At 69.1% G+C, this 55,937-nt stretch carries 49 protein-coding genes and 11 pseudogenes (1 of these 60 running past the window's edge); 28 read left to right on the forward strand and 32 right to left on the reverse strand.

What is annotated here, in order from left to right:
• Positions 1-324 precede the first annotated feature (324 nt).
• Positions 325-1,761, forward strand: coding sequence for an NADP-dependent phosphogluconate dehydrogenase (gene gndA / locus P3T39_RS27715; RefSeq protein ID WP_280701738.1), 1,437 nt, complete (start codon positions 325-327; stop codon positions 1,759-1,761).
• A 91-nt stretch (positions 1,762-1,852) separates the two neighbouring features.
• Here the strand turns inward: gndA and P3T39_RS27720 are convergent, their stop codons facing one another.
• Positions 1,853-2,473 carry a TetR/AcrR family transcriptional regulator gene (locus tag P3T39_RS27720; protein WP_280701739.1) on the reverse strand — a complete coding sequence of 207 codons (621 nt, stop codon included), beginning with the start codon at positions 2,471-2,473 and terminating at the stop codon, positions 1,853-1,855.
• 98 nt (positions 2,474-2,571) lie between these two features.
• Between P3T39_RS27720 and P3T39_RS27725 the strand changes: the two genes are divergently transcribed.
• The gene (locus tag P3T39_RS27725; protein WP_280701741.1) at positions 2,572-4,005 is read left to right on the forward strand and encodes an amidase; all 1,434 of its coding nucleotides are present in this window, start codon (positions 2,572-2,574) and stop codon (positions 4,003-4,005) included.
• Between the two features lie 28 nt (positions 4,006-4,033).
• On the opposite strand, the gene P3T39_RS27730 is transcribed toward P3T39_RS27725, so the two are convergent.
• The 4 genes from P3T39_RS27730 to P3T39_RS27745 form a co-directional block, all read right to left on the reverse strand.
• On the reverse strand, positions 4,034-4,249 hold the full coding sequence (locus P3T39_RS27730) for a hypothetical protein (RefSeq protein ID WP_280701743.1): 216 nt from the start codon (positions 4,247-4,249) through the stop codon (positions 4,034-4,036).
• Between the two features lie 154 nt (positions 4,250-4,403).
• On the reverse strand, positions 4,404-4,673 hold the full coding sequence (locus P3T39_RS27735; protein ID WP_280701744.1) for a hypothetical protein: 270 nt from the start codon (positions 4,671-4,673) through the stop codon (positions 4,404-4,406).
• 231 nt (positions 4,674-4,904) lie between these two features.
• On the reverse strand, positions 4,905-6,176 hold the full coding sequence (locus P3T39_RS27740) for a flotillin family protein (protein WP_280701746.1): 1,272 nt from the start codon (positions 6,174-6,176) through the stop codon (positions 4,905-4,907).
• Positions 6,177-6,199: 23 nt separating this feature from the next.
• Complete coding sequence (locus tag P3T39_RS27745; RefSeq protein ID WP_280701748.1) at positions 6,200-6,424, reverse strand: hypothetical protein; 225 nt, start codon at positions 6,422-6,424, stop codon at positions 6,200-6,202.
• A 322-nt stretch (positions 6,425-6,746) separates the two neighbouring features.
• Here P3T39_RS27745 and P3T39_RS27750 point away from each other — a divergent pair, with 322 nt between their 5' ends.
• Positions 6,747-7,226 (forward strand): hypothetical protein, encoded by a 480-nt coding sequence (locus tag P3T39_RS27750; protein ID WP_280701749.1) that lies wholly within the window; start codon positions 6,747-6,749, stop codon positions 7,224-7,226.
• A gap of 39 nt (positions 7,227-7,265) precedes the next feature.
• Here the strand turns inward: P3T39_RS27750 and P3T39_RS27755 are convergent, their stop codons facing one another.
• A complete protein-coding gene (locus tag P3T39_RS27755; RefSeq protein WP_280701751.1) occupies positions 7,266-9,911 on the reverse strand; it encodes a SpoIIE family protein phosphatase in 2,646 nt (881 codons plus the stop codon).
• Between the two features lie 165 nt (positions 9,912-10,076).
• Between P3T39_RS27755 and P3T39_RS37625 the strand changes: the two are divergent.
• Positions 10,077-10,301, forward strand: a pseudogene (locus tag P3T39_RS37625) (ATP-binding cassette domain-containing protein); the annotation flags it as partial.
• 51 nt (positions 10,302-10,352) lie between these two features.
• Here the strand turns inward: P3T39_RS37625 and P3T39_RS27765 are convergent.
• The 4 genes from P3T39_RS27765 to P3T39_RS27780 form a co-directional block, all read right to left on the reverse strand.
• Complete coding sequence (locus tag P3T39_RS27765) at positions 10,353-10,991, reverse strand: MarR family winged helix-turn-helix transcriptional regulator (RefSeq protein WP_348534391.1); 639 nt, start codon at positions 10,989-10,991, stop codon at positions 10,353-10,355.
• Between the two features lie 383 nt (positions 10,992-11,374).
• Positions 11,375-13,021 carry a phosphoglucomutase (alpha-D-glucose-1,6-bisphosphate-dependent) gene (gene pgm / locus P3T39_RS27770; protein WP_280701752.1) on the reverse strand — a complete coding sequence of 549 codons (1,647 nt, stop codon included), beginning with the start codon at positions 13,019-13,021 and terminating at the stop codon, positions 11,375-11,377.
• A gap of 203 nt (positions 13,022-13,224) precedes the next feature.
• A complete protein-coding gene (locus tag P3T39_RS27775; protein WP_280701755.1) occupies positions 13,225-13,542 on the reverse strand; it encodes a hypothetical protein in 318 nt (105 codons plus the stop codon).
• Between the two features lie 330 nt (positions 13,543-13,872).
• The gene (locus P3T39_RS27780; protein ID WP_280701757.1) at positions 13,873-14,379 is read right to left on the reverse strand and encodes a CAP domain-containing protein; all 507 of its coding nucleotides are present in this window, start codon (positions 14,377-14,379) and stop codon (positions 13,873-13,875) included.
• A gap of 194 nt (positions 14,380-14,573) precedes the next feature.
• On the opposite strand from P3T39_RS27780, the gene P3T39_RS27785 reads away from it, so the two are divergent.
• Both P3T39_RS27785 and P3T39_RS27790 read left to right on the forward strand, forming a co-directional pair.
• The gene (locus P3T39_RS27785) at positions 14,574-14,795 is read left to right on the forward strand and encodes a hypothetical protein (protein WP_280701759.1); all 222 of its coding nucleotides are present in this window, start codon (positions 14,574-14,576) and stop codon (positions 14,793-14,795) included.
• A 119-nt stretch (positions 14,796-14,914) separates the two neighbouring features.
• On the forward strand, positions 14,915-15,253 hold the full coding sequence (locus P3T39_RS27790) for a hypothetical protein (protein ID WP_280701761.1): 339 nt from the start codon (positions 14,915-14,917) through the stop codon (positions 15,251-15,253).
• Between the two features lie 440 nt (positions 15,254-15,693).
• Here the strand turns inward: P3T39_RS27790 and P3T39_RS27795 are convergent, their stop codons facing one another.
• Positions 15,694-16,050 (reverse strand): helix-turn-helix domain-containing protein, encoded by a 357-nt coding sequence (locus P3T39_RS27795; protein ID WP_280701763.1) that lies wholly within the window; start codon positions 16,048-16,050, stop codon positions 15,694-15,696.
• 98 nt (positions 16,051-16,148) lie between these two features.
• Between P3T39_RS27795 and P3T39_RS27800 the strand changes: the two genes are divergently transcribed.
• Both P3T39_RS27800 and P3T39_RS27805 read left to right on the forward strand, forming a co-directional pair.
• A complete protein-coding gene (locus P3T39_RS27800; RefSeq protein WP_280701764.1) occupies positions 16,149-16,796 on the forward strand; it encodes an NAD(P)H-dependent oxidoreductase in 648 nt (215 codons plus the stop codon).
• A 190-nt stretch (positions 16,797-16,986) separates the two neighbouring features.
• Positions 16,987-17,439, forward strand: coding sequence for a hypothetical protein (locus P3T39_RS27805; RefSeq protein ID WP_280701765.1), 453 nt, complete (start codon positions 16,987-16,989; stop codon positions 17,437-17,439).
• Positions 17,440-18,364: 925 nt separating this feature from the next.
• Here P3T39_RS27805 and P3T39_RS27810 read toward each other — a convergent pair.
• Positions 18,365-19,303: a GDSL-type esterase/lipase family protein gene (locus P3T39_RS27810; RefSeq protein ID WP_280701767.1), complete on the reverse strand. Its 939-nt coding sequence runs from the start codon at positions 19,301-19,303 to the stop codon at positions 18,365-18,367.
• 492 nt (positions 19,304-19,795) lie between these two features.
• Between P3T39_RS27810 and P3T39_RS37630 the strand changes: the two are divergent.
• Positions 19,796-20,313: pseudogene (locus tag P3T39_RS37630) on the forward strand (transposase); the annotation flags it as partial.
• Positions 20,305-20,673 (forward strand): annotated as a pseudogene (locus P3T39_RS27820) (methyltransferase domain-containing protein); the annotation flags it as partial. The pseudogenes P3T39_RS37630 and P3T39_RS27820, both read left to right, overlap by 9 nt.
• 199 nt (positions 20,674-20,872) lie before the next feature.
• Here P3T39_RS27820 and P3T39_RS27825 read toward each other — a convergent pair.
• Entirely contained in the window at positions 20,873-21,670 is a 798-nt protein-coding gene (locus P3T39_RS27825) for an inositol monophosphatase family protein (protein ID WP_280701837.1), read from the reverse strand.
• A gap of 707 nt (positions 21,671-22,377) precedes the next feature.
• Between P3T39_RS27825 and P3T39_RS27830 the strand changes: the two genes are divergently transcribed.
• The gene (locus P3T39_RS27830; RefSeq protein WP_280701771.1) at positions 22,378-23,205 is read left to right on the forward strand and encodes a hypothetical protein; all 828 of its coding nucleotides are present in this window, start codon (positions 22,378-22,380) and stop codon (positions 23,203-23,205) included.
• 247 nt (positions 23,206-23,452) lie between these two features.
• Here P3T39_RS27830 and P3T39_RS27835 read toward each other — a convergent pair.
• Positions 23,453-23,609, reverse strand: a pseudogene (locus P3T39_RS27835) (IS5/IS1182 family transposase); the annotation flags it as partial.
• Between the two features lie 152 nt (positions 23,610-23,761).
• Between P3T39_RS27835 and pip the strand changes: the two are divergent.
• On the forward strand, positions 23,762-24,721 hold the full coding sequence (pip, locus tag P3T39_RS27840) for a prolyl aminopeptidase (protein ID WP_280701773.1): 960 nt from the start codon (positions 23,762-23,764) through the stop codon (positions 24,719-24,721).
• A gap of 398 nt (positions 24,722-25,119) precedes the next feature.
• Here the strand turns inward: pip and P3T39_RS27845 are convergent.
• Positions 25,120-25,266 (reverse strand): annotated as a pseudogene (locus P3T39_RS27845) (XRE family transcriptional regulator); the annotation flags it as partial.
• 459 nt (positions 25,267-25,725) lie between these two features.
• On the opposite strand from P3T39_RS27845, the gene P3T39_RS27850 reads away from it, so the two are divergent.
• Positions 25,726-26,361 carry an alpha-ketoglutarate-dependent dioxygenase AlkB gene (locus tag P3T39_RS27850; RefSeq protein ID WP_280701775.1) on the forward strand — a complete coding sequence of 212 codons (636 nt, stop codon included), beginning with the start codon at positions 25,726-25,728 and terminating at the stop codon, positions 26,359-26,361.
• 688 nt (positions 26,362-27,049) lie between these two features.
• Here P3T39_RS27850 and P3T39_RS27855 read toward each other — a convergent pair.
• Together P3T39_RS27855 and P3T39_RS27860 are read right to left on the reverse strand one after the other, a co-directional pair.
• Positions 27,050-27,334 carry a hypothetical protein gene (locus P3T39_RS27855; RefSeq protein WP_280701776.1) on the reverse strand — a complete coding sequence of 95 codons (285 nt, stop codon included), beginning with the start codon at positions 27,332-27,334 and terminating at the stop codon, positions 27,050-27,052.
• Between the two features lie 443 nt (positions 27,335-27,777).
• The gene (locus P3T39_RS27860) at positions 27,778-28,407 is read right to left on the reverse strand and encodes a nucleoside-triphosphatase (protein ID WP_348534392.1); all 630 of its coding nucleotides are present in this window, start codon (positions 28,405-28,407) and stop codon (positions 27,778-27,780) included.
• Positions 28,408-29,148: 741 nt separating this feature from the next.
• Between P3T39_RS27860 and P3T39_RS27865 the strand changes: the two genes are divergently transcribed.
• Positions 29,149-29,682, forward strand: a complete 534-nt coding sequence (locus tag P3T39_RS27865) for a hypothetical protein (RefSeq protein WP_280701779.1) — start codon at positions 29,149-29,151, stop codon at positions 29,680-29,682.
• Positions 29,683-30,379: 697 nt separating this feature from the next.
• Here the strand turns inward: P3T39_RS27865 and P3T39_RS27870 are convergent.
• Positions 30,380-31,006: an isochorismatase family protein gene (locus P3T39_RS27870; RefSeq protein ID WP_280701782.1), complete on the reverse strand. Its 627-nt coding sequence runs from the start codon at positions 31,004-31,006 to the stop codon at positions 30,380-30,382.
• A gap of 222 nt (positions 31,007-31,228) precedes the next feature.
• Between P3T39_RS27870 and P3T39_RS27875 the strand changes: the two genes are divergently transcribed.
• The 6 genes from P3T39_RS27875 (at position 31,229) to P3T39_RS27900 (ending at position 39,626) form a co-directional block, all read left to right on the forward strand.
• Complete coding sequence (locus tag P3T39_RS27875; RefSeq protein ID WP_280701785.1) at positions 31,229-31,684, forward strand: MarR family transcriptional regulator; 456 nt, start codon at positions 31,229-31,231, stop codon at positions 31,682-31,684.
• A gap of 1,120 nt (positions 31,685-32,804) precedes the next feature.
• Positions 32,805-34,391, forward strand: coding sequence for a Na+/H+ antiporter (locus P3T39_RS27880; RefSeq protein WP_280701786.1), 1,587 nt, complete (start codon positions 32,805-32,807; stop codon positions 34,389-34,391).
• Between the two features lie 286 nt (positions 34,392-34,677).
• Positions 34,678-36,546 (forward strand): APC family permease, encoded by a 1,869-nt coding sequence (locus P3T39_RS27885; RefSeq protein WP_348534393.1) that lies wholly within the window; start codon positions 34,678-34,680, stop codon positions 36,544-36,546.
• Between the two features lie 212 nt (positions 36,547-36,758).
• Positions 36,759-37,916, forward strand: coding sequence for a nitric oxide synthase oxygenase (locus P3T39_RS27890; RefSeq protein WP_280701788.1), 1,158 nt, complete (start codon positions 36,759-36,761; stop codon positions 37,914-37,916).
• A 384-nt stretch (positions 37,917-38,300) separates the two neighbouring features.
• Positions 38,301-38,564 (forward strand): hypothetical protein, encoded by a 264-nt coding sequence (locus P3T39_RS27895; RefSeq protein WP_280701789.1) that lies wholly within the window; start codon positions 38,301-38,303, stop codon positions 38,562-38,564.
• A gap of 408 nt (positions 38,565-38,972) precedes the next feature.
• Complete coding sequence (locus P3T39_RS27900) at positions 38,973-39,626, forward strand: nuclease-related domain-containing protein (RefSeq protein WP_280701791.1); 654 nt, start codon at positions 38,973-38,975, stop codon at positions 39,624-39,626.
• On the opposite strand, the gene P3T39_RS27905 is transcribed toward P3T39_RS27900, so the two are convergent.
• The 3 genes from P3T39_RS27905 to P3T39_RS27915 all read right to left on the reverse strand — a co-directional run bounded on the left by P3T39_RS27905 (position 39,617) and on the right by P3T39_RS27915 (position 41,887).
• On the reverse strand, positions 39,617-39,904 hold the full coding sequence (locus P3T39_RS27905) for a DUF6300 family protein (protein WP_280701793.1): 288 nt from the start codon (positions 39,902-39,904) through the stop codon (positions 39,617-39,619). The two genes, P3T39_RS27900 and P3T39_RS27905, sit on opposite strands and share 10 nt — an antisense overlap.
• Before the next feature lie 754 nt (positions 39,905-40,658).
• Positions 40,659-41,180 carry an AAA family ATPase gene (locus P3T39_RS27910; RefSeq protein ID WP_280701795.1) on the reverse strand — a complete coding sequence of 174 codons (522 nt, stop codon included), beginning with the start codon at positions 41,178-41,180 and terminating at the stop codon, positions 40,659-40,661.
• 386 nt (positions 41,181-41,566) lie between these two features.
• Entirely contained in the window at positions 41,567-41,887 is a 321-nt protein-coding gene (locus P3T39_RS27915) for a helix-turn-helix domain-containing protein (RefSeq protein ID WP_280701797.1), read from the reverse strand.
• Positions 41,888-42,029: 142 nt separating this feature from the next.
• Here P3T39_RS27915 and P3T39_RS27920 point away from each other — a divergent pair, with 142 nt between their 5' ends.
• A complete protein-coding gene (locus P3T39_RS27920; protein ID WP_280701799.1) occupies positions 42,030-42,869 on the forward strand; it encodes an NAD(P)H-binding protein in 840 nt (279 codons plus the stop codon).
• A gap of 226 nt (positions 42,870-43,095) precedes the next feature.
• Here P3T39_RS27920 and P3T39_RS27925 read toward each other — a convergent pair.
• Together P3T39_RS27925 and P3T39_RS27930 are read right to left on the reverse strand one after the other, a co-directional pair.
• A pseudogene (locus tag P3T39_RS27925) lies at positions 43,096-44,312 on the reverse strand (IS110 family transposase).
• A 181-nt stretch (positions 44,313-44,493) separates the two neighbouring features.
• Positions 44,494-44,691, reverse strand: coding sequence for a hypothetical protein (locus tag P3T39_RS27930; protein ID WP_280701801.1), 198 nt, complete (start codon positions 44,689-44,691; stop codon positions 44,494-44,496).
• Between P3T39_RS27930 and P3T39_RS27935 the strand changes: the two are divergent.
• Positions 44,657-45,025, forward strand: a pseudogene (locus tag P3T39_RS27935) (isochorismatase family protein); the annotation flags it as partial. The gene P3T39_RS27930 and the pseudogene P3T39_RS27935 sit on opposite strands and share 35 nt — an antisense overlap.
• A gap of 35 nt (positions 45,026-45,060) precedes the next feature.
• Positions 45,061-45,282, forward strand: a pseudogene (locus P3T39_RS27940) (DoxX family membrane protein); the annotation flags it as partial.
• Between the two features lie 704 nt (positions 45,283-45,986).
• Here the strand turns inward: P3T39_RS27940 and P3T39_RS27945 are convergent.
• The 3 genes from P3T39_RS27945 to P3T39_RS27955 form a co-directional block, all read right to left on the reverse strand.
• Positions 45,987-46,478, reverse strand: a complete 492-nt coding sequence (locus tag P3T39_RS27945) for a universal stress protein (RefSeq protein WP_280701803.1) — start codon at positions 46,476-46,478, stop codon at positions 45,987-45,989.
• A gap of 166 nt (positions 46,479-46,644) precedes the next feature.
• The gene (locus tag P3T39_RS27950; protein WP_280701805.1) at positions 46,645-46,869 is read right to left on the reverse strand and encodes a hypothetical protein; all 225 of its coding nucleotides are present in this window, start codon (positions 46,867-46,869) and stop codon (positions 46,645-46,647) included.
• 395 nt (positions 46,870-47,264) lie between these two features.
• The gene (locus P3T39_RS27955; RefSeq protein ID WP_280701807.1) at positions 47,265-47,567 is read right to left on the reverse strand and encodes a DUF4193 domain-containing protein; all 303 of its coding nucleotides are present in this window, start codon (positions 47,565-47,567) and stop codon (positions 47,265-47,267) included.
• 218 nt (positions 47,568-47,785) lie between these two features.
• Between P3T39_RS27955 and P3T39_RS27960 the strand changes: the two genes are divergently transcribed.
• On the forward strand, positions 47,786-47,962 hold the full coding sequence (locus tag P3T39_RS27960) for a hypothetical protein (protein ID WP_280701809.1): 177 nt from the start codon (positions 47,786-47,788) through the stop codon (positions 47,960-47,962).
• 58 nt (positions 47,963-48,020) lie between these two features.
• Here the strand turns inward: P3T39_RS27960 and P3T39_RS27965 are convergent, their stop codons facing one another.
• Together P3T39_RS27965 and P3T39_RS27970 are read right to left on the reverse strand one after the other, a co-directional pair.
• On the reverse strand, positions 48,021-48,188 hold the full coding sequence (locus P3T39_RS27965) for a hypothetical protein (RefSeq protein WP_280701811.1): 168 nt from the start codon (positions 48,186-48,188) through the stop codon (positions 48,021-48,023).
• A 25-nt stretch (positions 48,189-48,213) separates the two neighbouring features.
• Entirely contained in the window at positions 48,214-48,570 is a 357-nt protein-coding gene (locus P3T39_RS27970; RefSeq protein ID WP_280701813.1) for a PRC-barrel domain-containing protein, read from the reverse strand.
• A gap of 155 nt (positions 48,571-48,725) precedes the next feature.
• Here P3T39_RS27970 and P3T39_RS27975 point away from each other — a divergent pair, with 155 nt between their 5' ends.
• Entirely contained in the window at positions 48,726-48,977 is a 252-nt protein-coding gene (locus P3T39_RS27975; RefSeq protein ID WP_280701814.1) for a hypothetical protein, read from the forward strand.
• 299 nt (positions 48,978-49,276) lie between these two features.
• On the opposite strand, the gene P3T39_RS27980 is transcribed toward P3T39_RS27975, so the two are convergent.
• Positions 49,277-51,145, reverse strand: coding sequence for an APC family permease (locus P3T39_RS27980; protein WP_280701841.1), 1,869 nt, complete (start codon positions 51,143-51,145; stop codon positions 49,277-49,279).
• A gap of 983 nt (positions 51,146-52,128) precedes the next feature.
• On the opposite strand from P3T39_RS27980, the pseudogene P3T39_RS27985 reads away from it, so the two are divergent.
• Both P3T39_RS27985 and P3T39_RS27990 read left to right on the forward strand, forming a co-directional pair.
• A pseudogene (locus P3T39_RS27985) lies at positions 52,129-52,305 on the forward strand (DUF1918 domain-containing protein); the annotation flags it as partial.
• Positions 52,306-52,876: 571 nt separating this feature from the next.
• Positions 52,877-53,116, forward strand: a complete 240-nt coding sequence (locus P3T39_RS27990; protein ID WP_280701816.1) for a hypothetical protein — start codon at positions 52,877-52,879, stop codon at positions 53,114-53,116.
• Positions 53,117-53,175: 59 nt separating this feature from the next.
• On the opposite strand, the pseudogene P3T39_RS27995 reads toward P3T39_RS27990, so the two are convergent.
• Positions 53,176-53,271 (reverse strand): annotated as a pseudogene (locus tag P3T39_RS27995) (SpoIIE family protein phosphatase); the annotation flags it as partial.
• Positions 53,272-54,385: 1,114 nt separating this feature from the next.
• Here P3T39_RS27995 and P3T39_RS28000 point away from each other — a divergent pair.
• On the forward strand, positions 54,386-54,631 hold the full coding sequence (locus tag P3T39_RS28000; protein WP_280701843.1) for a hypothetical protein: 246 nt from the start codon (positions 54,386-54,388) through the stop codon (positions 54,629-54,631).
• A 327-nt stretch (positions 54,632-54,958) separates the two neighbouring features.
• Here the strand turns inward: P3T39_RS28000 and P3T39_RS28005 are convergent.
• Together P3T39_RS28005 and P3T39_RS28010 are read right to left on the reverse strand one after the other, a co-directional pair.
• Positions 54,959-55,324: pseudogene (locus P3T39_RS28005) on the reverse strand (dihydrodipicolinate synthase family protein); the annotation flags it as partial.
• Positions 55,325-55,400: 76 nt separating this feature from the next.
• Positions 55,401-55,937, reverse strand: the end of a protein-coding gene (locus tag P3T39_RS28010) for a histidine decarboxylase (protein WP_280701818.1). The gene runs 1,338 nt beyond the window's last position; 537 of the gene's 1,875 nt are visible here — the last part of the coding sequence; the start codon falls outside the window, past its right edge; it ends in the stop codon at positions 55,401-55,403.

Raw genomic sequence — 55,937 nt, forward strand, 5'->3', positions numbered from 1 at the left:
CGCTACGTCGCCCGCGAGATCTACCAACTCATCACCGCAGCCAGGAATCCGACCCCTGCACCAGCGTCAGCCGATTGACATCCATAGGGGCATCACACTCTCCGCCTGTTCCGGCCAGGCGGGTCCGGCCCGGGTGCTGCCGGGACCGCCCCGGTCTCGCCTTCCCCAAGACATGCCTGACGTTCCTTCAGGAGCGACACGCTTGGCCCGCCCGCCTTCCGCTTCCCCGCTTCGTGCATCTGTCGGGACATAGTGGACGGAGCCGTACGCGGGTGGGACGCCGACCGTCCCACGACCCTCGGCGGAGCCAGGAAGGAGTGTCAGGTGACCAGCACGGCACAGATCGGGGTGACCGGGCTCGCAGTGATGGGCCGCAATCTGGCCCGCAACTTCGCGCGGAACGGCTACACCGTCGCCGTTCACAACCGCACTGCGGCCCGAACCCACGACCTGATCGACAACTTCGGACACGAAGGAAGGTTCGTGCCGGGAGAGACGGCCGCGGACTTCGTCGCACTTCTGGAACGTCCCAGGATCCTTCTGGTCATGGTCAAAGCAGGTGAACCCACCGACGAGGTCATCAACGAATTCGCACCGCTGCTCCAAGAGGGCGACATCGTCATCGACGGGGGCAACGCCCACTTCGCCGACACACGCCGCCGCGAGGCGGCCCTGCGCCAGCGGGGCATCCACTTCGTCGGCACAGGCGTTTCGGGCGGTGAGGAAGGTGCTCTGCACGGGCCGTCCATCATGCCCGGCGGCTCGGCGCAGGCGTACCAGAGCGTCGGTCCCATGCTTGAGCGGATCAGCGCGCAGGTGGACGGCGAGCCCTGCTGCTCGCACATCGGCCCCGACGGCGCCGGGCACTTCGTGAAGATGGTGCACAACGGCATCGAGTACGCCGACATGCAGCTGATCGCCGAAGCGTACGACCTGCTGCGCGGTGTGGCCGGGCTTGATCCCGGACAGATCGCCGACACCTTCCGGCGTTGGAACGCGGGACGTCTGGACTCCTACCTCATCCAGATCACCGCCGAAATCCTCGCCCACAGCGACGCCGCGACCGGCAGGCCGTTCGTCGACATCGTGGCCGACCAGGCGGAGCAGAAGGGCACGGGGAGGTGGACCGTACAGACCGCGCTCGACCTCGGGGTACCGGTTCCGGGGATCGCCGAGGCGGTCTTCGCCCGGTCCCTGTCCGGGCACACGGACCTGCGCGCCGCCGCCCGTCCGCTGCCCGGCCCGAACGCGGCCACACTCGACGCGCAGGAGGCCGCCCGCTTCGCCGATCAGGTCGAACATGCCCTCTACGCCTCGAAGATCGTCTCCTACGCGCAGGGCTGGAACATGATCCAAGCCGGTGGTGCCACCTACGGCTGGGACATCGACCTGGGCACTGTCGCCACGATCTGGCGCGGTGGTTGCATCATCCGCGCGGCGTTCCTCGACCGGATCCGCGGCGCCTACGCCGCCGACTCCACGCTGCCCACCCTGCTCGCGGACACCCGGTTCGCCCAGGAGATCGGCGACGCCGAGGCTTCGTGGCGGACCGTGGTGTCGGCCGCAGCACAGCACGGCATCCCCGCACCCGGGTTCTCCGCCGGTCTGGCGTACTACGACGCCCTGCGCGCCGAGCGACTGCCTGCCGCCCTCATCCAGGCCCAGCGCGACTACTTCGGCGCCCACACCTACCGGCGCACCGACCGCGAGGGCACCTTCCACACCCTCTGGTCCGAAGGAGGCAAGGAGGTCGAGGCGTAGACCGGCTCGGTCCCCCGACGGTGGCAGCCGTGATGCCCCCCTGCCGATGGCGGACGGTGAGCCGGACCGCGCTCCGGCGGTCCGGGACGCTTCAGGTGGTGTGGCGAGGCCGGGCAGGCCGCTCCCAGAGGCTGCCCAGGTGCGCGTGGAGGACGTCCTGCGCCTCCTGCGGGGTGAGGTGGCCGATGAGGACGTGCGCGGTGAGGCCGTCCGCAAGCGCGAGGAGGGTGCGGGCCTCGCGTTGCGGGTCGAGGGGCACGGCGCACTCGGCGCTCTCGCAGGCCTCCGAGATGAGGCGGGTGAACGCCTTCTGCAGGGCCGTGTAGTTGGCCTTCAGCGTGTCGGCGAGCGGCTCGCTGACCGCTGCCTGCGCGACGAAGGCGAGCCAGACCCGTGCTTCGGCGCGATGCTCCTCACGGAGCAGTGCGATTTCGGTGGCCGCGTGGCCCAGGGCGGTGGCGGCCGACTGGGCCGGGCTCCGGACGAGGCGGGCCTGCACGCGCTCGGTGATCCGCTCGCCGATGTGCCCGAGAGCGAAGACGAGCATCTCTTCCTTGGTGCGGAAGCACCTCTGAACGGCGCCCATCGACACCTGTGCGCGGGCGGCGACGTCGCGCAGGGTCACGCCCTCCAATCCGCATTCGTCGGCGAGGAGGCAGACGGCCTCGGCGATGACGCGGCGCCTTCTCTCGTGATCCACCTGCCTGGGCATCTGCGGTCGCCTCCCGTTATTCGATGCGCTTGTATCGAATCTCAGGCTACAGTTCCGATGCAAGTGCATCGGAACGTGGATGGGGAGAGGTGCGAGCCGTGAAGGACGCCCTGTGGAAGATGCCGGCCACCGCGCAGGCGCAGGCGGTACGCGGCGGAGAGGTTTCGGCCGTCGAGCTGGTCGACAGTCACCTGGAGCGCATTGCCGAGGTCAACCCGCAGGTGAACGCGGTCACGCAGCTCCTGGCGGAGCGCGCCCGCGACGCCGCCGTGCGGACGGACCGGCGGCGGGCGGCGGGGGAGGAGCTGGGGCCGCTTGCGGGCGTGCCGTTCACGGTGAAGGAGAGCACCGCCATCGAGGGCGTGCCGACGACGTTCGGCACGGCGCGCTTCCGCGATCTGGTGGCCCCGGCCGACGCACCCCCGGTGGCACGGCTGCGCGCGGCCGGGGCGATACCGATCGGGCACAGCAACATGCCCACCCTGATCCTGGCCGGGATGCACACGCGCAGCGAGCTGTTCGGCGACACGGCCAACCCGTGGGACCGCGGCCGGACCCCTGGCGGTACCAGCGGGGGCGACGGGGTGGCCGTCGCCACGGGCATGGCGGCGCTCGGGCTCGGCAACGACTCCGGCGGATCGGTGCGCATCCCGGCCTCGTTCTGCGGCGTGGCAGGGCTGAAGCCGACCAGCGGGCGGTTCCCCGCCGACCACCGCATCCTCGGCCCGGAGGACCCGGGACCGGCGTCCCAGATGCTGGTCACCGACGGCCCGTTGGCCCGCAGCGTCCTCGACCTGCGGCTGGCGTACGAGGTGCTGGCCGGGGCCGATCCTCGGGACCCGCGGGCCGTGCCGGTGCCCGTCTACGGCGAGCCCCTGTCCTGGCCGGTGAAGGTCGCGGTCGTGGCGGATCCCGGTGGGCACGGCGTCCACCCCGTAGTGCGCGGGGCCGTCGCGAGCGCGGCCGACGCCCTGCGCGACGCCGGATACGACGTGCGGGAGGTGCCGGACGTGCCGCGACTGGACGAGGCCCTCGACGCGTACGGCCGGATCACCGTGACCGAGTTCGCCCCGACCTGGCCGGTGGTGCGGCGGCTCCTCGGCGAAGGCGGGGACCGATACATCGAGATGACGATGGAGCAGACCCCGCCCGCAAGCGCGGCGGAGTTCATGAAGCTCATGGGCACCTGGATGAACATCCGCCGCTCCTGGGCCGAATTCCTCGACGAATACCCGCTGTTGCTCGGCCCGGTGTTCACGGAGCCGCCCGTCGAGCCGGGGCTGGAGTCACGCGACAGGGCAGGGCGGGACCGGGTCGGGTCGGGAATGCGCCTGTGCACCGCGACCAGCTTCGTGGGCGTGCCCGGCGTGGCAGTACCGACCGGTGTGACCGACGGACTGCCGTCCGGAGTGCAGATCGTCGGGCGCGCGTTCCGGGAGGACCTGTGCCTGGCTGCGGCCCAGGCGATCGAGGACCGGCTCGGAGTGCTCACACCTGTCGATCCGCGCGGGGGAGCACGGGCGCGAGAGTGAAGGGTCGCGCCCGTGGCCCGGGCGGGAACTACTGGTAGTCGTCCTCGTCCAGCGCGACAACCCGGGCCTGCTCCACGGCGTCGGCTTCGTTGGCGCTGTCCGGGTCGATGTGGGTGAGCGGGTCGTCATGCTCCGGGCGGATGTCGGCGTGCTGCTCGGCGGCGTCGGCCTCGGGCGTCTCCGCAGCGGGTTCCGCCAGGTCGTCGTTCTCGAAGGTTTCCGGGTCGGTCGGGTCGACAGGCACGTGGTCTCCTCGTTGCTCTCGGTGGTGACGCGTGACGACCGTAGCGGTGCCGCCCGCTCGGGGAGGCTTCGGCGCGCAGTGGTACGAGGGTCCTGAATGCTCACGACCGACCGAAAGAGCCAGCGCTCACCGAGTTCGACGGCGCGAGGTTCCGTCAGTCCTCCAAGTCGGGCGTTTCGCGCTGGTCCAGGGCGTCAAGTGCCCTGCTGTGCCAGGCCCGGCGCGCGTGCGCGATCTGTTCAGGGGTGAAGATCCCGTGCTCGGCCTGGTGCGCCTCGATGATCTCGCGGGTCTTGACCAGGGCGAGCGCGTGCTCCGCCGCGTCGACGAGGAAGCGGTTGAAGTCGCTGCGTTCTTCGATCTCGTGGACCAGTCGGGCTGGCAGCCTTATCGTCTTCGTCACGATGTTTCGGTCGTCGGTCATGGTTCGACGGTAGCGGTCAGTGGTGGTGGTAGGACTGTAATCCCGGAAACCCGCACCTGCGCCGGGGCCCGGCCGGGGCGTCAACGCGCCGCTGAGCCGCCGCAGTTGTCCATCACGGCCCGATACCGATGTACCGGCCGCTCGCAGGAGAACACCGCAACTCGGTGATCTGGCCACGGGTTTCCACACGGGATCAGTGCTCTTTGCGGCCGTTGACGAGCCGCGGTGCGGTCAGCCGTTCTCGGAAGCGGTGTCGTCCGTCGTTCGCACGGGCCCGTGTTGGCCTCGGTCCCGGGTGTTGGGCGACTGCTTCAGCGTGTCGAGAATCGCCAGGCCCTGTCCGACGATTCCTGCCACGACCTGGCTGACACCCTCGGTTCCGTTGAGGATGGTCAGGTTCGCTCCGGCGATGCCGCGGGCGGCCGAGTCAGCCAGCGCGGGCAGGGATTCGATGACGCGGTTCGCGGCGATGAGCTCCTGGTTGCCGCCCTTGAGCGAGTCGGCGCGGGCGTTGTTGGCATCGGCCTGTGCCTGCGCGGTGGTCCGTTCGGCGTATGCGCTCGCGTCGGCCTGGACCTTGACCGCCTCCCCTTCCGCAGTGGCGAGCGTGGTCCGCCGGTAGGCCTCGCCCTCCGCCTGGAACTTGGCCTGGTCGCGCTGGGCTTCGGCCAGGGTGCGCTGCCGGTATGCCTCCGCGTCGGCCGGGCGCCGGACCTCGGCCTCCAGCCGCTGGGCGGCCAGGTCGGCCTGCCGTCCGGCCAGGGTGGTCTGCTCCTCGATGACCTCCTGGGACGCCCGGGCCTCGGCCAGCGGCCCGGCCTGGGCCGCCCGGGCGTTGGCCTGTTCGATCTCGGCCTGGAAACCGGCGCGCTTGATCGCCGTGTCCCGCTCGTACTCGGCCCTCAGCGCGGCCGCCTGCTGCTCGCGCTCGGTGGCTTCCTGGTCGGCCTTGGCCTGGGCGATGCGGGCTTGGCTGGCGACGGCGGCGGCGTGGGGAGCGGCGAGATTGGTGATGTAGCCGGAGGTGTCCTCGATCTCCTGGATCTGCAGCGCGTCCACGACGATACCCAGCTTCTCCATCTCGCTGTGGCTGCCCTCCTTGACCTCCTGGGCCACCCGGTCCCTCTCGCGGATGATCTGCTCCACCGTCAACCCGCCGATGATGGACCGCAGATGGCCCGCGAAGATCCGGCCGACGAGCTCCTCCATCCGGTTCTGCTCGGACAGGAACCGGCGGGCCGCATTGGCGATCGACGCGAAGTCGTCGCCGACCTTGAACACGGTGACGGCCCGGACGTTCAGCCGGATGCCCTGCTGGGTAACGCAGTCTTCCGTGATCTCCGCCTCCCGGAGCGCCAGCGAGAGGATGCGGGCCTTCTGCTTGACCGGCATGACGAAACTGCCGTGCCCGGTGACGATCCGGAACTGGGTGTCCTGCGCCTGCCGTTTGGAGCCGGAGATCAGCAGCGCCTCGTTCGGCGCGGGAACGTGCCAGAACAACATGGGAGGACTCCTGTCATGTCGGGTTATGGAGACGTGAAGGGGATGACGACAACCGACCGCGCGGACGTCCATTCCACGACGATGACGCGCGTGTGCCTGGCGATCGGTTCATCGGCCCAGGCCGCGTACGCCTCGCTTCCACCACGTACCGGCAGCAGAACCTCGCCCGGGCCGCCGCGAGGGATGGAAACGGTCACCCGGCCGATGGCGCCGATCGGATTCTGGTCCGTGTCGTCAGACGAGCCCATCCGGTGTTCCTGCCCTCTACTGCAGCGCCTCATTCTCAATATAGCGATCAAGACACCGTCCGGAGCTCATCATCGCGATGGGTCGGCTCGGTCAGTCCGCCGCGCATTGCCGTTCCGCAGGACACCGGCTCGCCGAAGTGGTGGTGGGTGTCGTACAGGTCGGTCGGCCCGTCGGCGGCGTGCACGGTCGCGTACGTGACGGACGATCAGGGGTCCGATCAGCAGGCTCGCGACGGCAACCGCGGTGATCGTGGCCGTCGGGAGTGGCAGGGCGGCAGAAAGGCACTGGTGCGGCCGCGTTGATTCGGACAAGCTGCACCGTATGGACTGGATGCCCCTGCTCTCCACGCTGACCGGTGCCGTCATCGGTATCACCGCAACCCTGATCGCCGATCGCAACCGGTGGCGGCGCGAGGAGAGCCGGCACGCGCTGGAAGTGCGGCGCCAGGTGTACACGGAGTACGTCACCGCGCTCAAAGCAGCTGGTGAGGAGATACGGGCCGTCGCACTGGGCGATCACATGTCCGAGTCGGCGCGTGACGCGGCCGTGCGGGAGGCCTTCCGCAGCACCGGCCTGTACACGGCGGGCGAACGCCTCTGGCTCGTGGGCCCGCCGCAGGTCGTGGCGGCCGGGAACGAGGCGTTTCACAGCCTGCGCCAAATACGCGACGCCTACGCCCGGGGCGTGGCTGTCGACTCCGCCGAGGCTGCGCCCCTGATCGAGCAGCGTCGCACGGCCATGGCCCGGATGCGCGGCCTCATGCGTGAGGACATGGGCAGCGGGCCCCTCGGCATCGAATGACCACCCGGGATCGAATGACCACCCGGGAACGGACGACCATCACCGCGTCGTGGCGTGTCCCTCGGGGGGAGGGAGCACATGGGCCATGATCACGGCGATGTCGTCCTCGGCTCCTTCCGTCTCCAGCGCGGCGAGCACGGCGTCGCAGGTCTCCTCGAGGTTCCGGCCGCGGTCGGCGAGAGTCCTGCACAGCAGGTTCATCCCCTGGTCGATGTCCTGGCCGCGCCGCTCGATCAGACCGTCGGTGTAGAGCACCAGGATGCCGTCCTCGGGGATGGTGACCTTCACGCTCTCGAACCCGGCTCCGCCGACCCCCAGCGGTACCGCGGGAGGCAGCTCGATCGGCTGGGTGGAGCCGTCGCGAGCCACCACCACCGGAGGCAGATGCCCGGCGCTCGCAGCGGTGCAGCTGCGATCGGCCGGGTCGTACACCGCGCAGACGCAGGTGGCGAACTGGCCCTCGCCGATGTCGGCAGCCGTCTCGTCGAGCCGTGTCAGGACCTGGTCGGGCGTCAGGTCCAGGGTGGCCAGCGTACGAGCCACCGTGCGGAGCTGGCCCATGGTCGCCGCGGCCCGCATACCGTGGCCCATCACATCGCCCACGATGAGTGCGAGCCGGTCACCGGAGAGCGGCACGACGTCGAACCAGTCCCCGCCGACCTCGCTCACCACACTGCTGGGCAGATAGCGATAGGCGATCTCCACGCCCGGCGTGGGGCGGATGTGCTGGGACAGCAGGCCGCGCTGCAGGATGAGCGCGGTCTCGTGCTCGCGCCGGTAGAGGCGTGCGTTGTCGATGGACACCGCGGCGCGGGCCACCAGCTCCTCGGCGAGAGCCACGTCAGCGGGGGTGAACGGCTCGGGATTGCGCGTCCGGAAGAACTCAGCCCCGCCGAGGACCGCGCCCCGGGCGAGGACGGGCACCATCAGAAAGGAGTGGATGCCCGCGGCGAGGGCGGGCGCCACCCGGTCCTGCGAGCTGACGATGCCGGCCAGGGAGGTCTCGTCCACCTCGGGCACCAGGATCGACTGCCCGGTACGGAGGCTCTTCGCATAGTCCCGGGCAGGGTCGAACTCGGAGGCTTCCCCCACCGCGTCGGCGGTAGCGGTCAGCCCCGAGGCGTACGCATCGCCCACGGCGACCGTGCGCAGCACCACGCTCTGGTCGTCACGCAGCTTGTACGGCTCGTCCCCGCGCAGCACGGGGTCCAGCAGATCGACGGTGACGAAGTCGGCGAAGCGCGGGAGGACGACCTCGACGAGCTCCTCGGCGGTGCGCTGGAGATCGAGCGTGGTGCCGATGCGGGTGCTTGCCTCGTTGAGCAGGGCAAGCTGCTCCCGGGCGGCGTTGGCCTGCCGCAGAGTCTCGTGCTCGTGCAGGTACAGGCGGGCGTTGTCGATGGAGACCGCCGCCCGGGAGACGAGCTCGTCGCCGAAGGCGAAGTCCTGGGCGTCGAAGGGCTCCCGGTCGTTGTGCCGGGCGTAGACGACCACGCCCAGGACCGTGCCGCGGGCGACGAGCGGTGACACCTGCAGGGGCTGGGTCTCGTGCCGGAGGTAGGAGCGCACTCCGCCGAACGGATTGTCGGCGAGCGGCGGCAGGTTCCGGCCGGACACGGTCAGTGTGCGGCCGGCCACCATCGCCTGTGTGTAGGGCGAGCCCGGAGGAAGGCGGTACACGCCTTCCGTCGGCAGGTCTTCGATGGGGAAGCGCGGGTGCGCGGCGGCCAGCGCGAGACGCCGTACCAGCATCGTGCCCGCGGCCTCGCCCACCTCCGGGTCGGTGTCCGCGAGCAGCCGCTCCCGGACCAGTACTCCGCACAGGTCGGCGAGCCGCGGCACGATCTCGCCGGCCAGCTCGCGGGCAGTCCGGCGCAGATCGAGCGTGGTGCCGATCCTGGCGGTGGCCTCCGCCAGATGGGTGAGTCGTTCCTGCGCCCGGGCCGCCTGGGCCTCGGCCCTGAACCGTTCGGTGACATCAATGATCGAGGAGGCGACGCCGAGGATCTGGCCGGATGGCGACTCCATCCGGAAGTACGAGGCCGACCAGGCCCGATCGTGCTCGGGATTGCCGGGGGTGCGGCCGTGCGACCTGGCGTCGAGGACCGGCTCACCCGTGGCCAGCACGTGCCGCATCGCCTCCTCGATCTCGGCGGCGTTGATACCCGGCAGCGCTTCGCTGAGGCGTCTGCCGAGGTGCTGCTGCGACGAGAGGCCGTTCATCTGCGCGAGCGCGGGATTGATGCGGACGAAGCGCAGGTCGGTGTCGTAGACGGCCAGGCCGATCGGGGACTGGGTGAAGTAGCCGTCCAGGATGACGAGGTCCGCCTCGACCTGGTTCAGCGCCCGCACGTCGGATGCGGTGGCGAGGACGAGGAGCCGCCCGTCGGGTCCGGCGATCGGGTAGGTCCGGAACTCGAGCTCCACCTGGTGGCCGTCCCGGTGCCGCACCGGGAACACTCCCGACCAGCCCCGGCCCGATGTGACGCGGTCGAACAGGCCGAGAGCCGCAGGACGCTGTTCGTCGGCCAGCAGCAACTGGGCTGCGAAGCTGCCGACGGCCTCCTCCGCGGAGTAGCCGAGCAGCGCCTCGGCGTCCTCACTCCAGTGCAGGAACCGCCCGTCGCCATCGAGCAGGGCGGTCGCGAGGGGGAGCAGTCGGTGACCGCCCAGCCGCGCTGCCACTACCCCCGTCGGCCCCTGGCGGGCTCCTTCAGCGGAGTCCGACTCGCTTCGGTGCATCGTCAAGAAACCATCCAGACGTCATCGCCTGCTCCAACGCACTGTCTCCGCAGACCGCACCTCCAGAGTGCAACGTCACCTGCCGTTCGGCGAGTACGCGGAACATACATGTCGTGTTCATGTCGGCGAAGTGGGGGCGCGGTCGGCACATCCGCCCGGCCGACCGTGACCGCGTGCTCACCCTTGAACCGCGGCTATGCCGCCGAACTCCTGGCCGCCGTCGACTTGCCGGCGGACTTCGCGAGCCGCTACCCGCACGAACTGTCCGGCGGGCAGCGTCAGCGCGTGTCCATCGCCCGGGCACTGGCCGCCGAGCCCGACATCCCGCTGTGCGACGAGGTCACCTCCGCCCTCGACGCCGACACCGCCGCCGGCATCATGGCCCTACTGACCGGCCTCCGGGCCGAGCGAGGGCTTGCACTCGCGCTCATCAGCCACGACCTCCCCCTGGTCACCGACCACGCGGACACCCTGATCACCCTCGACCAAGGCCGCACCACCGAAGGGGCGGGGCACGCGCCGCCCGTACCCCTTCCATCGGGCGACCGCCTGCGGTGGCGCTGACCGGGGCCTTTCGGCCCTGGCCGCCGAGGCGCACACGCGCAGCAGCAAGGCGTTCAGCTGCGCCCGCTCACCTCTCGTCAGAGGCATCAGAAGATCGTCCTGGACGGCCGCGCTCTCGGCGTACAACTCATCCAGCAGTACCTGCCCGGTGGGGGTCAGCATGACCAGCTGACGACGACGGTCCGCGGTGTCCCGCACGCACTCGACGTACCCGGCGGCGATGAGGTCGTCGAGAGTCTTGACCGTGTCGGTGCGGTCGATGTCCAGACGGGCCGCCAGCTCGGTCTTCGCGTGCGGCCCGAACTCGGCCAGGGCCGAGAGCATCGACAGATGCCACACCCGCACCCCACGCTCCGCGAGCTGCACCGCGAGCCTGCGCCGAGCCTCCTTGCCGACCTGCGACAGCAGATGGACCGTCTGCTGGAGCGGCCTGGAGGACCCTTTCCTACCGTCGTACATGCGTATTCCAACCACTACGGAGGCCACGATCCCGTGCTGCCCGTCTCCCTGAGGCGGGGCGCACATCGTGGCCAGAGGCCGCCCAGGGGACCGGCGACACACCCGGCCCCTCCCGCAGGGCCCCGGCACGTCGACAGGTTTCGATCACTGTGACCACAACACCCGGGCGAGGGACGGTTCTTCGGCCAGACCTGGAGCAGTTCCACGCGCCGGGGTGCCCCACCAGTATCGTCTACATCAATGTAGACGATACTGGTGGGGCTTGCCATTGCGGACAGGGGCGGACCCACCAGCCAGGCGTTCCCCGGGGCTGATCGGCCTCTGGACAGGCCGCATGCAGCAGCGTCGCTCAGGGGCGCAGGTCGCCGGCCGGCGGCGCTTGATCAGGTCGCGGCGCCGAGGGCGACGGACACGACGGCCTTGGCCTCCTCCTGGACGCCGGCGAGGTGGTCGGGGCCGAGGAACGACTCGGCGTAGATCTTGTACACGTCCTCAGTGCCGGAGGGGCGGGCCGCGAACCACGCGTTGCGGGTGGTCACCTTGATCCCGCCGATCGGGGCGCCGTTGCCGGGCGCCTCGGTGAGGACGGCGGTGACCGGCTCGCCCGCGAGGGTGTCCGCCGCCACCTGTTCCGGCGAGAGCCTGGCGAGGACTGCCTTCTCCTCCCGGGACGCGGGCGCGTCGATCCGGGCGTAGGCGGGAGCGCCGAAGCGGTCGGTGAGCGCGGCGTAGTGTTCGGACGGGGAGCTGCCGGTCACGGCGATGATCTCGGAGGCGAGCAGGGCGAGGATGATGCCGTCCTTGTCGGTCGTCCAGACCGAACCGTCGCGGCGCAGGAAGGAAGCCCCGGCCGACTCCTCTCCGCCGAAGCCGAGCGATCCGCTCACCAGGCCGTCGACGAACCATTTGAAGCCGACGGGCACCTCCACCAGCTTGCGGCCCAGCTCTGCGGCCACCCGGTCGATCATGCCGGAGGACACCAGGGTTTTGCCGATCCCCGCTGCGCCGGGCCACCTGTCGCGGTGCGAGTAAAGGTAGTTGACGGCGACGGCGAGGTACTGGTTGGGGTTCATCAGGCCGGCGTCCGGGGTGACGATTCCGTGCCTGTCGGCGTCGGCATCGTTGCCGGTGGCCACCTGGTAGGTGTTGCGCTGCGAAATCAGCGAGGCCATCGCGTAGGGGGAGGAGCAGTCCATGCGGATCTTGCCGTCCCAGTCCAGGGTCATGAAACGCCAGGTGGGATCGGTCAGCGGGTTGACCACCGTCAGGTCCAGGCGGTGCTCCTCGGCGATCCGGCTCCAGTAGGCAACCGACGCACCGCCCATCGGGTCCGCCCCGATCCGTACCCCTGCGGAGCGCACCGCGTCCAGGTCGACCACGGCGGGCAGGTCCTCGACGTAGCGGCCCAGGAAGTCGTACCGCCCGGTCGTCGGCACCGTCAGCGCACGGGCGTAGGGCAACCGCCGCACATCCTTGAGACCGCCGGTGATGAGTTCGTTGGCCCGGTCCTGGATCCATGCCGTCGCCGCCGAGTCGGCGGGGCCGCCGTTCGGCGGGTTGTACTTGAAGCCGCCGTCGGCGGGCGGGTTGTGCGACGGTGTGACCACCACACCGTCCGCGAGGCCGCCGGTCCGGCCGCGGTTGTGGGTGAGGACGGCGTGCGACACAGCCGGTGTGGGGGTGTAGCCGTCGGCGGAGTCGATGAGCACGGAGACGTCGTTGGCGGCGAAGACCTCGACGGCGGTCACCCGTGCGGGCTCGGACAGCGCGTGGGTGTCGGCGCCGAGGAAGAGCGGGCCGTCCGTGCCCCGCATCGCCCGGTAGTCGCAGATCGCCTGGCTGGTCGCCGCGATGTGGTCCTCGTTGAACGCCGTGGCCAGTGACGACCCCCGATGCCCGGAGGTGCCGAAGGCCACGCGCTGGGCGGGGTCGGCGGGGTCGGGGTGCAGTGCGTAGTACGCGGTCACCAGCCGGGCGACGTCGACCAAGTCCGTCGGCCGCGCCGGCTGCCCCGCTCGCTCGTGAGGCATCTGCGCTCCTCTCACATCCGGTCCGGTCACCACATCCTCACAGGCGCCGGCCGGTCCCGTCAGGCCCGACACGAGATACGGCCGGATATCGACGGCGAGGTTGCGTCCGAGTCGTACGACCCGGTGCGCGCAGGTGCCTGCGGTTCCTTCTGCGGGCCCGGAGCGAGCCGTTCGCTGCGCAGGGCAGGCCGTCAGGGGTGTTGTCAGTCGGCCTCGTCGGGGGACAGGTTCGGGATGTCGGCCCGGCACAGGGTGACCAGCAGGCCGTACGCCTCGCCCTGGGAGCTCTTGGCCGGGTGGAGTTCGGCGTTCTGTTCCCGGAGCCGTGCGGCAAGTGCGTGGGCCTCGTCCGGGGTGAGCCAGAGATGGCGCAGTACGGAGTGCTTCGCCTGGCCGGGGCGCGCGGGCAGCATCTCGCCCAGGGCCGCATTGGTGAGGAACTCGGAGCCGTCCTCTGCGTCCTCGTCGAGTTCGAAGCTCCGGCTGACCAGCGCGAAGTACTGCTCGGTGCCGCCGCGCACCTGCCGGATCTCGGAGCCAACTCTCCCCTGGAGAGAGGGTGTTGTGCGAGTGTTCGCCCGATCTGTCTCTGAGCCGGCGTGGGGCGGCGGCTACGTGCGGGTTCCCCCCCCGGGGGGGGTACGCGGGTCCTCGGGAGGGGCAGGGTGTATGGGACACGCTCGCCCCTGCCCCCAACTCAGGCGCACCGCAGCGGAACGTCAACGCCCATGCTGCAAAGGCGGCTTCACCGAACCGGCGCGAGCCGCCCGTGCACCCGCACAACGCCCTCTGAACAACCGCAGTAACCGACGTCAGTCAACTCTCAAACGGCATTGGGGATGCCGGGTGAGTCAGCTCCCGTACCGGCACACCGTGACCCACCCGGCGCCGGAGATGGGAACGCCGCTCTTCGCACCGCATCCCATTCTGTGGTAACTGCCGTTGATCATGTTGTAGTAGTGGCCCCAGCGGTAGTATCCGGCCTGGTTGGCGAAGGGGTCATGGTTGGGATCGGCGTCGTAGACGCTCTTCTCGCTGGCCCACTGCCCCGTGGCCTGGTTCGGCGGATAGCCCGACATGTTCTCAGCGGCGTTGCTTATCGCGGCGTGGTGCAGCTGGCCGCCCGAAGTGGATGCCGGGTCATCAGCCCAGGACTGGGCCTCGGCGGCAAGTGCGCTGTCCCAGGTCAAAGCCGACTGACCGGCCTGTTGGCGCACGCTGTTGGTCTCGGAGAGGATGGCCTGCTGCTCGGCGGCGCTGATCTCGGCGGGGAGCCCTGCCGAGTTGGAGACGGTCGCGGTAGCAGCCGGTGCCAGTATCGTCCCTCCGGTCATCAGCGCCACTGCGACGATGGCCATGGCGCGATGGTGTACCCGAGTAGGATTTTTCATTGCGACTCCCTGGTCGCACAGAAAACAGCAGCAAGTGCCGGCCTGAATCACGGCTGTCACGGAAGCGGGCCGCACGGCCGGCTCATGCGATGGCCAGGAAGCCATCGGCAGCAAACTGGTCTGGTCGGCGGCCGCATGGCCGCCCTCGGTAGGACCAGCGTATGTCTGGGGTTTCTGTGCGGCGAACGGAGACACCGGCCGTTTTCGAGCACGCCGAGAACGGCCTTCGCGCCAAGGAGTTCTGCCGGGCTCTCGACACCGGTCTGGAACCGAAGCAGGTCGAAGGCATACGAGCCAAGCTCAAGCGCCTCGTCGGCCGAGGCATCCTGACCGAGCCCGCACCCGGACTGTTCATCCTGCCCAGCCCGAAGACCGGCACGTAGCCACCACCCCGACACCGCCCCAGAACGAAATCGGACGAGAGCTCACAAAGCTCCTTCTGGGCACGGGAGTTGGACGACACATCCGGCAGGACTGCCCCCGGAACCGGTAAGGTCCGGGCGTGGCCAGGACATTGCGGTTGGCGGTTGCGCAGAGCACGGTGCCCGAGGATCCGACCGACCGTACGGCGGTGCGGGCGGCGGGGGAGGAGATCCGGTCCTTGATGCGCCGGGCTGCCGGGGCCGGAGCGAGGCTGGTGCAGTTCCCGGAAGGCGAGATCGTCTACCCGGGCAAGCACGTGATGGCGACGGGAACGACCGGCGAACCCGCTCCCGCGGACTGGAGCAGGTCTGCGTGGGACGTTCTGCGCGAGGAGGCCGAGGCGACCGCCCGCCTGGCGGGCGAACTCGGCCTGTGGGCGGTGTTCGGGTCGATCCACCCGTTCACGCCTCCGCTCTGACGCCATGACACGCCGCCGCAGGGCCGGTCACAACGGTCTGCCGGTGGCGCGTCTGCCGGTGGCGCGTCGGCCGGTCGGAGCCGGCGCCGACCACCTGGACCGACCTGTGCAGGGCGGCGGGCATCGACCGCACCGGTATCGGCGGGGACTTGGACGGCACCGCCCTCGTCCCGGTACGCCTGGAGCGTCACCAGCATGCGGAAGCACGATCGACTTCACCGAATCCGTGCCCGATCCCATTCGGCCGGTGGAAGACAGCAGCCCCGCCCCTGTGGTCACGCCGGTCTGCTCGCCGGACGCTGCTGCGCTCTACAGTTCGGTCCGGCCGCAGACTTCGCGGTCGGGGTCCGCGAGCAGGGCCCTGTGGCGGCGCCTGGACTGTACTTCTCCAGGTCTTCCGGATGGGCCACGCCGGCTCGGCGGCCTCGCGCGGACGCTGCTCATAACTCGCCCTGGCAGGGCCCGTTGTTACGCAGATGCTCCGCCGCCCAGCGCCCCAGCTCCATCAGTGCGGGCTCCAGCGCCTTGCCCGCCTCGGTCAACCGGTAGGCGACCCGAAGCGGGGGGCCGGCGTCCACCTCTCGCAGGAGCAGACCTGCAGTGCCGAGCTCGGTGAGCCGGTCCGACAGCATGCGCTCGCTGATCCCCGGGATGGCCCGCCGCAGGTCGGCGAAGTAGGCGGGCCCTGGAATCAGGGTGGCGACGATCAGGCCGGTCCAGCGCTTGCCGAAGAGCTGGAAGACGCGCGTCACGCCTTCGTCGACGGTCCTGCACGTCTGCTCGCTGTGGTTCGCCATGTCCCCAGGGTAGCCTTCCCGTATGTAGCTGCAAAAAAGTAAGCTCCTGTGTTATTAATAGCTACGTAAGAAATTTCCCCACTCGCCCGGAGCTTGCCATGGCCACCCTGCTGCACCTCGACTCCTCCGCCCTCCCTCAGGGCTCCGCCTCACGCGACGTCACGGCCACCTTCCGCAAGGCATGGGAGGAGCAGCACCCCGAGGGCAAGGTCGTCTACCGCGATCTCGCCGCCGAGCCGCTGCCGCACCTTACCGCTGCGGGTGTCAGCGCCCCGTTCACCGACCCGGCCGACCGTACGGAGGAGCAGAACGCCGCCCTGGCCCTGCGCACCGAGCTGGCCGAGGAGCTGGAGAACGCGGACGCGGTGCTCATCGGTGCCCCGATGTACAACCTGACGATCCCCTCCAGCCTCAAGGCGTGGCTCGACCAGGTGATCATCATGGGCCGCACCGGAGGCGAGAACTCCTCCGTCGCGGGCAAGCCCGTCACCGTCGTCGCCAGCCGCGGTGGCTCCTATGCGCCGGGCACCCCGCGTGAGGGCTTCGAGTTCGCGACCAACTACCTGGAGAAGGTCCTTGGCGGGCTGCTCGGCCTCAAGGTCGACCTCATCGTGCCCGAGCTGACCAGGGCCCGCTCCGTCCCGGCGATGGCCGACCTGATCGGCAAGTCGGACGCCTCCCGCGAAAAGGCCCACGAGGAGGCCGCCGCGAAGGCCAAGGCGCTGGCTGCCCAGCTTTCCGCCTGATCAGCGCCCGGGGCGGGGTCGAGGGCAGCAGCTGCCGCCGACCCCGCCCCTTCGGCAACGCGGGCTTGCCCGGCGGGCGTTGCCGCGTGCCGCACACCGTCCCGGCCGGTGACGCCCTTGCGACAGGGCGTCGCGGGGCTCGTCGAATCGCCAGGTGATCTTCGAGTCGGCGTGCGTGCGACGATGGCGCATGACTTGGTACGGGATGCTCGTCCTGCTGATGCCCCTGGCCGCGTGGGGGGTGATGGTGCTCGCCGTGCGGGTACGCGTCCGGTTGGGGGAGTGTGGGAGACGAGCGGTGCCCGGCGCGGTGAAGCCCCTGGCCCTCTTGAGCGCATGGTCCCTCGCGGGCGCCGCGGCGGTCTTCGCCTATGCCTGGCTCGTCTACTCGCCGGGGCTGTACCCGGACAAGTCCTGCATGGCGTTCACGGGGTACCGGCAGTTCCCCGACTCCTACGGATCGCTGCCGGTGAGCCTGGTGTGCCATGGCGTCGAACTCGTCCCCGCCTGGATCAATCCCGTCCTGGCCGCTCTGGCCTGCATCGCCCTGCCGGCTGCCACGGCCGCTCTGGGCCTGTGCGCCACCTCCTGGTCGACGCGGCGCACGCCACCGGCGGCGGCCCACCGGGGAGACCCGACGTAAGAGGGCCTGCTCACGAGGCGCGCGCATGGCGCCGGACCCGGTCTCCACCCCCTCAACTCGCCGTTTAAGTGCGCCACGAGCGCAGAAGGTGAGGTTTGTGCAGGCAGACCCCACTTGAGGCGGTGCTGTGTAGAAGATGAAGGTTGATGGCCCTTCGGCGTCCTCCGGTGGGGGTGTCAAACCACGTCAAGCTGCGTTGGCTGAAGACCGTCGTGGTGAGCGTTGAGGAAAGGCGCACGTGATGCGTCAGGTGGGGACCGGGAAGGCGAGCGAGAGCGAACCGCTGACGACGTGTCGAAACAAGAAGACGACATCAAAACCGGGGCGGTCAAATGGCGCAGGGATGAGCCTGGCGGGTTCCCGTCTATTGGCCGGGCGATGTCCGGCACGGAGGCGGCGCGAGTCCGGTCTGCGGCTTCTGCACGGAACGTGGGAAGGCGAGTGCCGATCTCGATCCGGGTTACGACGCGTCTGGCGTAGTCGGCCGCGACGCTGTCGTGCGACTACCGGACGGCGGCCAAATGGGAGGGCTCGGTCATACCGGCGACCCTGGACGAGGGCGCTAACAGGCCGAGGCGCAGCTTCGAACTGACAAGAGCAAGTTCCAAGCTACGGACACCCAGCCGTCGCAACGACCCGGTGAACCTTCTCGGTCAGAGCACTCGTATGGGTGTTCCGGGGACGGCGGAGCTGTCCGGTCTCATTGGATCATGCCGATGAACACCACGTTGACCAGGCATGATGCAGCGTCTCTTGAGACAGCGCACTCACGCTGTCTCAAGAGACGCTGCCACCCAGGCGTGGACGAGGGCCGCTGTCTCACTACATGTTGTCGCTCATCGGCGTCGTTGGACTACTTCCCGGTGGCAGACCCGCGCGCTGTGTGAAGGAGCCTCAATCTCAAAGGCCTGCCCCGTTGTCAGGCTCAGCGACTGAGGGCGTTGAGGTGCCGATGGAGTGCCTGGTGCCCTTCGGGGGTTGGGTGCAGGCCGTCGGTGAGCAGTTCGGTGTTCTCACGCAGCGGCTCCCACATGTCGAGATAGTCGACGTGGTTCTCCTCGCACCAGGCCCGCATGGACTCGCGCAGGGCTAGCGCTCGTGCCTGGGTGAATCGCAGGCCCTCGTAGTCGCGGGTGCGTTCTTCATCGACCCATGTCGGTCCCGCGACAACGAGTCGCGCATTGTGACTCAGGGCCGTGGCGGACAGCGAGCCGAGACTGTCCGCGATATGCGCCAGCCCGTCGCAATGAGTCTGTGGGACAACGACCGGCAGGGCGGAGTCGTTGATACCGGCGGCGACGAGGACGGTGTCGGGTCGGCGAGGAGCCAGCAGCGTGGGTGTCTGCTCGCTGACATCGATCAGGGTGCTGCCGGGGATGGCCAGGTTGAAGACCCGGTGTTCAGCCTCGTTACCGGCGATGTGAGCGGCCGCCAGGTGAGCTGCCCATCCTCCATGCGGATCACAGCGACCGTAGGCGATGCTGTCGCCCACGATCACGATGCGCGCTGCCGAGCGCAGCGGTTTCGCATCCAGGTAGGCCCAAGCGCTCTCCCCGGAGGAGAGGAGCACCCGCCGGCGGGCGTAGTCGTCGACTTCGTAGGCATCGGCTGCGGCGAGGTCCTGGTCGGTGAGGCGCAGGACGGCGCCCTCGACCACGGCGCCGAGCTTGCGCTCCAGGGTCAGGTGCACGTCGAGGCCACTGGCGGCGATCACGGACTGGTCGGTGATCGGCAGGGGCCTGGTCGTATAGCCGACCAGCGACGCCGAAGAACTAGGCACGGCTTGACCGAACAGAGCGGTCTGGACCCGCTCGTCCATCAGCGTGCCGAAGGAAAACAGGGTGTGGGGGCGTGACTCGGTCACCGTGAGCTACGTGGCCTTTCTTCAACGATTGATCAGATCACCTTAACGGCCGACCCGAGCCACCGAACCGGCCCTCCCGCGCCGTGGACACCCCGCGTGGAAGACGTCGACCCGCTCGCGCCCTGCAACAAGCGGCGCAGCCCGCCGGTGCTGTCCGCCTCCGGCCCGACGAGCCGCGCGTGCTGGAGGAACCGCAACAGCAGAGCTGCCACCGAGCAGAACAGCAGCAGACCGGCCCGGCGAAGGAAACCACGTGGGACGAGACGAACTCAGAGACAAGACCAGCCTAGACAAACCGAACTGAGCGACAACATCACCTGAGACGAAGGGCCCCCGAGGTACCCCTGACCGACAACGTCACCCGAGACAAGCAGCGAATCCACCAAGATCCGGTGAGACAACGGCAGGACCTCGTGAGACGGGACAGCAACGGCCTTCACGTGATCCTGAACTCGGTTACGAGGTATGGGAATCGACGTGAAGGTCGTGGTGATGAGTGCGGTGCGGAAAGCCGGCCGACAGGAGGCGTTCGCGAAACTGTCACGCTTCCGGGCGGACTTCTACGACTGCCTGAGCGGGCGCCAGGACGCCCTGTTCGAGCTGGCAGACGCGCTGCTGTGCACGGACGGCCCGGTCAAGACGCCGGTGGACCTGTCGCTCTCACCCGAGCACCGGTGCGGACACGCTGCTCTGTACGGGGCGCTCGTCTTCGGCCGGAGCGAGACCTGGGGCGAGGAGCAGGCGGTGACGCTCACAGACACCCGGCTCTACGGCAGGGCCACGGCGCGGGCCTGGGACCGACTCCACCCGAGGCTCACCCGGCGCGGAGCCCTGGATCAGGCTGACGAACTGCCGATCATCGAGGGCACCGTCATCCGCCTGTCGGTCGAGAAGCTGCCCAGCGGCGGCGTCAACAAGCCGGTCCGGCTCTGCTGGTCGGGCACCGGCGCCACCCCCGCTGCTGGCAGTTCTTCCTGCACAGGTTCGACATCGAGCACACGTTCCGCCTGTTCGGCGACGCGGCCGTGCCGCCGACCGTCGAGGAGAGGTTCGACGTGGTGCTGTCGCGGCACTTGGCGTGGACGCTTCCGAACCCCGAGGCCGCGCTGCGGGAGTGGCCGACGAGGCTTCGCCCCGGCGGCCGCCTGGTGCTGGTCGAGGGCAGGTGGCGTGAGTCCGGGCAGAGTGGCGCACCGTATGTCGCCGGGGCCGAGCTGCTGCCGTGGAACGGCGGAGTCAGCGCGGACGACCTGGCCGTCGTTTTGCGGCCGCTCGTCGCCGATCTTCGAATCGAGCCGCTCAGCGGGCACGTGGACCTGTGGGGCGGTCCGGTGCACGACGAGCGGTATGCCCTGATCGCCCACGTCTGAGTCCTGACCGGGCGGGCGCCGTGGTGATGGCGCCACCCGCGACACCGTTCACGGGCGAATGCCCGCGAACTTGATGGCGCTCCTTGAATTTCTCCACTCTCCGCTCAGGGGTGGGCCGCAGCTGCTCACTCTGGTTCCCCACCCCACGGAGCACCGGCCCCGTTGAGGCCGATGCGGGAATGGCCGTTCAGGGGTAGTTCTAGCTTCGGCTGCGGATCATCGACATCAGCAGCCCATGGGTTTCGGCGTCGGCGGCCACGACAAGGCCGCGGCCGGCCTGCCCGATCGGGGCGCCGTCGATCCCGGTGACTACACAGCCGGCGGCCTGGCACAGAGCGATGCCGGCGGCGAAATGCACACTCCCGGACAGGTCACCGCCATCGGTGACGTACGCGGCGCGCTTGCCGGCGGCGACCCAGGCCAACGCCAGCGTCGTGGACACGACTCGCGGCCGGAACCGTTCGACGAACCCGGGGTGGGCCAGCAGGTCCACGGCCCGGAAGCCAGGCGTGCTCGGGAACGGCGGATCCAGGTTGACGTCCACCAGCTGGGTGGCGGAAGTAGGCACCAGCTGCACATCGGTCCCGTCATGGCGCACCCACGCGGTCTCACCGTCAGTGAAGAAGACCTCCCCGCTGAACGGGTCGGCCACCGCCGCCGCCCCGTCGCGCAGCGCCACGTTGACGGCCACCAGCATGTTGCCGACGGCGTAGTTCAGTGTGCCGCACAAGGGATCCACCAACCACTGGCGCACAGCCTCGGCGACACCCTGCTGCCCGCCCTCCTCGCCGAGCACCGCATCATCGGGTCGAGCGGAACGGATGACGCCGAGGATCGTCCCCTCGGCCTCGACATCGGCGGCGGTGGCGAAGTCCCCGGCGCCCTTGTCGATGCGGGTGAGCCGCTGGCCGTACATGTTGCGCACCACGTCCGCGCCGGCACGTGCCGCAGCTATCGCAACCCCGGCATCGTCAAGGCTCGCGTATGAGTTGATCACGTCGTGCAGAATACCGGTGGCAGTCATCCCCACCGGTCGGACCAGCATCGACCCGCTTCCGCTGTCGGCGGTGTTGCGGCTCGCTACCCTGCCGCCGACCTCACGCATCGGCCCGATCGCCAACGCGCGCTCCGCGACCACGAACTGACCTTGCGACGGGTGCCCCACCACTTCACGCGGCTCAGCCACGATCTGCTCGTACCGCTGCCGGCTGACGCTGCCGACCTTGTCGATTTCCTCGGGCATGGCACTCTCACCGCCCACTGCGGGCCGGGACACGGCCGCACGACCGTGGCGGGACACGGCCCGCTTCCGCCGCCGAGAGCCAGCCCGGGAATCCATTGATCACAACAATGGTCCTACAAATGAACCGAGTTGACAGATAGTCAGCATCCAATCCGTTGGCGATACGGTCGCTGTGACCGTTGTCGAACGTTTCCTTGCGGCGGCGCCAGGCCCTTACCCGCTCTCGCATACTTATGGCCCGCCGCGCCACCTGATACACCGTCACCGCCGTTCCCGGGCCGCCCGCCCCTTCGGTGGGCGGCCCGTACACCGTTGTGGGAGCCGTCGGTCGCGCCGGAGCGCTTGCAGTGCCCGCGCGCAACTTCCCTCCCGGCCAGGAGTGCTGTGCGCCGTGACATGGGCTCGTGCAAAGGCTTGGTGAACGAATTGTTAGGGTGGCGTGCGAACAAAGGAGATTGACTTTGAGGAAGATACTCGGAGCGAAGCCCGAGGGCGGACGTGCCAGGCGCATGGCCGGCGTCGGACTGGCGGCGGCACTGGTCGTCACGGGCGCGGCGGCGTGCTCCTCCGCCGGCGGGAGCGCCGACGCGGGGACGACGGCAGCGGCCGGCTCCAAGGCCCCGGAGGTGTTCGGGCCCGCCGGCTACCGCGGGCTGACGCCGGGGATGGTGAAGGACGCTGCGCTGGCGAGCGGCGCGCTGGAGGCGGCTCCGGTGTCGCTGCTGGACGGTTGCACGGACTTCTCGTACAAGGGCGGCCCCGCGCCGGACTCCACCCGGATGGCCGCCGAGGCGACGGCCGAGACCAGATTGAAGGACCTGAACGCCAAGGCGGACGCGGTCGAGAAGCCCGGCACGCCGGAAACCCTCCCGCCGAACGCCTCGGCGAAGGAGGCGGCGGAGTTCGCCGAGCGTGCGGCAGGGTCGGCCGGCAAGGTGGCGGCCGACACCAGGCTGATCGCGGAGGCGACCCAGGCCCAGGTCGAGGTGATGACACTGCGTGAGGCGCGGGACAAGGCGTTCCTGGCTTCGGGGCGCGTGTCGTTCGGCGTGGCCGGACTGCGCGAGCTGGTCGGCCCGGCCGGCGCCCGTACGGCCGAGGGCGTCGGCGCCGGTTCGACGGTGGACGAGCTCAAGAAGGCGTACGGCACCCGGGGCCTCGAACTCGCCAAGGACGGCCGGTACGGGATGCCGGTCGAGGGCAGGCAGGGCTGGCAGTACGAGTTCACCGTGGACGGCGACAAGGTCAGCGGCATCTCGCTGGTCAACCTCGACATGAAGTGCGCCTGATCCGATCCACGACCCGCCGCTGAGGTCGGCGGCCCGGCGCTCTGCCCTTGCGCTCAGCGGATCCAAGGATTCCGGGTCTCGTCCGGGGCGATCCGACGCATGGCTCGGGCGTGACTCGGGGTCGGGTGTCCATCGCCGGACTGAATGATCTCGGCCTGTCGGCGCCACCGCCCCGCCTCGCTCCGCGAGGGCGGTGGCGCCGCCGTGCTCCCCGCTCGTCGAAGCGGGAGTCGGCACCGTGTCCGGGGTGTCCATTGCACAGGTGGGCGAGGGTGAGCAGGGCTTGACGGCCCGTTCAGCCGTCGCCAGCGGGTACCCAGAGCGCGGTGGTGCTCCCGCAGGCGAGCAGAGAGGAAGCGCAGGGCAGAGCCGGACACATCCAGCCCGGACGAATAGACAAGCACACGGAGCCTCTGGTGAGCACGGGTCCGCCTGGTCGAAAAACCACCTACCAGGGGCTTCGCCCAGTCTCTCGGCTCAACGCCCATGTCCATGCGGCAGGTTGGGAAAAAAATCACGGAGCTCAACCACGATCACTCCCGTAGGATCGACGGTTATGGTTGATCTCTACCCTCCGACAAGTCCCTACGACCATGGAATTCTCGACACCGGAGACGGCAACCGCGTCTACTACGAACAGCTCGGCAACCCTGAAGGCAAGCCCGTCCTGTACGTCCACGGCGGCCCGGGGGCGGGCGCGCCGCAGCGGCCGACGAGGGCCTGGGACCCCGAGCGCTACCGCGTCATCCGGTTCGACCAGCGCAACTGCGGTCGCAGCACCCCGCACGCCAGTGACCCGGCGGCGGACATGAGTCTGAACACCACGCAGCACCTGATCGACGACATGGAGCGGCTGCGCGAACACCTCGGCATCGAGCGGTGGTTGCTGGACGGCGCCTCCTGGGGCTCGACGCTCATCCTGGCCTATGCGCAGCAGCACCCCGAGCGGGTCAGCGAGATCGTCATTCAGGCGGTGACGACGACCCGCCGTACCGAGATCGACTGGCTCTACCGGGGCGCCGGGCGGTTCTACCCCGAAGCGTGGGACCGGTTCCGCGACGGCGTCCCCGAGGACGAGCGGGACGGCGACCTGCTCGCGGCCTACGCGCGGCTGATGGAGAACCCTGACCGGGCGATCCGGGAGAAGGCCGCCGCCGACTGGCTCGCCTGGGAGGACGCGGTCATCTCGAACGAGCCCAACGGCCTGCCCGGCATGTACAGCGATCGCGAGGTCGACGCACGGATCGCGTTCGTACGGATCTGCGCCCACTTCTTCAGCAACGGCGCGTGGCTGGAGGAGGACCAACTGCTGCGCAACGCCCACAAGCTGGCCGGGATCCCGGCGGTGCTTGTCCACGGCCGGCACGACATGGGCGGCCCGGTACAGACGGCGTGGGAACTGGCGAAGGCGTGGCCGGACGCGCGGCTCCACATCTTCGATGACTCCGGGCACGTCGGAAGCGACGCGATGCGGGAGGCGGTCCGGGCGGCCATCGAGGAGTTCAAGAACCGCTGATCCTCAGGGCACGTAGAGGAAGTCGAACGTGACCTTCGGGTTCCGCGCCGCGTAGTCGGCGAGCCTGGCCGCGACTACCCGGTCCGAGACGATGGCTCGGACCGGGACTCGGTCGGCCAGTGGCTTCTACTTCTACACCTGCCGGTTCGTTTCGACCCAGGCCGAATCGATCGCATTGCACTGAGCAGTTCGCCGACCTCCTGTGGGAGATCGCGGACAAGCCGCCAGGGGCTCTGTTCGAGCCAGTTATGCAGAATCGTGGCTCCTGGACTGCCCGCCGGGACCATTCTGTTGGTGCTGCCCCGAGTGGCAGCCCGGCTATGGGAGATGACACGCCAGGTCGAGATGCTGCTTGAAGAGTTCGCGCAGGCGGAAGGGGCAGCTATGCAGCGAGGAGAGTAGTCGGTGCTCACCCTGGCGAGGACTGTGATCTCCTCGCGTCGCAGACCGGGAGTACGGCGCGCCCCCGCAGGCATCTCGTGGTCCTCGGGACGCACCAGTGCGCGCCGGGCCCGCAGGAGCTCACTCGGCCGGTTCGTGTGCATGGCCACCAACGTAGGGGCAAGCGGCACAAAGAAGGTGGCCCTGTCACACCCATCCGGTTGGCCCGATCAACAGCTGCCGGAGGCCAAGCCAGGTACGACAGCATCGAGGCTCATCGGTACCTCCGGGTCCTCACGTACACGCCGAGAGTGACCGTGCCAGGTGCCGTGAGAACGAGGCCGACGAACTGAGATCAAACCCCCCGAACGAGGCAATGCTCGCCACTCGGAGCGCGACGCGGTGAGAATCCGACAGCTCGGATGAGATCGAGTGAGAATCCGCCAGCTGCGATGCGACAGGACACACGGCTCAGTGCAGGGAAGTCGGTCGCTTCCAGGGCGGTGACAGATAGCGCGCCCAAGTGACAACTATCGCGTTCAGTCACAGCGACGGCTGGCCCCCGGCGCTGTCGAGCGAACGATGATCCGCTCATGTGTTCGAAAATGGCGTAGCCTGGGCCTGTGAGTGTTCACCTTCAGATGTCGCTGTTCGATTCTGCTGAGGCCTCCCCGTTGCGGCTCCGGAGCTTGGCCGCGCTGCGGCGCACCGAGTTGTCCGATGGAGCCTGGATCGACCTGCTGCCGGGCTGGCTGACCGGCTCGGACGCGCTGTTCGAAGACTTGGCGGAGCACGTCCCGTGGCGTGCCGAGCGTCGCAAGATGTACGACAACGTGGTCAGCGTCCCTCGGCTGCTGGCGTTCTACCGCGAGGACGAGCCGCTTCCGCACCCTGTCCTCGCTGCGGCCCGCGAAGCACTCGGTGCCCACTACGCCGAGGAGCTCGGCGAGCCCTTCACCACCGCCGGGCTCTGCCTCTATCGCGACGGCCGAGACAGCGTCGCCTGGCACGGCGACCGCCTGGGGCGCGGCAGCTCCCACGACACGATGGTCGCCATCCTCTCCATCGGTGAGCCCCGACCTCTCCTCCTCCGCCCCCGCTACGGCGACGCGCCCCACGTACGCCTGCCTCTGGGCCACGGCGATCTCGTCGTCATGGGCGGCAGTTGCCAACGTACCTGGGATCACGCCATTCCAAAGACCGCCCGAGGTGCGGGCCCCCGCATCAGCATCCAGTTCCGCCCCCACAACGTCGGATGACGCGCTGCCTCGAAGGACAGTGGCCCGCGAGAGCAGACCTGACGCAGCACGGGCCGACCGTTGACGGCCCAGATCGGGCAATCACGCCTGTCCGTGGTCGCGGCGACCAGCCGACGGCGCGGCGCTGGTGCCCGGCCACCAGCGGCGATCCCCGGTCTGCAGCGGGTGCGGGATCAGTAAGCAGATCGAATATCACCAAGGACATCGACGGCGGCACCGTCCACCCCCGTCGAGAACCGGTGCGGATCGTGGCCGCGACGGTCAACTCGCTTGCCCCGCGCCCGAGGCCATCGCACTCGTCGACGCCTCGTCCGAGCCCGTCAACCTCAAGGGGTGGCACCTCGGCGACCAGCACAAGAACCGGCTTCCGCTCCCCGAGGCCCAGCTCCAGCCGGGCTCCACCCTCACCGTCCCGGATCGGATTCGGGCCCGGCGCCGAACGCGTCAAGGACGCCTTCGACCAGATCAACGCCACGTCAAGGCCCGCAACGGGGACGCCCGCACCGCTGACACTCTCCTGCGAACGACCAGGATCCACATCCGGTTCGGCATGCTCAACAACTGCACCGCCGACCACACCAATCCCGTCGGCGCCGTCTGTCCCGAGAACGCGATCATCCCTGAAGGCCACACCGGGCCGGCCCCCGCCCACGCCGCGAAGTGGTGCCGGCGGGGGCGGGCCCATCGTTCAGAGGACGAAGACGCTCCGACTTCCGTTCGGGCGGTACGTCTCACCGGGGTACACCAGCCAGTCGACCTGTCCTTTGCAGTCGGGGCCGGACCAGACTTCGGCGACCGCGTCCGTCTGGTTGGTCACCACGGACGGCACGAAGTCCCCCAGCGGATAGCAGCCGCTCGGATTCCGGTGGGCGACGCCGTCGATGATCAGGAACCCGTGGGCCGCGTAGGCGGAATTCGGGATCGTCAGCGCGATCGTCGCGGCCGCCGCGCACACGCCGAGGGCCTTCGCCATACGCCGCATCCTGTACACACCTCTCCAGCACCAAAGGCTGCACCTTGCCGCCTCGACCAATAGCTTAGAGTGCGTGATCAACTACTGATTGCGACACGGCGTGCGCGGCGCGCCTTCAGCCACCACCCTCCAGCGGTCGCCTTGCGGCTAGGCCGTTTCCTTCGGATCATCTGATCGTTAGCTCATGTGTGTCGTTGAAGCGACCCGCGGACCGGGAAGCTCCGACTGCACATCGACGTCAACGCCACCGGGTAACTCCGGCAGTTGGAAGGAGTACCGGCCGAGCATGTTGACGTGGTGGCGCACGAGCGGGGAGAGCCGGGCTCTCGCCTCACACCGGATGTCTCATGAGACACGCTGAGCGCGAAGAACAGGACCAGGCAGATTCTCACCTTCTGGCCTCGGCCTGATCGGATTCGGGGGCGCGACGGTCCGACGTCCCGTCATATGTTGCGGCTTCCTGGGCGGGATCGGCGGCGCTCCAGGCGTGCGGACAGCTCCTCGGGCAGGACGTCCCGGTTCGCCCGGGTGATGTGGATGACCTCGATGTCGGCACGTTGCTTGAGGGCGTCGGTGAGCGGGTGGCCACGGACGTGGACCGTGGCGACGATGTCGACGTCGGACTCGAACAGGGACCGGACCGCGTCCCGGAAGGCGGGGCAGGCCAGTTCCATCTGTCCGAGCTCGTCGATGAGCACGAGTGGTCCGGTCGCCGGACTCGGAGAAGCGGGCTTCAGCGACGGCAGTGCCAGCCGTTCCATGACGCCCAGATCCACGCCGTACCGCCCGACCTGCGGCGGCCCAGGGAAGTCGACGTGAGAGAGTACGGCCCGCCGCCCCGACAGTGTCTCCAGTGCGAAACCGACTCGCGAGCCGCCGTGCCGGATCTCCTCCGTGGTGAACCCGGTGACCGTGAGGGTGCCCTCGGACGAAGTCCGGGGGAGTCTCCCCAGCAGCGCGGCCAGCCTGCGGACGGCGGTCGTCTTGCCCACGCCGGGGCGTCCCTCGAGCAGAATCCTCGTCGGCATATCGCGCTCCGAGCCGTACGGTCCGGACCGTCCCGCGAATCTCATTCCTCCGGTTCGCCCCACTCCCTGAGATACTGCTCGATCTCGTCCGGTGTGCAGAGCCGGCAGGCCGGCGGCCCCTGCATCGAGAGGTTTCCGGGCCACGACTGGAGCGGAAGCTCATCCCGCTGGAGTGGCCGTGCGCAGCGTGGACACCTGCCCCAGGGAGCCTCCGGGTCGCGTGTCTCGCCCATACTCCGATCGTAGAGCGCGGGCGCCCAGGTGCGGAACAGCCTCAACGCGTGCGGCCCAGGCCACTTCGCGTACAGCTGCCACCTGCGCGGCTGACCCCGCGTTCGCAGGCACCGGGCGCCGTCCCCGCCGATTTTTGCCGTGGACGTTCATCCGCGGCCGCCGGGCACCCGCACCAGCACATCCGCCATGAGCAGCCCCGTGAATCGCCCCGGCCCTCCCGAGGGAGTGTGCGAGGCAGACGCGTCGTGCGGCCGGTCAGCCGGCGTCGCGGTTGGAGGCGATGGGGACCGGGGCGTGCCGGGCGGCCGTCGACCGGGCCAAGGGGACCTGCGCTCATCAACCTCGCCGCCCTCCTGGTCCACGCGCATCCGCTGCGTCGCCCGACGGCGAAACCGGACGCTGCGCCCCGCGTTGTCATACCTGATGAACTAGGCTGAAACAAGGCCGAGTTGATGGCAACAATGGGCCTGTCGAACTACTTCCGACGGTCAGGCGCGCCTGCCATGCTGCTCAACAGGCCGAAGCGATTCGCCAACCGGGGGGAAGGCAAACGTGTCCGTATCTACTCGTCTGCGCGCCACCGCAGTTGCGCTGTGCGTAGCCGCGTCCAGCTTCGCCGTCGCCGCCGTGCCCGCTCACGCTGCCGCCCAGCCCAACGCCTGCAGTTGGTACAAGGTGGGCACCTCGGCCGGGATCTGGATGAACGGGGAGTACGTCGGCGAGGTCGAGCAGCAGTACAACGGCTGCCACCAGGCCCGTGCCCACTGGCAGTGGAGCTACGGGTACCGCACGCAGGCCCACCCCGGCACCACCGGGGCGTGGATCACCGTCGGCCTGTACGGGGGAGTCTGGGCGGAATTCCCCGGCCCCCAGCAGGGATCTTCCGGCAGCCCTGACGCCTATTCGCCAGCCGTCTACATCTACTACGGCGGCGAGGACAGCTGGAGGGCAAGCGCCTCCTTGTACACCACCTGGACAAACGGCAGCAGTGACGACACCTGCGCGTCCTACACGGACGAGCACGACTACACGAACGGCCAGTCCACCTTCGCCGCAATCCCGGGCACGTGCTCGCACAGTTTCTGAGCTTGCGCAGCTGCGCCCGCGTTCGGTGACGTCCTGGTGATCCAGGCCCCTGATGGGCCGGCAGTGCCGGATTCTCGTCACGCCGTCGTGCGGGTTGCACGGCCTGACTGGCTCCTGGACGCCCTGGTCATGGCATCCAGGGGCCCCACTGCGGTCGGCCGGTCCGGCGTACGGAGACGGATTCGCACCCGAGGAGAGGGAACTCGTGAAACACAGGATCAAGTCAGCGCTGGCAGCAGGTGTCATGGCAACCGCTGTCATGGCTGGAGTGTCCGGAACGGCGCACGCGGCCACAGTGCCCCCGCCTACAACAACTGTGACCAGATAGGCGTGTACTACTGCCAGCTGGTGTCCGATCCCCCCGTCGGGTCGGTCGGGCCGGCCACCGCACTCGGAGACGACTATCACGAGTACGCCCAGGCGCAGGGCTCCGGGTACGGCTCGTCCTGGGCTGTCTACATGGACCAGTCGTCCGATGGCGGAAAAACCTGGCAGTCCTGGATCAATGCGGTGTACAACGGCGGCGGCTGGACGGACCCGACCTTCGACGGGCCGCCGTATGTGACCCGCCCGTGCCTCTCCGTCAACGGCCACTACCTCTGCACGGACCGAGTCGTTGAGCAGGCTCTCGATGTACGGTCGGAGTCTCGCGGCGGCCCGCGGGGTGAATGCCGTCGTGACCAGGCTCCTAGCCGACCTAGGCCTGGCAGGCCGCGGAGATCTGGCCGACCAGGACGGCGAACGGCATGTCGAGGGCGGCGTAGAGGGCGCCGGACTCGGGGGCGGCGTTGTCGGCGAGGGCCTCGACCATGAGGGTGGCGTAGTCGCTGGCGATGACGCCCGCCTGCTGCATGCGCAGCAGTCCGGCCTCCCGCTTGGCCTGGCTGAAAGTGCCGGAGGCGTCCACGGCGACGTACGCGTCGTACCCGGCGGCCGTCGCGGAGATCGCTGGCAGTGCCGCGCACACCTCGAGCGACACTCCGGCGAAGATCAGCTTCTGCCGGCCGGTGGCCTCGATGGTCTCGCGGACCCGGTCGTCGTGCCAGGCGTTGACCGTGCTGCGGTCGATGATCTTCTGCCCGGCCGGCAGTGCCTCGACCAGCTCGGGGGCGGTCGGCCCCCACATGCTGTCGGCCGCGGTGGTGGTGACGACCAGCGGGATGCCCAACACGGTCGCCGCCCGTGCCAGCGCCACCACGTTGTGCTTCAGCTCGCCGACCGGGATGTCCCGGACGCCGGACAGAAGGCCTACCTGGTGGTCGACCAGCACCACGGCGGCGTTCTCCCGGGTGATCGACTCCAGGAACTTGCTGCGCTCGCTCATCTTCCGCTCCTTCGGGGGTTGAGCCACAGCTTCATTGGTCACTAAACTTGATAGTCAATTTTAGTGACTGCTTTGAAGCTATACCTCGGCCCCCCGGAGCACAAGCACCGGTCGGGGCGGGTCGCCCGGGTCCGGGTGGCGATGTCCGAGCCCATCGGGCGGGCGACTAAAATCGCCGGTCGCACAGCACGGCGGCGGACGACTGCCGAGACGGGAGAGGCGTTGACCGGGCACCAGACCGCGGAACCAGACCTCGGCGTGCTCGCCGCCCAGGTTCTCTTCTCCGTTCAGCGTGAGCTGTTCACCGCGCTCGCCGAGCAGGGCTTCGACGACATCCAGCCCCGCGCCGGCGCCGTCCTCGCCTACCTGCGTGCCGACGGCATCCGTGCGAGCGAACTCGCCCGGGCCTCCGGACAGCACAAGCAGGTCATCGGCTCCCTCGTAGACGACCTTGAACGCCTGGGCTACGTCGAACGCAAACCCGACCCCGCAGACCGCCGTGCCAAACTGATCTACCCCACCGAACGCGGGCTGCTCCAGATGGAGGCCGCCGTCTCCATCATGCGCACGATCGAGGAACGCCACGCGAAGGCACTGGGCAAGCAGGAGTACGCCGCCTTCAAGACGGCTCTCCATCGCGTGGCCGAACTCCAACGACGTGCTCAGGCTCGGCGTTGAGGCAGAGGTACTCGGTCCGCCCGAGCTGTGGCAGGCCATAGCCCAGACCGTGGCCGAACTGGCAAACCGTTACGCAGCCTCGCCATGAACTTGGTCTGGATTGTCGCACTTGACTTTGTCCCCGACCTGCGAATCGGAGAGCGTCGCGTGAGGTGCAGGAGCAAGCAGCCAGGAAGCCACCGAAGACGCCGCCTCGCTTCCGAACTCACCACCCGACCTCATCGACGCCTGGCCGCCGATGGCGAAGAATGCGACGCGGATCTGCAGATTGCCTGCGTGCATGGGAGGAGGAAGTCCAACGTTGTTGTGTGAGGACAGAGTTGGACTCCCTCGGCACCGCAATTTACGTCAAGACCGACGACCTGCTGAAGGACTCGCCGCGACGACTCGTTGCCGCAGCGAGGCGCCACTCGTTCATCAGCGGATCCTGCGTCCGGGGCGTCGTCACCTGTTGACCAGTTGGTCCGAGCGGCTGCGCAATTCACGGGCATCACGCCGTCCGAGCAGCGGACACGGCTACCTGGCTGAGGCATGCTGCTGGGCCACGAGCCGGTGGGTGTCCCCGTCGACCTGGCTGGCACGGACCGCTCTCGACGGATGGTCCGGCGGGCTCTCGTTCCGCTGCCGAGTGGCTCCCCACGACCTGCCCAGGACAACGAGCCGAACCCCGTGCATCCGCTCCCCAGCCTCCCGCGGTCACGTCTCACGGTAGGTGGGGTGCGTCACTTGAGAGCGAGCGACTCGAGGGTGTGCGCGACGCGGTCCTGGCCCCAGTCCGGCAGGGGAAGGACCGAGCGGCTGCGTTCGGCCTTGACCGCGGTCGGTCTCACCCTGGCGGGCCGGGCAGGCGCCCGTCTGGCGCGTGTCTTCGGGGTCTCCGTGCGCCGCGCGGACGGGCCGGTGAAGACGCTGGTCGGGCCGGCCCTGGCCCCGGAACACCGCCGGGGGCACGGCGCTTTGCATGAGGGACTGAACCGTGGCCAGGTGCGCCGCCGCAACGACTGCCGCACCCTGGACGGTCGCGGCTCCGCGTCGGCTGCAACACCGCCCGAGGTCGGTTACGTTGATAAAGCACCTGGCCAGAGGGGGGTAACAAACCGTAACCCACCGGGGACGCTCCATGACCGGCCTGATCGTCATCCTGCTGCTCGTGGTCCTGGCCACAGCCGTGGCGACCGGTGCCCGGCGCTGGAGCCTGCCCGCTCCCTCGCTCCTCGTAATTGCCGGTCTGGTCGTTGGGCTGATGCCCTGGGTTCCCGAGGTCCGCCTGCCGCCTCACGTGATCAACGTGCTGGTGCTGCCGCCACTGCTCTTCGCCTCGGCCGGGGAAATCTCCGTCCGCGACCTGCGCACCGTGTGGCGGCCCGTGACCGGCCTGGTCTTCGGCCTGGTCCTTGCCTCGGCCGTCGCTGTCGGGTTCGTCGCCCGAGCGATCACCCCGCTCACCGCCGCGACCGCGTTCATCCTCGGCTCCGTCCTAGCCAGCACCGACCCCGTGGCCGTTACCGCACTCGGCCGGCGCCTGTCTCTCCCACCGCGCGTGCAGGCCATGGTGCAGGCGGAAAGCCTGTTCAACGACGCCACGTCCCTGGTCCTGTACAAGGTCGCCGTGGCCACCGCGGTTTCCGGCAGCGCCATCACCGTGCCCGGGACCGTCGAGCAGTTCCTGATCCTTGCAGGCGGAGGAGCCCTCATCGGCGCGGCGGTCGCCGCAGTGGTGACCCTCATCCGCAGACGGACCGAGGACCCGATACTGGAGACCGTCATCGCATTGGTCACTCCGTACGCCTCGTACGTCATCGCGGAGCAATCGCACACCTCCGGCGTGACCGCTGTCATCGTGTCCGGGGTCGTCCTCGGCAGCGCCGGCCACAAGCTCAGCAACGCCCCCATCCGCCTCCAGATCCACGCCGTCTACGACACCGTGACCTTCCTGCTGGAGAGCATCGTCTTCGCCCTCATCGGCCTCGAGCTCCCCTCCGCCGTCCGTCACCTCGCGCACGACGAGCACGGCTGGCCGCTGTGGGTGCCGGTGATCGCCTTCACTGTGCTCGCGATCCGCCTGCTGTGGATCTTCCCGCTGTCCGCCCTGATCCAGTACCGGCACAAGGAGGGCGACAGCCGCCTCTCCTGGCGCGCTCCGGCCGTCTTGTCCTGGGCAGGCACCCGAGGCGTCATGCCACTGGCCGCCGCGCTCTCCATCCCCCTGGCCACCCACACAGGGACGCCGCTGCCGCACCGGGCGCTCATCCTCACGCTCACCACCGGGACCATCGCGCTCACTATTGTCTTCCAGGGTTTCACCCTCGCTCCTGTCGTCCGCCGCTCCGGCATCGCTCTGGAACCGGAGCACACCGCCCGCGAGGAGGCCCGGACCCGCCGACACATTGCCCACGCCGCTCTCGAAGAGCTCAAACAGATCGGCGATCTGGATCAGCTCGCCGATCTGGGTGCCGCCGCTGAGGCTGCCTTGAAACAGGCCCGTCGCCATCTGGAAGCGCGCATCCACCAGGCCGAGGATGCCCACTACAACGACCCGGACGCCCGTCCTGCCGACGCCTACCGCGAGATCCGCCGGACACTCATCGCCATTGAGGCGGCCGAGCTCCAGCGCCTCTACGAAGCAAACAAGATCAGTTACGCCACCCGGCGCCGGATCCAGCGCGAACTCGACCTCGAAGAAGCCAGCCTCCGCGCCCGCGACTGACTGCCAGTCCCGGTAAGCCCTAGATCGAAGCCTTCCGCCCGGTCACAGTCTCTCGACCCCCTTGGCGATCAGCGCGAGGACGGCGAACATGAGAACGGTGACGCCGAGGAAGGCCAGGTCGGTCATGCGGGTCTGCACCCTGATCGATCAGACGCTTGTCCGGCAATTGTCAGGCCATGGGTTGACCGTTCGCCGATCTGTTGACTCGCCAGGGTGAATGCCACCTGGGGGCAGCGAGCGACGGACCGGACCGCACGCGGAATGTCACGACGCGCCGAGTGACGCCATGGCGGGCAGACTGGCCCTCGATGTCCACCTGCCACAGCCCGTGAGGTTCCCCATGGCGTACGGCCTGTCACGTCGTGAGCTTCGGCCGAAGGTACGTCTGCTGCCAGGGGAGGGCGGCAGGTATCACCTGACCAGCGTGGAGGGGCTGGCCGCGCTGTCGCTCGACGCGCTGAGCTCCGTCGCGTACGGGCCCGAGGCGATCGTGGTGGTCCTGATCGCGGCCGGTACGGGAGCCCTCACCGCCGCGCTGCCGATCACCCTCGCCATCACCGTGCTGCTCGCCGTTCTGGTGGTCTCCTACAGCCAGGTGATCGCCGTGCACCCGGATGGCGGCGGCGCGTACGCGGTGGCCAAGAAGGACCTCGGCGGATGGAGCAGTCTGCTGGCAGCGGCCAGTCTCGTGGTGGACTACGTGCTCACCGTCGCCGTCAGCCTGGCGGCCGGTGCCGCCAGCCTGGGCTCCGCCTTTCCTTCGCTGCGCGGGCACCTGGTGGAGGTCTGCCTCGCCCTCCTGGCCGTGCTCACCCTGGTGAACCTGCGCGGCATCGCGGAGAGCGCCCGGGTGATGATGCTGCCCACGGTGCTGTTCATCGCGACCATCCTCGGCATCATCGTGCTCGGGCTGGTCAGGTCCCATCCGGCCGCGGTGGTCGGCACCGCCCAGACCGTCCCGGTGACCGCGGCCCTCGGCCTGCTGCTGATCCTGAAGGCCTTCGCCGCCGGCTGCTCGGCGCTGACCGGTGTGGAGGCGATCGCCAACGGCGTGCCGGCCTTCCGTGAGCCGCGGGTGAAACGCGCTCAGCGCACCGAACTGATGCTCGGCGCCCTGCTCGGGCTGATGCTGGTCGGCCTCGCGGTCCTCATCCGCCGCGACCACGTTGCCCCGCGTGGCGGGGTGACGGTGCTGGCCCAGCTCGCCGCCGGCGCCTACGGCGACGGGTGGGTGTACTCCGCGACCAATGTGCTCGTTGCCCTCATCCTGGCCCTTGCCGCCAACACCAGCTTCGGCGGGCTGCCGGTGCTGATGAGCCTGCTGGCGCGGGACCACCGCCTGCCGCACCTGTTCGGGCTGCGCAAGGAGCGCCCGGTGTACCGGTGGGGCGTCCTGGCCCTCGCGCTGCTGTCCGCGGTGCTGCTGATCGCCGTGGACGCCGACACCCAGCGGCTGATCCCGCTGTTCGCCATCGGGGTCTTCATCGGATTCACCATCAGCCAGGTCGGCCTGGTCCGGCACTGGCGGACGGAGCGGCCGCCGGGCTGGCTGCGCCGGGCTCTGATCAACGGCATCGGGGCGGTGATGACCGCGGCGGCCGCTCTGGTGTTCCTCGTCTCGAAGTTCCTCGACGGTGCCTGGGTCGTCGTACTGGCGGTGCCGCTGCTGATGTGGCTGTTCGCCCGGGTCGAGCGGTACTACACCGCGGTCGGGCTCGAACTCGGCCTCGGGCGGATCCCCGAGCCGCCGGAGCGCCGGACCAGCCTGGTCATCGTGCCGCTCGGGGAAGTCAGCAGGCTGGCGAGGCACGCGCTCACCGCCGCGATCGCGCTGGGGGACGAGGTGGTGGCCGTCGCCGTCCACGCCGATCCCGACACCGCCCGGGCGCTGAGGGCGAAGTGGGACGAGTGGAACCCGGGGGTGCGCCTGGACATCATCGACAGCCCGCAGCGCTCGCTGGTCCAGCCCGTCGTCAAGTACGTCCAGCGGGCGGCCGAGGGAGGGCGCCAGATCGCCGTCCTGATCCCGGAGGTCGAGCCCCGGCACCGCCGCTACCAGATCCTCCAGAACCAGCGCGGCATCCTGCTCGCGACCGTGCTGCGGGCGCGCACCGACGTCGTGGTCTGCATCCTGCCGTACCGGCTCTCGCTGTGAGGCCCGCCCCCCTGTCCACCGCACCTCTGTCACCTCCTGGGCCTTGCCTCGTGGCGGCCGCACCGGAGGCGACAAGAGCGCGCATGGGCTCCGTCAAAGGAGCGGCATTCGGATCCGCGCCGTGACCCGATCCGCGTAGCGTTCGACGGCGGGCAGATGTTTCGTGCAGGTTAACTGGCTGCCCGTCACCCGCCGTTGACAGGGGGCTCATCGTGACGACCTCACGTCTGTACGCACCACCGTCCACACCCTCCTCCCCGCTCGCCGGTCCCGTGGCCGCCGAGGCCGATGACCTGACACGCCAACTCGCGGCCGACGCTGCGGAGCAGCGGATCAGGGAGATCAGGGACGAGCTGGCCGCGACGGGTACCTACCGGCAGAGCGCTCAGGAGCTCCTCCTGGGCGCCCGGATCGCCTGGCGGAACAACCCCCAGTGCATCGGCAAGTTCTACTGGAAGGGGCTGGAGGTCCGGGACTGCCGCGAGGTCGGGGCCGACGGCGGTGACGAGAGCGCCCTGTTCGAAGCTCTCGTGGAGCATCTCCGGCTGGCCTGGAACGGCGGCAGGGTGCGCATGCTCCTGAGCGTCTTCGCCCCGAGCAGGCCCGATCGGCCCGGACCCCGGGTCTGGAACGGCCAGCTCATCCGCTACGCGGGCTACCGGCAGCAGGACGGGTCCGTGGTGGGCGACCCCGAGACGGTGGAGCTCACCGAGGCCGTCCTTCGGCTCGGCTGGCGCGGCCGGGGCACCGAGTACGACGTCCTGCCCCTGGTCATCCAGTGGCCGGGACGCGAACCCAGATGGTTCGAACTGCCGCCGGACGCGGTCCCCGAGGTGCGCATCAGCCACCCCGACCACCCGTGGTTCGAACGGCTCGGCCTCCGCTGGCACGCCTTTCCCACGATCTCCAACCAGGTCCTTGAACTGGGCGGCCTGCGCTACCCCCTGGCACCGTTCAGCGCCTGGTACACCTGCACCGAGATCGGCGCCCGCAACCTGTCCGACACCAACCGCTACGACAGACTCCGCGAGGTCGCCCGGGGGATGGGCCTGGACACCGGCCGGGACCGAACCCTGTGGCGCGACCGTGCGCTGCTGGAACTCACCGCAGCCGTGCTGCACTCCTACGACCAGGCAGGGGTGTCCATCATCGACCACCACTTCGCCACCAAGCAGTTCGTACGCCACGAGGAACGCGAGCACAAGAACGGGCGCGACTGCCCCGCCGACTGGTCCGCCATCGTGCCCGCCACCAGCGGCTCGACCACACCCGTCTGGCAACGTCGCTACGACGCCACTCGGGTGCTGCCCAACTTCGCACCCCAGCCGGAGCCCTGCCCGGCCGGGGATGCCGAGGGACTCCCGAGCTGACCGGCGCTCGCCTACCGGACCGCTCAGCTGCGCGTGTCCCCGGCTGACAGCAGCCGTGCTGGTCCCTCGACCTTCGCCAGCCACCAGGCGCGCGGATGCGCCAGGCCTCGCGGATCCGCAGCCTGTCCCCGGTGTGGTTCAACTGGGGCCGCAGGTCGGCTCCGAGGCGATGCGGCAGCGTGGAGCGGACGATCTCCCACCGGTCGGCGCGCACTCGGCCGATCGACACCTCGCAGTCCAGCAGCGCGGCTGCCTCCGCGCGGCGCGCGCAGCCGCAGACCTGCTCGACAAGTGGTACCACGGACCATGGTGGCGATTCTGCCCTCCCGTCGCGTACGGCGTGCCGACCCGTGCCCCGGCGCCGGCCAACAGCCCGCTGTGCGGTTGAAGATGACGTTCGCCCGCTGGCTGCAGGCCCACCACGCCCGGCGGGACGCCCGCGCCAACCCGGGCACCTACCTGGCGCAGCGCGTCTTCCAGCCCTGCACCCGCACCACGGCCCGGACGCCCGCGGACGTGTCGTGGGCGACCGCGGAGGAACTGCACCTGGTGCTGTGTGGTGAGGTTCACGACTGTGACTGGCTGTGCGGCTACGTGGAGCAGGCCGCCGTCAGGTTCGGGAGATACGCAGAGGCGGTGAAGCGGTGAATAGGAGGCCAGCTTCCGTGGTCAGCAACTCCTCGGCCCAGCCCGCGTAGTTTCAGTATCGCCGTGAGGGAGGTGGTGTGTCTTCCTCCTCGTTGGTGATCTTGTCTCCTGTTCGATTCCCTAGCTGCCGTCGCAGACCTGGTTGGCAACCGACGGCCGGCCGACGGACGTAAGGCGGAATTGCATGGAAAACTTGATCACTATCGAGCAGGCCGGTGGCCTGGTCAAGAGAGTCAAGAGGGGTGGGTCATGGAGTGCGCTGTTCCTGCAATTTCCCGGTAATGCAAAGCCGACTCGGTTGAACGTTTCGCTCCACTCTCGCCCCGAGCTGGACAGCTTCCTCTCAAAGTTCCCCGGCGTCGCGCCCCCCGCGACCAGGCCGCCAAACTCAGCCGCACCCGATCACCCTTGTCCACTCGGGCCCGGCTCACCGCCACCGCCGCCGGAACCGCCATCGGCGGCATCCTCGGCTCCGGCAGCCACCTCCCGCTCGCCATCCTCACCGCAGCCACCGGCGGCGTACTCGGATGGGCCCTCACCAGCGCCCGTACCCGCAGCAGCGGGCAAACCCCGGACGCCGGACGGTGGTTGGCCGACGCGATCGGAGAAGAGACCACTGCACGGATCCTCGCCCCGCTCACCACCCGGGGCTGGACCATCCTCCACGACCGCAGCATCCCCGGCTCCAAAGCCAACCTCGACCACATCGCCATCGGCCCGCGCGGCCAGGCCGTCGTCATCGACTCCAGGCGCTGGTCCGCAGCGAGCGGCGCCACCGTGCACATGAGCAACGGCCGCCTGTGGTGCGGCCTCCACGACCGGACCAGAGCAGTGCAGACACTCCTGTGGGAGACCCGCACCGTCAGCAAGCACCTGGGCTGCCCTGCCGTGCCGGTCATGGTCATCCACGGCGCACCCGTGACCGCCGGAACACTTCACACCAGCGGCGTAGCCATCGTGGGGAGTGCGGGGCTGACCCGGGCCGTGGCCACCGCCCGGGGCTCCGCGCGCGGAGTCGGCGCAGCATCACGGGCGGAAGCGTGCTTCCCGCCCTACTGGTGACCGTCACGACCTGACCTCTGCTGAGGGACTCGCACCAAGCCCTGTTCGGTCAGTTCGGCGCGAAGCCACGTGTTGATGAGGCTGGACATCTGTTCCACGGGCCGGTGCGTCTCGCCGAGGAGGGCTATCAGCGGGGCCGCCGTGGGGTTGCCGGCGTCGCAGGTCGCGCACAGCTCCACGGTCACGTTGTCCCGGCCCGCCGGGAGTGTTGTGGCGATCAGTACGGCCTGACCGCAGCGTGTGCATGGGGGAGTGCTGCCGAGTCGTTCGACCTGCATGTTGATCTCCATCCGCCGATGGAGGGAAGACTTCCGCTTCCGGTGAAAGATCGTCAACGGACCTGGCGTGCAAAGACCGTGGCGATACCGTGCCCACACCCACCGCTCGTCCAACGCGGGCGAAGCTGCGGCTCCGCCGCCACCGGCCGGAAGAATCACTGAAGAAACCCACAAGCCCTGCCGCACCGCGCGGCAGGGCTTGTGGGTGATGTCGCCAGCAGCCAGCAGCCAGCAGCCAGTCCTACCTGGCATCGACGAGGGCCCAGGCGCTGTCGTTGTAGTTGTAGTTCCGACCGGAACGCAGGTCGAACTACGGGGGCCACCCTGCGTGACCCTCGGGGCTCCCCTGGCCGTCCGGCTCCCAGACATCGGCGACAACACGCACGGGGCTCTTCGACCCTTCATCGTGCTCGGCCTGCCCCAGAGCCCTGTTGACCAGGAATTCGGCAAAATCCTGGGCGGATCCATCGAAATGGTCCGTGTATGGCAGGGCTGGTTGCGTGACAGTCTCGTTGCCTTCCGCCGAGAGCGCTCGCACCCGCCATCTGTATCTCGCCATCGCAGCCTCCGTCGGATCGCGCCCCCTCTCGACCGTACGGCCGCGATTCGCTCGCTGCTCGGCGAGCGGTTGGGACGGCAGGGCCCTCGTGTAGGCAACCGCTCTGGGCCCCTGGTTGAGCCTGTTCGCACTACTCGACACCGGAAGGTCGTTCTCCGTTGCCACCTGCGCCTGTTTTCGCGTGGCGGGCGGACCTCAACTCTTGACGGCCTCTGCGATCTGTAGGGCGGCCTGGGCGGGCGTGAGGTGTGTGGTGTCGACGACCTCGGCCTCGCTGTGTAGCCACGTGCGGGCCGCCTCGGCGTAGGGCTCGAGGTATTTGAGACGGAATGGGGAGGGGCCAAGAAGAGTATCCCCCTCGATGCGCTCGCGGAGGGTGTCTTGGTCAGCGTGGAGGACGAAGTGCCGTACCGGAATGGCATGTTGGGCGAGGCCCGTGCTGATCTCGCGCCAGTACTGCTCGACCAGGACAGTCATGGGCATCACCAGAGTGCCGCCGGTGTAGTCGAGTACGCGGCGGGCGGTCTCGACTACGAGCTGCCGCCACGGCGGCCAGTGCTGGAAGTTGTCCGTCCCGGGCAGCCCCGGTGTGATGTCCATGAGTGTCTCGCCGACCTTCTCGGCGTCGAACACCCGTGAATCCGGGATCAGCTGCTGCACGAGTGCACTGGTCGTCGTCTTGCCTGCGCCGTGGGTGCCGTTGAGCCATACGATCATGGGACCCAACGCTAGCGCTGCGCGGGCCGCGGGAACGGGCACAGCAGAAATCCGGTACGGCTTCGGCGTTTCTCAGGGTGGTGTCAACCACCAAGATCAGGTGTGACCTATCTCGAAAAGTCGCAACGTGGTGGCCAGCAGCAACACTCAAGTGCCAGGTGGCCCGCTCACTGGCCAACTCTGGCGCTCAGTCACACCTCGCCGGACAGCGTCCGGCGCCCGGAGGCCCTGAACAGATTCACTTGACAGACATCCCATGAGCTGGCGTGTCAAACAGCGAGTGTGTGGCGCGGCGGGACCAGCCGGTCGCCTCGTCGCACAGTTGCCCTCGGGTTGTGGGGTGCTCGGTGACGCTGGATGCGCTTTCGTGGTCGGCCACTACCACGCTATCCCGCGTTGCGCGGCGGGAGCCGCCGTGTAATCCGGTCGAACAGCTCCGCCAGCGGCTGGCCGACGTCCTGACCGAACTCGGTCAGCCCGTAGGTGACCTGGGGCGGCGTCGTCGGCTCGACCTCCCGCCAGACGAGGCCGTCCTGGACCAGCGCGCGCAAGGTCTGGGCGAGCATCTTCTCGCTGATGCCCTGGATGCTCTCGCGCAGCTCGTAGAACCGGAGGTCGTTGCTCCGCAAGGAGATCAACACCCAGACGCCCCACCTGCTGGTCACGTGGTCGACCACATCGCGCGCGGGGCAGTCGGTGTGAAACACCTCATACCGCTTCTCTGCCTCGGCCCGTGTGTGCTGCGCGCTTCCCGTCACGTGATGAGCTTACCTAAAGGTATGTCCTTACCAAGAGTTAGCCCGGCCCCTACCGTGAAGGCCACAACGGACATCGGACAAGGAGCTGTACATGATCGTGGTGACCGGGGCTACCGGGAATGTGGGCCGGCCGTTGACGCGGGCGTTGGCCGAGGCGGGCCAGCAGGTGACGGCGGTGTCACGGCACGCGGCGGCGGTGCCGGACGGCGTCCGCCACGTGGTGGCCGACCTGGCCGAGCCGGCCGGCATTGAGCCCGCGCTGGCCGGAGCGCAAGCGCTGTTCCTGCTGCTGTCCGGCGACCTGCACGCCGCCGGAGCCAGCCCGGCCGACATCATCGGCCAAGCCGAGGCCAGCGGGGTCCGCCGGGTCGTCCTGCTCTCCACACAGGGCGTGGCGACCAGGCCCTTCGGCGCAACGCGGATCGCGATGCGTGCGCTGGAGGATGTGCTGCGGGAGTCCGGCCTGGAGTGGGCCATCCTGCGGCCGGGCGGCTTCGCCTCCAACGCCCTGTGGTGGGCCGAGTCCATCCGCGCGCAGCGGGTCGTCGCCGCTCCCTTCGGCGACGTCGGGGTGCCGATCATCGACCCGGCGGACATCGCCGAGGTCGCGGCGGCCTGCCTGCTGGATGACCGGCATACCGGCGGCGTGTACGAGCTGACCGGCCCGGAGGTGATCACGCCGCGCCAGCAGGCGCAGGCCATCGCCGCCGCGCTGGGCTCGCCAGTGCGGTTTCACGACCTCAGCCGCGACGAGGCCAAGGCCGCCATGGCCCAGAGCATGCCGGCGGAGCTCGCCGAGGACACCCTGGACATCCTCGGTTCCCCGAGCCCGGCCGAGCTGCGCGTCAGCCCGGACGTCCAGCGGGTCCTCGGCCGCGCCCCGCGCCCGTTCGCCGACTGGGCCGCGCGCAATATCGCCGCGTTCCGCTGAAACAGGTCAGCGCCGCTGGAACTGCTCGGCGTGCTCGGCGATCCACTCCTGACAGTCGAGGAACCTGATCCGAAGCTGACGTTGACGCAATGCCCGGGACTGACATTCCAGATAAGTGACTTCGTGCGCTTCAGAGGCTCTGGCAGTAGAGGGGGCAAGCCAAGAGCAATTCGCCGCAACACCGTTACCGATCCCAGAGGAACGGCCCTACCCATGAGCTGAAATGTCAAGCGGCGAGTGCGTGGGCTCGGTGGAACCAGGCGGTCACCTCGTCGTACGGTGTACCGGTTTTGAGGCAGCCGTGCAGGATGCCGACGAGCCGGTTGGCGAGTTGGCGCAGGGCGGCGTTGAACTCGATGCCGCGGGCGCGTTGCTTCTCGTAGTAGGCCCTGGCGCCTGGGGAGACCCGCAGCGCGGAGAAGGCTTGGGCGATCAGGGCGTCGATGAGCCGGTCGTTGCGGACGTGCCGCGCGGTCACGACCTTCTTCTTGCCGGAGGCGCGGGTGATCGGGCTGGTGCCGGCGTAGTTCTTGCGGGCCTTGGCGCTGGCGTAACGGTGAGGGTCGTCGCCGAATTCTGCGAGTACCCGGGCGCTGAGCATCGGTCCCAGTCCGGGCTGGGACCGGATGATCTCGGCGTTCGGGTGCCGGCCGAAGAAGTCTTCGACCTGCTCGTGCAGGAAGTTGACCTGCTCGTTCAAGGTGACCAGCAGCGCGATGAGCGCGCGCACCGAGACGGCGTAGGCGGCCGTGACTGCGGTGGGCTGGCTCAGGTGCTTGGCGCGCAGTACGGCTTGGATCTTGGAAGTCTTGTCGGGGATGTTGCGTCGGCGGGCGCGCTTGAGGGCGGCGCCTATCTGCGTGGTCATCAGCTTCGCAGCGGCGACCGGATCGGGTGCCTTGGTCAGCAGTTCCAGGGTGTCGGGGGCGTCCAGGTCGTCGAACGCCTCCAGGGCGGCGGGGAAGTAGTCGAGCAGGGCGTGCCGCAGCCGCTGCGTGGTTCGGGTGCGTTCCCAGATCAGAGTCTTATGGGCTCGCGTCACGACCTTGACTGCTTCGGCGTCGGCGGTGTCCCCGGAGACCGGGCGGAGCTGGTGGGAGTCGGTGCGCACCATGTCAGCGAGCATGTGCGCGTCGGCCCCGTCGCTCTTGGCCCCTGACACCGCCAGGCGTTCCCGGTACCGGGAGGCCTGCAGTGGGTTGACCGCGTACACCGTGTAGCCGGCGGCGATCAGCGTTTGCACCCACGGACTCCGATCGGTCTCGATTCCGATCACGCCCTCGGCCGTGCTGTCTTCGCCGAGCTCCGCACCGATCATCGAGTGCAGCCGTTCGATTCCGCGACGCCCTCCGGCAGGCGAGCCTTGGACAACCGACGGCCTGCGGCGTCCATCAACTCGACGTCGTGGTGGTCCTGGGCCCAGTCGTCCCCAACGAACAGCAACTCGTCCTCCGTCATCGACCTCAATCGGCAGTAGCCCGCAGGAGAACCATCAGCGACCTAATAGGGCTGTGCTCACGCCGCAATTGGGCGGGCACGACATCCCATCAGCGATCTCGCTCCTGGCCGACCGGCAGGGGCACGATCTGTCAACAGGACTCGGAGTCCAGGGAACAAAGAGTGCTCACCTGATGGCGGCTACCAGGCACCGAGTCTGCCGGATGGAGCCTCGGTAGGTCTTATTAGGGAACACCAGGGCCTCGCGGAGCAGCGCGTACGGCCGCTCACCGCCGGGCGCGGCGACACCGAGGTAGTACGACCGGTCGTAGTGCAGCGGATCGACCGGGAAGGACGCGGCCCTGGTCGAGGTGGTCAAGGCCACCGGGCGCAGCAAGATCATCCTTTCCGGCCTGTGGACCGAGGTGTGCCTGGTGCTGCCTGCCCTGTCGGCGCTGGAGCAGGGCTACGAGGTGTACGTGGTCTCGGACGCCTCCGGCGGGGTCAGCCCGCTGGCCCACGAGCACGCCGTGCAGCGGATGACGGCGGCCGGCGCGGTGCCGGTGACCTGGATACAGGTGCTGCTGGAGCTGCAGCGCGACTGGGCCCGCACCGAGACCTACCTGCCGGTCATGGACGTTATCAAGGAGCATGCCGGCGCTTACGGCCTGGGTGTGGTCTACGCGCAGACCATGATCAACGAGCACGCGGCCGGCTGACCGGCAACCAGGCGCCAGAGAAAGAGAGTTCACCAGTGAACACAGGTCTCCTCCTGCTCCGGCTGGTTGCCGGTCTGCTGGTCGCGGGTCACGGAGTCCAGAAGGTCAGCTTCCACCTGGGCGGACGGGGGCTGGCCGGCGGCACCGAGGAGTTCCGCCAGGACGGCTTCCGCGGAGGGGTGTTCACCGCGCTCACCGCAGGAGGCAGCCAGATCGGGGCCGGACTGCTGCTCACGGCCGGGCTGCTCACCGCGCTGCACCGTGACCCACTGCTCTACCCCGACCCCCACCGCGAGGTAGGCCGGTCATCGCGCACCGCCGGGTGATCGCCCAGCTGAAGTAGTCTTCCGGCAGGGTCGTGGATCTTCACTTCCGTAAGGGCCAGCCGAAAGTGATGGCCGGCGAGAGTGCAGTGCGGTGTGAGTCAGAAGACCCCCCGGTGGCTGGGAGGCGACGGGATCGAAGGTCGCGGTTATGTCGAGTACCTGCCTCGGGCTCGTTGTGGACTACCCGGTGCCGCCGCCAGGGCATCACAAACGAATCTGCACGCCGCCGACCGCGACTTCTTCCAAAGTACTGCGACCGCAGCCAGGGCCCCTGGCGAGCGTGGGACCATCCATGAAGCCGATACCTCGCGGACGCCCTGGCGCTGGCGTGGGCAGAACACCGGTCTCGCCGAAGACATCCGAACCCGATCCGCCGCCGGACGCCTCGGGTCTCCCTGATGTACACGCCCAGCCATCATGACCTTGCGTCAATCTCCTTGTCGGGAGAGGTTTTGGTGGGTCGTGGTGAAGAACGGATCGACCCGCCGAGAAGGGTGCCGCCGGGTCGGGTGCGGTACGAAGGACCGTTACGAAGGTGCGGGTCGGCCGACCGGGGCCGCTTCGGTCTTCCGGGGCGCTCGAATCGCGGTCCACGCTGCGGCCGGATGGGAGCCCGCCGCGGCTGGAATCGACGTTCAGGAAGCTGCTGTGTCGTGCTCCGCCGGGACGACAACGACGGGAAGGCGGGCGTGGTGGACCACCTCGGTGCTGGTCGACCCAAGGGTGAGGCGTCCCCAGGCACCCGATCCTCGGGAACCGACCACGAGAAGACAGGCGTCCCTGCTCGCTTCCAGGAGGACCTGCGCCGGACGTCCCCGTTCACAAACGATCTCCACCTCCACGGAGGGCCCGCCGAGCTGTTGTTGCAGTTCCTCGATGGAGTCGAGCATGGATTGCGTGACGAGATCACGCTGCTGCGGAATACGGTCACCGGTGCCGGTGGTGGCCGTACGCTCGAAGCCTGATTGCTGGGTGGGTGTGTACTCGTACGCGCAGACGGCCCGCAGGCCGGTGCCGCGTAGTTGAGCCTCCCGGAGCGCGAAGATCACAGCCTGCCGTGCTGGGGCCGAACCGTCCGTGCCGACCACGATCGGATGGACCGGGCGGGAGGCAGGAGGACCGGTCATGGGAGACCTCCAAGGATTCGGTGGGCTGGGAGACGCACTTTTCTTCGCCGCGAGGGTCGAGGAGGCCGTGGGCGTGCCACTCGGGTGTCGCGTAGGCGGATGCCGCGGTGGCAACGCCGCCGCGGGCGGCCGACCCGGTGCGCCGGCGGCGGCGGAGCCTGACTGGTCAACTTCGACCTGTGCACTTCTCAGCCTGCTCCTGTCTGTCTGCGGGCACCAGTGCACGCATGAGCGCTGGCTGCCGGCGAGCTTTCCGGAAGGTCTGCGGGTTCGAGGTCGCGATCGGTGGGCGCATGACCTTGGCGAGGAACTGGATTTGCCGCAGTGTGCGGTCGCGCACGTCGGGTTTCCCGGCGCCGCCGCTGTGCCACACGTGGAACGGGACGTTCATGACGACGATCTTCGGCAGGGGCGGAGTGCCCGTCGTAGCCGAGCCGCGAGCCGGTTGCGCAGGAGGCGGTGCCGCCAGTGCCGGACGACGATCTCCGGGAGGATGACGGTCATGGCAAGGTCCGGGCGCTGATGGTGGGCCGCCCTTTACCACCTCAACCGGCACACCATCGGCGCCGACCCCGACCTCATCCAGCCCGGCCGGCACCTCCACCTGTATCCCTGGCCTTCGCGGCCGCTGAACACTGCCGGCCGAATCGGATGTCGCCCGGTGGCCGACCGGACGCACGCCCATGTGAAAGGTCTCCCACACGACCAGTGGCAACGCCCCGACGAGCCTCACTCGCTGCGGTAGTCCTCCAGGGGCCCGCGCCGACGAATACGCCGGTCCGCCGGTCAGGACGCGCACTCTTGGCAGATCGGTTGACCGTCCTTGTCCTCGCCTGCGAGTTGACTGCGGTGGTGGACCATGAAGCAGCTCGCGCAGGTGAACTCGTCCTGCTGTTTCGGCAGTACCCGGATCGTGAGCTCCTCGCCGGAGAGGTCCGCGCCCGGCAGCTCCAGGCTCTCGGCCTCTTCGAGCTCGTCGACGTCTGCGGTGCCAGCCGACTTGTCTTTCCGGCGGCTCTTCAGCTCCTCGATACTGTCCTCGTCCGCGTCGTCACTGTTCTGGCGCGGGGCGTCGTAGTCGGTGGCCACAGCGGTACCTTCTCGTCGGTGGTGAGGGTTGGTGCACCAGCCTGCCCTCCCCGGGCAGCGGGAGCGGCATGAAACCCGCGCCCTTTCGGATGACGTCCGCCGACAAGACTGCCTGCCGGTCGGGCGAGCAGCCGTCGATGGTGCGACCGGCGGTGCCACCATCGCCTTGCCCGCTCCGCTGGCGGGTGACGCGCGAGCCGTCCAAGGGGCCACTGGACATGCAGTACCAGGACAAACCCGACGGCGTCACCTACGAGTACGACCAGCACCCGAGCGGAGCACTGCGGATCCTGCGCGTCTTCGAAGACACTCCGCACGTGGTCGAGGCGTACTTCAGCCCTACGGCCTGGCTACAGGTCGCGGGCACCTACCGGCGAAGCGGTTCTGAGTACTGATCCGCATCCGCACCGGTACCACCCGCCGCGCACCGCATGGCGGGTGGTACCGGATGTGTCAGCGGTTGGGGGAGTGGCCTCCGCGCCGGAACCTGACGGCGGAGATGACCACGGCGAGCACCAGCACGGCCACGCCGATGAAGAGCAGGTAGAGCAGGCCCTTGGCGACGACGCCGACGATGCCGAGCAGGATCGCCACGATGATCAGGAACAGCACCAGTGCCATCTTCGACCTCCTCGGGGTGTCGGTCCTACCGGCGTGCGAGTCGGCGTTCACCGCCCGCGCCCGGCGCGTAGGCCAGCTCGTAGTGGGCGAAGACGGCCGCCTCGTCCTCGGCCGGCAGCTCGCCGTCGGTGTCGATCGCCGGTGCTTTCTTGACCTGGCTTTTGGGGTGGGCAACCTGCAGGTAGCCCGGACCGACCCTCGCGTCGGCGAGGGGCACGAACACCAGGCGGCGGCGCGTGGGCAGCCCGACCGTGACGGTGGCGAACGAGGGCTGGTCGGTCGCGGTGTCCACGTAGACGGACTCCAGCGTGCCGATCTTGTGCCCGTCGACATCGACCACGTCGTGGCCGCGCCATTCCCGGATGTCACCCGCCTCGAACACCAGCAACCTCCGACATCAGTGGGTGTGTTCAATCGTCCCACCGGGGTCACCGCCACGCCCTGCGGCGAGGGCGGAAGTCCACCACCGGTCGCTGGCAGCCGGTCAGGCCCATACGGTCGTGTTCTGGAACAGGGTCGTCGTCACAGGAGGCCAGAATGCGGCACTACCGGTGGATTCTCGAGACCCAGGACGACGACGGCCGTTGGTCCCAGCAGGACGGCGCTCCCATGCCGAACCCGCTGGGATACGACGGGCCGCCCCAGCAGACGGCCAACCACCTGAGGGACGTGTTCGTGCGCGCGCTCTCCAGGCCCGCTCCAGGCCCCCGGGCGATCAGGGTCCGGGTCTGGGAGGGGCGACACTCGGTCGGCGAGCCCCAGGCCGAAACCGAGTGGTCACGCGAGTAACGCGACCAGCCTCAGCCAGCGGGACGGGCGCGTACCCTATCCCGCGCCACTCCTACCGGACGTCCTTCCTCCATGGGCGGATCCGGTGATGTGGGCCGGTCATGTGTGCGGGGCTGGCGAGGCACCGGGCCATGCGGGTTCGGGCCATGCGGCGGCACGCATCCGGGCGACGTCCGCACGCCTGTCGGCAGGGATGTCGTCTGCGCCGACTTCCCCCCAGGACACGTTGCGCGATACCGGATGAGGGACTGGATTGCTGCTGTGGGAAGTTGGACACGTCGGGCTGTTTTCCCGCTGTGCTAAACGTGGAACGGGACGGTCGTGACGACGATCTTCGGCAGGGGGCGGAGTGCCCGTCGCAGCCGAGCCGCGAGCCGGTTGTGCAGGAGGCGGTGCCGCCAGTGCCGGACGACGATCTCCGGGAGGATGACGGTCAGAGTGAGGTCCGGGCGCTGATGGTGCAGCGACTCGATGTAGTTGACCAGCGGAGCGACGATCGCGCGATAGGGGGAGAGCACGATCTTCAGCGGTAGGTGGTCGCCCCATAGAGTCCAGTACTCGCGGAAGCGTTGGGCCTCCTCCTCGCTGGGGCTGATGTGGAGCGCGAGGACGGGCTGCTGGAGCGAGGCCGCGTAGGCCAGCGCACGCATGCCGGCCAGGTCCAGCGTGGCGATCGGCACGATCGACAGTGGGTGGATCTCCTCGGGAGTCTCCTCGGTCTCCGCTTCTGCCTCGGTCTCCGCTTCTGCCTCGGGCGTGGGGCCCGGTGTCTGTGCGGTGGTTCGCTTCGCGCCGTCCCCCGAGCGCGGTGGTGTGATGGTGCGGCTGGGGACTTCGACTGCGTGGGGATGCAGTTCAACCGCTTTGCCGACCACGTCGTAGTGGTGCCGGATTCGTGTCGTCACCAGGATGAACAGTCCCACCACGAGTACGGCGAACCAGGCGCCCTCGGTGAACTTGGTGACTCCCGCGGTGATGAAGACGATCGCCGAGAGCAGGGCGCCGGTGGCGTTGAAGGCCAGGCTCTTGCGCCAGTGGCGGTCGCGCAGGCGCCACCAGTGGACGACCATGCCGGCCTGCGACAGCGTGAAGGCAAGGAAGACGCCGACGGCGTACAGCGGGATCAGGGGGGCGGTCCTGCCGTCGAACGCCGCGTAGATCGCGGCCGCCGCGACCGAGAGCAGGATGATCCCGTTGCTGAAGGCCAGGCGGTCGCCCAGTCGCAGGAAGATCCGCGGTGCCTGGTTGTCGCGCGCCAGCAGGAACAGGACTCGGGGGAAGTCGTTGTAGGCGGTGTTCGCCGCGAGCAGCAGGATCGCGGCCGTGGCCGCCTGCGTGAAGACGTACAGGAAACCCGGGCCGAAGGCGCGATGGGCGAGCTGCGACAGCACCGTCTCCTTCGCCGAGGGCACGACGCCGTCGAGATGGACCAGAGCGATGGTGCCCGCGAACAGCGCGATGAGCAGACCGACCATCCAGGTCAGTGTCGTGCGGGCATTGCGCCATTCGGTCGGCTGGAAGGCCGGTACCGCGTTGGAGATCGCCTCGATGCCGGTCATCGCCGTCGAACCGGAGGCGAAGGCGCGCAGCACCAGCAGCGCACCGATGCCCTCGGTCGCCGTCAGCCGTGGTGCCGCAGCCGGCTGGAAGCCACGGCCGGACGCGTCGAACAGACCCACGGCGACCAGGGCGAAGACCGCGATGACGAAGGCGTACGTCGGTGCGGCGAACAGCACACCCGCCTGACGCACACCACGCAGGTTCCCGGCGAGCAGCGCGGCGATCACGATGACGCCGATCGCAACGATGTCGGGTTCGAGCGAGGGGATCGCCGAGGTGACCGCCGCCGTCCCGGAGGCGACCGAGACCGCGACCGTGAGGATGTAGTCGGTCATCAGCCCGGCAGCGGCCGCCAGCCCGGGAACGCGGCCCAGGTTGGCGGTGGCGACGATGTACGAACCACCGCCGTGCGGGTAGGCGCGGATCGTCTGACGGTACGACACCCCGACCGTGAGCATCAGGAACACGATCGCCGCGGCAATCGGCACCGAGTAGGTCAACCCGGCGGCACCGCCCAGGACGAGGACCGCCAGCATCGCCTCGGGACCGTACGCGACCGAAGAGAGCGCGTCGGCGGAGAGCACCGGCAACGCCACCACCTTGCGCATCCGCTCATACGCGATCGCGGTGCTCCTCAGCGGAGCCCCCAGCAGCGCATGCCGCACCCCGGAACCGACCCGGCCGAGCCGGGAAGGCCGCGTGTCCTCGCCGGTCGCCTCCACCGCCGGCGGCTGTCCCCCAACCGGGGAGACCCGCACGAAACGACCGAAGCGGACCGGAAGGATCTCCGAAGGAGCGGGATAACGACCGAGATCCGGATCCACAGGCAGCGCACGACGCCACACCTCCGGATCCCGCGACACCCGGCCCCACTCACGCCCCACCCGGCGCAACACCCCGAGCTGCTCCTCGTCGAGGGCCGGCAGCAGGGCATCGGGGCTGGGCGCGCCGCCTTCCTGGGCACCACCGCTGCTGTCCCGATCGATATTCGACACACCACACAGTGTTACGCATGGCGTCCCCTGCCAGGGTCAAGGCGCACGCCAGGTGCTCGGCTTGACGGTGGTGCATGAATCGCCTCATCCGGAAGTACTGGGCGCTGTGGATCCGGACGGCGTACTCCTCGCGCATCGTGGCCGAGCCGCGCGCAGTCCGAGCTTGCCCCAGCCGCCGTCCGACCGGGTTCGATGCCCACGTTGGCCCGATGAGCGGGAGGCCCGATCATGAAGACACGGACAGCGGCACCCCGAAAGCCCGCGCCGGTCCGGACGGGAGCGCAAGAATCGGATGGGAGCGCAAGAAGGAGCCGCGTTCGACAACATGTCGGGTCGCCCCGGCGACACCGGGCGCGAAATGGGCGACGAGCTTCGGGAGCCGAATGATTCGGCGCTCGGGTCCATGACGCGACGCGCGCGTCGAGGGCCGACGCGATCGAAGCAGCCCGACACACCGGCACGGCGCCCTGAACCGGTGGACACGGCGACGTCTGGATTCGCCTGACCCCCGAGAGGATCAGCGGACGCGTCATCCGAGTCCGGGAAGGCTCGTGGACGCGGGGCGGACAGAACCCTGCGGACGGAAGGAGAACGTGATGAGAGCGAGCGTGGGAGACCGGCTCATCGTGGAGAGCCCCACCACCGGCGAGCCGCGCCGGGACGGTGAGATCGTCGCACTGCACCACGCGGACGGCAGCCCGCCGTACGACGTGCGCTGGTCGGACAGCGGACGGACCACCTTGGTGTTCCCTGGCCCGGGCGCACACGTCCACCACTTCGCCCCTGCTGACCACGCGCGCTCACCTCGACAGCACGGTGACGGGCCAGGTCTCCAGCAGTCCGAAGGGCATGACGATGACTTCTGACGGACGGCCCCCGGTCGTGGTCGGCGTCGACCATGAGCACCCCGGCCACCTGGTGCTCGCCTGGGCCTCCCGACGAGGTAAACCGCCGTGACCTGCCGGTGCGGTTGCTGCCGGCCGGCCGGTCGTTGGCCAGCAGCAACCGTCTGGCCGCTGCGGCCCGGCCGGGAGGAGCTGGCCTGGCTGCAACGCGCGGCCGGCGAGCACGTACTGAGTGAGGCGGCACGCTTCGTCGGCGAGCGCCACCCGGACTTGCCAGGATCGGTCCGGCTGGTGGACGGGGAGCCGGCCGAAGTCCTGCGCGCACAGGCCCGGGGGCCGCGCTGCTCGTCCTGGGCTCGCGTTGGCTGCCCCCGGCCCGGGAACTGTTCCCCGCGGGCGCGTCCGGTGGGGCGTCAGGCCTCGCAGACGGTCACGGCCCGCGCGCCAAGGGGGCCGCTCAGGGCTACGGTCGAGAAGGGGCTCCGAAGGAGGTGCACGCATGCCCGAATACACGTGGCTCTTGTACGTGACCGACCAGCACGGCCGCAGGACCGGCCAGGACGGCCTCCCCGTGCCCTACCCCTTCCACAGCGATGACAGAGCCCAGGACGTCGCCGACACCCTGTGCGGCTACTTCGCGAAGTCGCTTCGTGACAGCTCCCCCAAGAAGATCGAAGTGGAAGTCTGGGAGGGACGGCAGGCCGTGCAGACTCCCCACGCGAGGGCGGCTTGGCCGTAGTCGAGCTCTCGCAACTGTTCGACGAGCGCGTTCTGCCAGGCACTCGCTGCGGGGCCGGCTCGGATCAGCAGCGGGGCAGGGTGGCCGGCGTTGACCTGTTGCAGGTGGCCCGTTGCGATGTCCAGCCGCATCATCTGCGCCGTGACGAAGCGGTCTGCCGCCCCCGCTGGCGTGGTTCTCCCGTGCGAATTCCGCCATGGGTACCTCGGTTCCCCGCAGCAGCCTTTTCCTCGGCGGGCTTCCCTGCCTTGCTTCGACGTAGATCCGCGGGCGTCTCACCGCCGTTTTCTCTGCCCTGGCGTCGCACCGGCTCTCACCTCGCGACACCTGAGCCCGGATGGATCTTGTAACTGTGGGGTGCGGCCCCTGGAGCGGCTCGCAGTCGAGGTCGGGCAAGGTGTTCAGGTGGCCCCTGCGGCCGACCAGCGGCAATGCGCAACGCGGAGCGACGACCCGCATCAGGAGCCGCACGGCTCCGTGCCTGTCCGAGGCGGCCCGATCGGGACAGGCAGCCGCGGGGGTGAGTCCATGCGGCGGTATTTGTGAACCTGGAGGCCCCGAATACGTGTTTTGGAGAGTAACCTGGGATGTGCCGGAAGAAGTTTCCGGAAGCCGATCGCGAGGAGGCGAATATGCAGCTCAGTAAAACAGGAGCCCTGATTCTGCGACTCGTGATCGCGAAATTCCAGCCCAGCCTTTCGGTCGGGAGATAGCGGGGGCACGTAGGGGTCGGGGGGCGCAGGTGCAAATCCTGTTGTTCAGAGCAGTGTTTACGCAGGGCGTAGGCCGTTTCCGCAGAGATGCGGGGGCGGCCTTTTTGTTGTTCCGGCAGGTAGCAGCCGCAGTGAGGTTCCATCATGCGGCCACCGGCATGCGGGTCGTTTCCTGCCTTCGTTCTCCGGCGGGTGGTGCGCCGTCTCCGAGACAGTGCGCGCCCACGGCCTACGTCTGCCGCTACCGAGGCGTGGCCATGACCCGTGGTCGATTCCGGTGGGCCGGGCCGAACTGCTGCCGGACACGATCAGCCAGCCGGTTGAGTCGGGCCCGGCCCCGCTGGGGACGGGGACGACGGCACTGTCGACAATGAGTGGTGACCCCGTTTGCACGACCGCGGAGAGCGGCTGCCGGGCCTGGTGGCGACCAACGCTGCGATGGCCGTGGCGCCGCAGGCCGACGGAAGCATGTCACGACACCTTGCCGTGGCCGGACGTGCAGGGCTGCCGCGCCCGGTGGGGGGTGGTCCGAGCGGCTCGGGAATACCGTAGGAGCATGTCCGTCTACATAAAACTCTCGCGTGAAGCCCGGTCGCCTGCGGAGCCGTCCAGCGGGCCACTGGACATGCAGTACGAAGACAAGTCCGCGAGCGCTACGTACGAGTACGACCTGCATCCGAGCGGCGCATTGCGGATTCTGCGCGTCTCGGAGAACGGTCCCCATGTCGTGGAGGGGTTCTTCGGGCCCGGAGCATGGCTTCAGGTCGCGGGGACGTACCGAAGGAGCGGCTCCGAATACTGACGGCGAGGGCGAGCCAACGGGTCGGTCCCCTGTCATTGGCTGGGCCTTGTCGGTGAGCGACTGGCGGCAGCGGAGGGCGTCCTCGCGAGCGCCGACCCCGCTCACACCTCCCACCGGCAGGCGTGCCCGGCCTCCGCCGATCAGGCAGGACCGCCGGGGCGTCGGCCAGGCCAGCGAGGCTGGCTCGCGGATATCGGGGCGAGTCGCATCGGGGTCCGTTCGAGTCCGCGCGGCAATTGGCCAAGCGCCCGGGTGTCCGCATGCGTACGGGCGCGTGCATGGGTATGAGCTGCCGGAACGATTCGGGCAATGGAAGACGGTGGCCACTGTCTCGAAGTGGGTGTAGACCTCGTGGTCGGTGAGCGCGATGTAGTCGACGGGCGCCAGCAGAACCGCTGAGGCTCCCTCATCCTTGGCGTCACGCCGCAGCCGCAGGACTTCGTCCGTGCGCAGCGCGCCGATCCCCACCATGACCGGTACGGGCCCGGCTTCTTCGACGGCGGCCTTGATCGCACTGCGGCGCTCGTCGCGGGGCAGGTAGGGGGCGGTGCCGGTGCTGCCGAGCAGGCCGATGGAGTCGACCTTGGCGACGGCCAGCCTCCCGACCAGGCGGCGAATGCCGTCGGTGTCGACTCGGCCGTCGTCATAGGTGGGGGTGATCGGGAAGGCAGAGAGGCCGTGGAACAGCGCCATGGAGTGCTCTTCTTGCGGTGGGTCGGCCTGGGAGCGGCGGGTATGCGCCGCTCCCAGGCCGGATGGGCAGGTCCTGCTACTGGAAGCCGCGACCCGGGCCCGGTACCGCTGCCAGCGACAGCACGCCGTCGGCCAGCTCCACCGGGGCTTCGGCGGCCAGGGTCGGAAGGGCCTCGACCGCCGGCAGCAGCTGGTCGGCGCACTCCCTCTCGAGCTCGGCCAGGAAGGCGTCGATCTTCTCCCGGGTGGTGGAGGCCATCAGGAAGATGTGCGCGTAGCGGCGCCGGGTCTCGGGCTTCTTCGGGACCATGAACACGTCTTCCGTCGAGAGCGACCACTTGTCCACGAGCTTGTCGCTGGGACGGCGGAACCGCACGGTGAGCGCGCCCCGGGTACGGGCCGGCCACAGCTTCACCCTGTGCTTCCGCTCCAGCTGCCGCAGGCGGTTTTCCAGGTAGATGGACAGGTCCTGCGCGTGCCTGATCAGGTTGACCTGGTCCTGGTAGGAGTGGCGGGCCAGGTGGTCCCAGATCACCAGGGGCGAGAAGCCGTTGCGCGACCCGGCGAACGTGGTGTCCGGAGAGCCGATGTACTGCGGCTGGGACGGCGGCAT

The sequence above is a fragment of the Kitasatospora sp. GP82 genome, assembly GCF_029892105.1.
Lineage (GTDB): Bacteria > Actinomycetota > Actinomycetes > Streptomycetales > Streptomycetaceae > Kitasatospora.

What these genes read in the sequence shown, in the direction of transcription:
- pip (WP_280701773.1), top strand. Translation starts at nt 23,762, where the DNA reads ATGGTTGATCTCTACCCTCCGACAAGTCCCTACGACCATGGAATTCTC.
- P3T39_RS27805 (WP_280701765.1), top strand. Translation starts at nt 16,987, where the DNA reads ATGACTTGGTACGGGATGCTCGTCCTGCTGATGCCCCTGGCCGCGTGG.
- P3T39_RS27910 (WP_280701795.1), bottom strand. Translation starts at nt 41,180, where the DNA reads ATGATCGTATGGCTCAACGGCACCCACGGCGCAGGCAAGACGACGACC.
- P3T39_RS27990 (WP_280701816.1), top strand. Translation starts at nt 52,877, where the DNA reads ATGCCCGAATACACGTGGCTCTTGTACGTGACCGACCAGCACGGCCGC.
- P3T39_RS27905 (WP_280701793.1), bottom strand. Translation starts at nt 39,904, where the DNA reads ATGCAGGTCGAACGACTCGGCAGCACTCCCCCATGCACACGCTGCGGT.
- P3T39_RS27965 (WP_280701811.1), bottom strand. Translation starts at nt 48,188, where the DNA reads ATGGCACTGGTGCTGTTCCTGATCATCGTGGCGATCCTGCTCGGCATC.
- P3T39_RS27795 (WP_280701763.1), bottom strand. Translation starts at nt 16,050, where the DNA reads ATGGCGAACCACAGCGAGCAGACGTGCAGGACCGTCGACGAAGGCGTG.
- P3T39_RS28000 (WP_280701843.1), top strand. Translation starts at nt 54,386, where the DNA reads ATGTCCGTCTACATAAAACTCTCGCGTGAAGCCCGGTCGCCTGCGGAG.
- P3T39_RS27870 (WP_280701782.1), bottom strand. Translation starts at nt 31,006, where the DNA reads ATGAGCGAGCGCAGCAAGTTCCTGGAGTCGATCACCCGGGAGAACGCC.
- P3T39_RS27860 (WP_348534392.1), bottom strand. Translation starts at nt 28,407, where the DNA reads ATGAGATTCGCGGGACGGTCCGGACCGTACGGCTCGGAGCGCGATATG.
- P3T39_RS27980 (WP_280701841.1), bottom strand. Translation starts at nt 51,145, where the DNA reads ATGCGCAAGGTGGTGGCGTTGCCGGTGCTCTCCGCCGACGCGCTCTCT.
- P3T39_RS27880 (WP_280701786.1), top strand. Translation starts at nt 32,805, where the DNA reads ATGACCGGCCTGATCGTCATCCTGCTGCTCGTGGTCCTGGCCACAGCC.
- P3T39_RS27745 (WP_280701748.1), bottom strand. Translation starts at nt 6,424, where the DNA reads ATGGGCTCGTCTGACGACACGGACCAGAATCCGATCGGCGCCATCGGC.
- P3T39_RS27945 (WP_280701803.1), bottom strand. Translation starts at nt 46,478, where the DNA reads ATGACCGGTCCTCCTGCCTCCCGCCCGGTCCATCCGATCGTGGTCGGC.
- P3T39_RS27735 (WP_280701744.1), bottom strand. Translation starts at nt 4,673, where the DNA reads ATGACCGACGACCGAAACATCGTGACGAAGACGATAAGGCTGCCAGCC.
- P3T39_RS27975 (WP_280701814.1), top strand. Translation starts at nt 48,726, where the DNA reads ATGCGGCACTACCGGTGGATTCTCGAGACCCAGGACGACGACGGCCGT.
- P3T39_RS27720 (WP_280701739.1), bottom strand. Translation starts at nt 2,473, where the DNA reads ATGCCCAGGCAGGTGGATCACGAGAGAAGGCGCCGCGTCATCGCCGAG.
- P3T39_RS27765 (WP_348534391.1), bottom strand. Translation starts at nt 10,991, where the DNA reads ATGTACGACGGTAGGAAAGGGTCCTCCAGGCCGCTCCAGCAGACGGTC.
- P3T39_RS27920 (WP_280701799.1), top strand. Translation starts at nt 42,030, where the DNA reads ATGATCGTGGTGACCGGGGCTACCGGGAATGTGGGCCGGCCGTTGACG.
- P3T39_RS27750 (WP_280701749.1), top strand. Translation starts at nt 6,747, where the DNA reads ATGGACTGGATGCCCCTGCTCTCCACGCTGACCGGTGCCGTCATCGGT.
- P3T39_RS27885 (WP_348534393.1), top strand. Translation starts at nt 34,678, where the DNA reads ATGGCGGGCAGACTGGCCCTCGATGTCCACCTGCCACAGCCCGTGAGG.
- pgm (WP_280701752.1), bottom strand. Translation starts at nt 13,021, where the DNA reads ATGCCTCACGAGCGAGCGGGGCAGCCGGCGCGGCCGACGGACTTGGTC.
- P3T39_RS27960 (WP_280701809.1), top strand. Translation starts at nt 47,786, where the DNA reads ATGCAGTACCAGGACAAACCCGACGGCGTCACCTACGAGTACGACCAG.
- P3T39_RS27800 (WP_280701764.1), top strand. Translation starts at nt 16,149, where the DNA reads ATGGCCACCCTGCTGCACCTCGACTCCTCCGCCCTCCCTCAGGGCTCC.
- P3T39_RS27785 (WP_280701759.1), top strand. Translation starts at nt 14,574, where the DNA reads ATGTCTGGGGTTTCTGTGCGGCGAACGGAGACACCGGCCGTTTTCGAG.
- P3T39_RS27740 (WP_280701746.1), bottom strand. Translation starts at nt 6,176, where the DNA reads ATGTTGTTCTGGCACGTTCCCGCGCCGAACGAGGCGCTGCTGATCTCC.
- P3T39_RS27950 (WP_280701805.1), bottom strand. Translation starts at nt 46,869, where the DNA reads ATGAACGTCCCGTTCCACGTGTGGCACAGCGGCGGCGCCGGGAAACCC.
- P3T39_RS27780 (WP_280701757.1), bottom strand. Translation starts at nt 14,379, where the DNA reads ATGGCCATCGTCGCAGTGGCGCTGATGACCGGAGGGACGATACTGGCA.
- P3T39_RS27855 (WP_280701776.1), bottom strand. Translation starts at nt 27,334, where the DNA reads ATGGCGAAGGCCCTCGGCGTGTGCGCGGCGGCCGCGACGATCGCGCTG.